The sequence below is a fragment of the Pantoea phosphatilytica genome (assembly GCF_051025615.1).
Lineage (GTDB): Bacteria > Pseudomonadota > Gammaproteobacteria > Enterobacterales > Enterobacteriaceae > Pantoea.
In genome coordinates this window covers 1-54,589 of sequence record NZ_JBPFDF010000001.1, presented here as the reverse complement: position 1 = coordinate 54,589, position 54,589 = coordinate 1, and the positions used below count along the sequence as shown (strand labels likewise).

The window sequence follows — 54,589 nt, the reverse complement described above, 5'->3', positions numbered from 1 at the left end:
TGCGCACAACAGCATAAGCTCTGAATGTGGCTAACAAATTGATTAATAATAAAGCGGGGAAGAGAACATGGTCAGCATCAGGAATATGAAGGTGGGAATGCGGCTTGCTGCAGCCTTCGGTATTATTGTGACGTTACTGATAGTGATTGGTGTGACATCCATTACCAGGATTAACAATATTAATACGGCGATCGCGTCGATCGTTGACGATCGTTATGTAAAAGTACGACTGGCATTTGATGTGCGCGATGGCGTCAACGATCAGATCAAATACCTGCGCGGCATGGTGATCGACACCACACGACCGGAAATGAACGTGAAACGTTATGGTCAGCTGGATGAAGCCACCCGGCGAACCAATATGGCCATGAAAAAGATCGAAGAGATTCAGGTCACGCCGATCGGCAAGAAAAAGATCGCCAACCTGCTGGCGTCGTCTCTGGCCTTTGAGAAAGTGAAGGCGGAGCTGATCGCGCTGGTGAAGTCGGGGAATTTTGATGCGGCCAGCGTCTATGTGCTCAAATCGATGACCGCCACCCAGAATAAGTTTCTGCAGGATGCGGTAAATTTCGCTAACTCTCAGGATTCGCAGCTGCGCAGTGAAGGTCAGGGCATTGTGGAAAATGGTCAGTCCGCCATCTTTATCACGCTGCTCTTCTCGGGCCTGGCGATTCTGGCTTCTATCCTGCTCGGCTATCTGCTGACCCGCTCGATTGTCCGTCCGCTGGTGAGCGCCGTTGATGTCGCAGAGCGCGTTGCCTCAGGTGACCTGAGTTCTCAGATCAAGGTCACCTCACGCGACGAAACCGGCGTGCTGATGCAGGCGCTGCAGCGGATGAATGACAATCTGCTGTCGATTGTGACCGAAGTGCGCACCGGCTCAGATACCATCGCCGTCGCATCCAATCAGATCTCCAGCGGTAACCTCGATCTTTCGACCCGCACCGAACAGCAGGCCAGTTCGCTGGAAGAGACCGCCTCAGCAATGGAGCAGATGACCTCTACCGTGAAACATAACGCCGACAATGCCCGCGAAGCTAACCAGTTGGTTGCAACCACCTCGACCGTGGCACGCGAAGGGGGCGTCGTAATGGAGCAGGTGATCGAGAAAATGGAAGCGATCGCCCTCTCCTCTCGTAAAATCGTCGATATCATCAGCGTCATCGACTCCATCGCTTTCCAGACGAACATTCTGTCGCTGAACGCGGCGGTCGAAGCGGCGCGCGCGGGCGAACAGGGTCGTGGCTTTGCGGTGGTGGCCAGTGAGGTGCGCAATCTGGCGCAGCGCTCGGCCTCTGCGGCGAAAGAGATCAAAGTGCTGATTGAAGACTCTGTCGCGAAAGTCGATGAAGGCAGTAAACTGGTGACCCATGCGGGTTCCACCATTGGCGACGTGGTGAACAGCGTGCAGAGCGTGGCGAACATCATGAGCGAAATCACCATTGCCAGCAGCGAACAGAGCAGCGGCATCAATGAGATCAATCAGGCGATTACGCAGATGGAAGCGGTGACGCAGCAGAACGCCGCGCTGGTACAGGAAGCGTCCGCCGCCTCCCAGGCGCTGCAGGATCAGGCTGAACGGATGGCGCAGGCGATGAGCGTGTTCAATACCGTCAAGCTCTCACTGCAGCCCGTACAGCCTTAATCTTACCACGGCCTGCTGCGGCAGGCCTGTTGCTGTGCAGAGCCGACAGGACGGCATAGCGCGTTTCTTTGTCGGGAAAGCAGGATCTTCAGGCAGGATAGGTTGACAGGGTTGAGGTTGAAGAAGAGAAACAGCAGAAACAAAAAAGGCTGCCCGGGGCAGCCTTTTATTACTGTAAATGCAACAACGCTATAAAGCTCACAAGCCTTTATCAGAGAGCACGAGGCGCGCTCTGAGTTGCAATCCTCGTTGCGTTCACCTGAACAACAACAGATTTGCAGAAAATGCATTTCGCTCCATGCGGATTGGCTCTTGTCACATCAAAATGTGATGTACGAAACTGTGAGCCATTACAGTGAGGACACTTAAAAGTAATCTTCAGTCCTTAGAGACCAACAACGTTCGCAGCAGCCGGGCCTTTAGCGCCATTTTCTACTGTGAATTCAACTTGCTGACCTTCGTCTAATGAACGGAAATCGGTGCCCTGGATTGCAGAGAAGTGTACGAATACATCTTTGCTGCCGTCCTGAGGAGAGATGAAACCGAAGCCTTTCTCTGCGTTAAACCATTTAACGGTACCGCGAATTTTGTTAGACATGCTTAAATCCTTAATTATCGAGCCTTCCGGCGTAATGGCCTGAGAACAGATTTTAATCAGAACGTAAGAGAAGACTCAAAAAGAAGGGATGTCTCGCGACAAACTTAGAGATGAGAACTGCTTTGGTTACTTAGCTTTGATAGTGTCTGTTAATCAAACCGACGATTCATTAAGCCATACTTCTTCCGGGGACGCAACCTGCATTTGAAATTAAACTCAAATCGCCCTGCCCGCAAGAAGTGCTGGCGCGGATTGTGTTGCGGAGCCCTTATTCTGCGCGGCTCCGCAGGCAAAAAGCTTACTCAGCGGGCCCGCCATTCAGCTCTCTGAACAGGATATTTCGCAGCCCGGCATCGTTCAGAGGATCGAGGTTAAGCCAGGTCAGCGTCTGGCGATCGTGCGTCTGATCGTAATCGGAGTAAACGCCATGGATCTCTCCTTTTTCCGGTGAGTAAAGAATGGCAACAGACTGCGCCGGGCAGTTGTGCGGTTTACAGCCGGAGAGCACCTGCCAGGTCACGCCCTTCAGCGTCAGGGTTTCAGCAGGCGTACTGGTGCCGCCCTGCTTCACCCAGGCAGGAAAATTATGCCCGGCGATCAGCCGCTGATAAGCCTGACCTGTCTGCCTGTTCTGTATAAAATCAAACAGATAAGGCGGCGTTGCCGCACTCACAAACATCGGAACCATCGCCAGTGCGGCCGCCATAAACCCTTTTTTCATGACCTCTCCTTATTTATCACGCGTATCAACTGCATTAAGCAGGACAATATCGGCTTTGTCGTTGCCTGACAGATTAAACACGATCAGCCCGCCAGATCAAAAAAGGGCGAGGCCGGAGCCTCGCCCAAAAAATGCCGATCATCAATCGTAGTAAGGGACCTTGCGGTCAACGCCGTTGATATTGATCAGCACAAAACCGGTTGGTGCGGTCTTGTTGGTCGGTGTACCCGCTGCGGTGGCCAGCGTGACAACCCCTTTTTCATTCGCCCCGACACCTGCCAGCCCGTTATGCATGCCGAAGCGTGCTGCGGGTTTCAGGTTACTGAGTTTGGTGATATCCGTAACCACCGACATATCAGCCTGGAACAGCGAGCAGGCACCGGTATCGAAACGCGTCGGACCGGTGGTTTTCAGGTTGAACATGGTTTCGCCGCTGTTGGCTTTCAGCTTGACCCACACGACGGCATAGGTGGTGCCGACCCGGCCATAGCGAATATCCAGCACGGAAGGTTGTCCCATGTGGTAAGCATCGGCCCAGACCGTCTCCAGTCGCTGCAGGTTGATCAGGGTTTTACCGGTGCCGGGCACATTGACTGGTGAACCGGCGGTGCCGGACGGCGTGGTGGCATCCGCTTTCCCGATCAGCTCCATCACCCATTGCTGATTAGGCGCCGGGAAATAGAGCTGCCCCAGCCGATACCAGTTATCGGTATCGGTGTTGTTCACCACCTTGTAGCCGCTGTAATAGCCAGCGCGCAGCGAACCGGTCAGGAAACTGCCGTAGTTCTCATCCCGGCGATAGCCATATTCAAAGGTGGATAACCATTTGTTGCCGGCCACATCATTGGTGATTTTCGCACCGGCCTGCAGGTTAATGTGACGCATCACTACGCGGGCATTGTTGAGATTGAGCGGCGTTACGCAATCCTCAATGTTGAGCGTATCGATGGTCCAGCCCCCGTCCGACAGATCGCCCGGGTTCGCCGTATGCTCGATCCAGACGTTACGCATGATCCCCTGGGTCACGCGCGGCATATAGAGCGTGGCATCGCCGTAGCCCGACTGGAAATTGGCATTACACAACTCGATAGCCGTTGAGTGATCCCAGTTACCCTTCGGTGCGTTTGACCAGCCCACATCGAACACCCGGGAAAAGGTGCTGGAGGTGTAGATCTGGTCGAACTTACTGTCGAGCGTATCCTGCAGCTTAAAGACCGTGCCCCCCGTACTCTGCGCTTTAAAGCAGAAGAGGCTGACGATCTGGCCGCCGGTAATTGTATTTTCAAAAAACGGCTGTTTGTTGCTGCACTGCTCAGGACTCACGGTGGATTTCAGGGCGATATCGGCACTGGCCTGCCCGTGCCAGGCGATGCCTTTAATGGCGATTTTACGCGCCATCACCTTAAACACCGGGTTATCGCTCTTGTCGGAGACGATGGTGGTGCGCGGCGACGAGCCCTGTTCGATGTCATCCCCAATCAGACCAAAAAACGGCAGCTCTGTGTTGGTGAGATCGATCGGTGAGATCAGGAAACGGCCGCCCGGAAAACGCACCGGGATCGCTTTGGCATAGGTGTTGTAACTCTGGGTCCATGCCAGCATCCGTTTAAAGGCATCGGTATCATCGGTAACGCCATCCCCCTTCGCACCAAAGTGCAGGATATTCACTTCGGCAGGATCGTTGATGGTGCGCTTCCAGTAGAAACCGTTACCCACTGCCACCGTACCGCCATCATCTTTCAGCGGCGTGGTGCTGAGGAATCCCACAAAGTCAGCGCCGCCGCGGAAGCTGGAGTCTTTGTCGTAATAGCGTTTCAGGCTCGCCACTTCACCTGATTTCGGTGGGACTGTGGTACGCAGTTCAGCAAAAGAGTTAACTTCGATCATAGAATCCTCCTCAGGATCATTGAGATAGTGCGCCGGTTATCAGCGCACTACTTTGCCGCGGCCGGATGGCCGCAAAGGGTGTCCCACATGTCGTTGTGGGTGTTGATGGCGCGCACCGTCCGGATGTCCATCTTTTGCGCATCATCGCCGTAGGTATAAAGAGGGGAAAAAAGCACACAGGCAGAGTCGGTGATCGCCACTGGCTCAGGGTTTGTGGTATTTCGACTGCTGCAGCTTGTCGCGAGCAGCAGCGTCATCAAGGCTGTTATTGTCGGTCGCCACACGGTTAGCCTCCTCGCGATGCTGTTGTTGCTGTTGTGCCACCGCCGTAACGCGGGACGCCTCCTGACGCGCGTTATCGACGTCAGATCGTGCTTTTTGCTGCACTTTTCCGACTTTTTTTCCGCCGAAATAGCTGGCACCCAGCGCCGCGACGATGCCAGCCAGCGCCGCAAGCCAGTGCCAGCTGCCGCCCAGCAGAGAAGTAATCAGCGTCATGATTTCGCGCCTCCGGGTTGATCCTTCGCGTTAAGCAGATTTTTCTGCCGGACAAACTGGGCAATCACCCCCATCGCCACCATGAACGCGCCCACCAGCCCCAGGTAGTTGTGCGGCAGAATCGCTTTCACATCTTCCGGCAGAACGCTCCAGGCATCGACGGCGGCGGCAGGAAAGGACTGTGCCCAGGCGCTGAGCATCGAGCCGAGTGACGCCAGCCAGACAGACCAGGTTTTAAACAAGAGGCGGGCATGAGAGACAAACTGCAGGGTGGTGAAGCGCTGCAGCAGCAGCAGAATGATGATTGCCGTTAATACGGCGACGAGGAACATAAGCCATCTCATAGCAACCCCCTGTAAACCGCATAGGTTCCGCTGCGCATCATCTCCGCGTGACGCCTGGCGCGGCCCGGCGTCTGACGCGCCCAGAGGCTGTTCATCATCGCGTCGGCCGCCTCATTAAACTGCTCTGCGGCGATGGCGCTGAGCATGTTTTTGAACTGCATTACCCCCTCAACGCCAAGCTGGTAAGCCATGCTGAGCAGGACGTCGGTCCGGGCGTCGTTGCACTTTGCCAGCGCGTTACGCAGCGGCTCCCTGCCCTGCATCTCCTGAATTTTGTTTTCAAGAATGCACTGCTTCCAGACGTCGCCGACCCGTCGTGGCACGCGAAAGACGTAGTTACTCAGCGACGCGCCTTTCGGTCCGATGCGGATACCGCCCGCCACGGTGGGGAAGCCCAGCGTGTCGAGATAAGGCGTGTCCACATATCCCTCTTCAAAATTCAGTACTGCGATGATCTGGCTCATAACAACTCCTCAATAACGGGTGAATTCCATACAGCCCTGTGAAAAGAAATACATAACGCCCGCTGATCATTACCCTGCGCCGCGCAGCAGAATGCCCTGCTGACCATCCAGCAAAACTGAACAGTATTTCAGCAGATTGCGTCCAGCCGGAGCTGGAGTTCGCGGAGCTTTGATCGGAACGGAAACCGCCCTTTTCTCTGCCTGTCAGCCCACGGCGTAGAGATGGACGTGCGGCAGGCAGCAGTTGTCGAAACTGGGTGTTTCCTGACTGGTAATACGGGGAGCGGTGATTGCGCGTTCAACACGCGGAGTAACCTGACGCTGGCAGATTTGCTCTGCACGTCGCAGGGGTAGTGTTTCAGTCGGGAAGTTCAGCGCCTGATCGATGCTCTGTTTCAGGCTGCTGAGGGGTTGGCGCCGCCGATGGCGGCGAGTACGTGCGTTGCCCACAAAAACGCTTTTGCCATAGTGAATTATCGCCATAACTCCTCCTGTGAATGAGTCTTTGGCGATGGGGTGGCAGGCGCGAGCTTTCGGTGATCCGAACGGGCCCGAATGTCGTTTATTGCGATCGCACGCCTGCCGCCCGGCTGCGTAAGCAGCCAGGTGGAAAGTAAGCGAAGGGAAATAACGGCATCTGACGACGCTGCATTTTGCGCATCCACCCCATCCCAAAGTTCACTGACTTTTGGGTGGTATGATTCGCGCTTGTGCAGCGCCTCAATTGTTTAAGAGCGGCTCATCCCTGAAAGAACTGCTTCGTTCGTCCATGTTCAAATTATTAACAGGTTCTTATGCATTATCAAACACTGTTGGTTAATTTTTTATTTACCGCTGGTTAAATTTATGAATTTAAGCCGATTATTTTTTTGCAGCCCCCCGAGGAAAGCGACAAAAACGGGCTTAGCCGAGGATTTGATAGTGACGTGCCTGGCTCATGATCACTTTCGCCAGCACCTTCAGGCTGGTGACATCCTCATGATTCAGATACCAGGTTTCATAACGTTTATTATCTGAAATTACAGCAATTTTCTTATGCTGCAGCTGTAAGCGTTTGAGGTAGAGCTGCTCGTCAAGCGTAAAGATATAGATGCCGTCGCCGTCGAACATCCGCACGCTGATGTCCACAAACAGCTGATCGCGTGGCGCAAAGGTGTCCGCCATGGAGTCGCTGTTGATAGCGATAAGCCGGATGTTCTCTGCCGGACGGCCATTAAACAGCACCCGCGCCTCATCCAGACCATACTCAATGGCCTGGATGGTCTCTACAAACTCATCGCGCGCGGGCAAGCCCGCCGCGCTGCGCTGCCCGATGTCGAGACTGTCGACCCGATACACACTTTTGTGGGCAGTGAAGGTGTTCAGCGTGACCGGTTCTGCGGGCTGCTCCATTCCGTATTGCAGCCACTCTACCCTGACGCCCAGCAGCTGACTGAGCGCCAGCAGATTACCGCCATCGGGGACGGACTGCGCATTAAACCACTTCCACACTCCTGGCGTTGAAATCTTACAGCCTTGCTGCTGCAGGGCCCTGGCAACCTGTTTGTTTCGTCCATGTCCGACAATGCCGGCACTCTCACAGGCCGCTATCAGCCTGGCAGTGAAAGCCTGTCTTGTACTTTCTTTTTTAACCATTAGTTAATAATCAGCCATAGAAGAGATACTGGATGTTATTTTCATTATTGCTACCAGTTCATTTTATATTACCGCTCATTTACTACCTAACCGCTTTATCAAGCATTTCTGATTATCATTATCCGCTTCAGCCTGCCGCTGAACAAAAAATATTGCCTCAGGCCGCATAGAGCCTGGGCTTTCAGGAATGTTCCGTAAGAAATTGCGTAAAATTCAGCCAGCATAGCGGACAGCGGTGACAAAGCCAGCGCGAAAAGAGATCTGATTCACAAAAAACTCTATCTTTCACTGGCCCGAAAAAATGCGCTAAAAAAAACGGGAGTCTGTGAAAGACTCCCGTTTTGTTAAAAATTAGTGTGGTCAGGATCGGAGCGTGTCGTCGCCCCAGGCTATCCATTTATAAGTGGTCAGCGCCTCTAACCCCATCGGCCCGCGGGCATGCAGCTTCTGTGTGCTGACCGCCACTTCTGCGCCCAGTCCAAACTGCCCGCCGTCGGTAAAGCGGGTGCTGGCGTTCACATAGACTGCCGATGAGTCGACCTGCCGCACAAAGCGCGCGGCGTTGCGGGTGTTGCGGGTCAGAATGGCATCAGAGTGCTGCGTGCCGTGGGTGCGAATATGCTCGATCGCCTCATCCATATCCGCCACCAGTCGGACGTTAAGATCCAGCGACAGCCACTCATCGTTGTACTGTTCAGGAGTCACCTGCGTGACCGTGGCTGGCCCCTGCTGCAGCTGCGCCAGCACATTGCTGTCGGCGTGCAGCGCGATCCCTTCCTGCGCCATACGCGCGCTGAAGGCGGGCAGGAAACGATCGGCCATCGCCTGATCCACCAGCAGCGTCTCCAGAGAGTTACAGGCGCTGGGACGCTGTTTTTTGGCGTTGACGATCAGATCAAGTGCCGGTTCGATCTCCATCGTCTCATCGATATAGATGTGACAGACGCCGATGCCGCCGGTGATCACCGGAATGGTCGAATTTTCCCGGCACAGTTTGTGCAGACCGGCTCCGCCGCGCGGGATCAGCATATCGACGTAGCGATCCAGCTTCAGCAGCTGATTCACCAGCTCGCGGTCGGGGTTTTCAATCGCCTGGATAATGGCCGTCGGCAAACCGTGCTGCTGCAGTGCATTCTGGATGACGCGCACCGTGGCCGCATTGGTGCGCCAGGTCTCTTTTCCGCCGCGCAGAATGGCGGCATTGCCGGTTTTCAGGCAGAGGCTGGCGACATCGATCGTGACGTTGGGGCGCGCCTCGTAAATCACCGCGATCACGCCCAGCGGCACGCGACGGCGTTCAATCCGCAGCCCGCTGTCGAGCAGGCCACCATCCATTAACTGGCCGACCGGATCGGCCAGCTGGCAGACCTGACGGACATCGCTGGCGATGCTGCTGAGCCGCTGCGGGTTGAGCGTCAGCCGATCCAGCAGCGCGGCACTCATGCCGTTCTGACGCGCATCGGCTAAATCCAGCTCATTGGCCGCCAGAATATCGGCGCTCTCCGCCTCCAGGCGGTCGGCAATCGTCATCAGCACCTGATTCTTTTCGGCCGCTGACAGATCGGCCACGGTGTAAGCTGCGGCGCGTGCCGCTTTTCCCATCTCTTCAAGCATTATCCGCTCCTTAACTGACGATCATATCGTCGCGGTGAACCGCCACCGGGCCATATTCATATCCCAGGATTTCACTGATCTGTTGGCTGTGGTGACCGGCGATCATCCGCATAGCGTCGCTGTTGTAGCGCGACACGCCATGGGCGATATCGCGCCCCTGCAGGCTACGGATACGGATCACCTCACCGCGCGAGAAGTTTCCCTGGATAGCGCGGATGCCCTTGGGCAGCAGCGAGCTGCCGCGTTCGATAATGGCCGCCAGCGCCCCGTCATCGACGGTGAGTTCACCGGCCGGTGGCGCACCAAAGATCCAGCGTTTGCGATTCTCCAGCGGCGACTGCTGCGCGTGAAAGCGTGTGCCGACCGGTTTGCCGTCGATCACATCGCTGATCACGCCGCTGCGGCTGCCGGAGGCGATGATCACATCGATACCCGCACGGCAGGCGACATCGGCCGCCTGAAGCTTGGTGGACATGCCGCCGGTCCCCAGCCCGGAGACGCTGTCACCCGCCAGAGCGCGCAGCGCATCATCGATAATATGGACGTCGCTGATCAGCTCCGCGTCGGGATTATTGCGCGGATCGGCGGTAAACAGCCCCTGCTGATCGGTCAGCAGCAGCAGCTTGTCGGCTCCGCCCAGCATCGCGGCCAGCGCGGAAAGGTTGTCGTTGTCGCCGACTTTGATCTCCGCCGTAGCGACGGCGTCATTCTCATTGATGACCGGTACAATGTGGTTATCCAGCAGCGCACGCAGCGTGTCGCGGGCATTCAGGAAACGTTCGCGATCTTCCATGTCGGCGCGGGTCAGCAGCATCTGACCAATATGGATGCCGTAAATGGAAAACAGCTGTTCCCACAGCTGAATGAGACGGCTCTGCCCCACCGCAGCCAGCAGCTGCTTTGAGGCGATGGTCGGTGGCAGTTCGGGGTAGCCCAGATGTTCGCGTCCGGCGGCCATCGCGCCAGAGGTGACGATCACAATGCGGTGGCCTGCGGCGTGCTGCTGCGCACACTGACGAACCAGTTCCACCATGTGCGCCCGATTTAACCGGCGGGAGCCGCCGGTAAGAACGCTGGTACCCAACTTGACCACGAGGGTCTGACTGCCACTCATATTTCCTGCCGTAGTGAAAAATTTTTACGAAAGGACGTTTTAACAGGAGTCGATACGGATGCCAACAGCCAGCGGGGGAAAAGCACGAAATTACGCGAACAAGGCGGTAGACCAAAAGTTCAGTATTAACAAGAAATCAGGAAAAGTGTCATAAAAAGTTCATCAGTGACGGGTAAAAAGTCGGTGCTTTACAAAAACTTTCATTTTTTTACGGCGTTCACATTGGGATTGATAGCAAATGAAGAAAAGCACACTGGCCCTGATCCTCTCCTCACTGACGCTGGCTTCTGCCGCGCAGGCTGCCGAAATCTATAACAAAGACGGCAATAAGCTGGACTTATACGGCAAGGTCAAGGCAGAGCACTACATCAGCGATAATGCCAGCGCAAACGGTGACAAGTCCTATACCCGTATCGGCTTCAAGGGTCAGACGCAGATTAACGACCTGATGACCGGTTATGGTCAGTGGGAATATCAGTATAACGTTAACAACTCCGAAGGCAGCGATGCGAACAACGGCAACAAAACCCGCCTTGGCTTTGCCGGTCTGAAGTTCTCGCAGTATGGTTCGGTGGATTATGGCCGCAACTATGGTGTGCTGTATGACGTGGAATCCTGGACCGACGTCTTCCCTGAGTTTGGCGGCGACGGCACGGCCCGCTCCGATAACTTCATGACGCAGCGCGCAACCGGCGTGGCGACCTACCGTAACAACAACTTCTTTGGCCTGGTGGATGGGCTGAAATTTGCGCTGCAGTATCAGGGCAAAAACGACGCCAGCAGCGCCAACAGCCGTACTGACATCAACCGTCAGAACGGCGACGGCTACGGCGCCTCTCTGGGCTATGCGCTGGGCGATTCCGGCGTGAGCCTGATGAGTGCCATCACCTCCTCTGATCGCACCACCCAGCAGCAGGCGCGCGCCTATGGCCGTGGTGACCGTGCGGATTCATGGGGTGCAGGCGTGAAGTATGATGCCAACAGCGTTTACCTGGCCGCGATCTACACCGACACCCGCAACATGACGCCTATCAGCGGCACCAACCGCAACACCGGCGCTGCCGTCGCGGGCGCAGCCAACAAAGCGCAGAACATCGAACTGGTGGCGCAGTATCAGTTTGATTTCGGCCTGCGTCCTTCTGTCGGTTATGTGCAGACCAAAGGCAAAGATATTGAAAACGGTATCGGCGATGCGGATCTGGTGAAATATATCGACGTGGGCGCGACCTACTACTTCAACAAAAACATGTCCGCCTTCGTGGATTACAAAATCAACCAGTTGGATGATGATAACGCGCTGTCACTCAACAACGACGACGTGGTGGCGATGGGTGTGACCTACCAGTTCTGATTGCAGAGGCCTGCCTGCGGGCAGGCGCGCCAGAACAGCCATAAAAAAAGGGCGAGTTTTTTAACTCGCCCTTTTTATGCTGAACCCTAATCAGGCGCTCAGCTTCACCGGTTTCTCATCGAAGTCGCTGGCCGGAATAAGGTCCAGTTCCTGCTCCTTCAGCATCGCTTTCAGGCGGGTGTGGAAATTCCGTAACGTCTCTTCCACGCGCGCCGTGTTCTCTTTGCCTTTGATTGTGGCTACCGACCAGTCGCCCTCTTTATCGAACAGACCGATATGGTAGACATAGGTAAAGTGGTCAGCCTGCGCTTCCAGCTCCATCCACCAGCCCCAGAATTCACGCAGCTCCGGTGCCGGTTTCACATTGACGCAGGCAGCCAGGCAGTCAAAGAAGAACCGGGTTTCGCCACATTTTCCCTCGCGAATATAGGGCCCCAGCTCCGTAAAGCGCTTAAGCAGGCGACTGCGGGGGTGACCACTTGGTAACGTCATGCTGATTCTCCGTAGGTTTGACCGCTATACAGCCCTGTTTTTCCTGGCACTCTGCTCACACCCTGGCGTAAGACAGACAGCCCGGAACAATTTCGCTACTAGTTGTAGCAAACAGTGTGAATTTTGCCAGTTACCTTTTTAGACGCTTCTCCAGCCAGTCGCAAATTTCATTCAGCGCCCTGTCGAAACTGGCTATCATCGGCTTAACCGGGATCAGCAGCGCTTTGCCGTCTGACGAGGAGTTCGCAATCAGCCTGCTCTCCTCTTCCGGGCTGAAGAGATCGTTCTGCCAGTAGCCCGACAGCATCGGCGTCGGCGTGCGGCGGCCCAGTAACCCCTGGGTTTTAAGTGAGTAGCGATTCAGTTCGGTGCGCAGCGCGCTGTCGGAGGCGGTGGCCATGCCCAGCCGGCTGGCCAGCATATCCATATACATATCCGGGATCGCATCCTGCAACGCTCTCTGGGTCAGCAGAGCGTTGACGATTGGCCCCAGACAGGCGACACCGCGCAGCCGCTGCGACTCCAGATAGGCCAGCCGCACGGCCACGTTGGCCCCGAAGCGGTAGCCAAACGCCGCCACCCGCTGATGATCGATCCACGGTACGTTTGCCAGATCGCGCAGAACCTGCTGATGGAGGAAGCTGGTGTCCTGATTCAGCGTCCATTTCACCGAGTTACCGACCGACGGCATATCGATGGTCAGCATCGCGATGCCGCGCGGGGCAAGATAGTCGTGGAAAAGACGATAGTGATCGCTCTGCAGGGAGTCGAGCGCGCCGCAGAACAGCACGGTGGGATAAGGGGCGTCCACACCCGGCGGCATGTGCAGAAAGCCGCTGACCGGGCTGCCGTTCGGGATGGCGAAGGTGAGGATTTTCAGTTCGCCGGGCAGCCGCTGCGTCGCCTCTTCATAGGCGCGATTCGCCAGGGTCTGCGCCTGATCGGCCAGCTCATCCCCTTTGATATAGGGATAGGCGGCGACGCTGTAGAGATGCGCCGCATGCAGCCAGTGGTTGCCCGCCTCGCTGTCGTCGCGGGTCTCAAGCGCCTTCTGCTGCCAGAATCCCGCCTGTCGGCACCATTCAAAGGGCCAGTTGCCGCCGCGAAACCCGATGACCGTGTCGAGCAGTGCCTCATCGGTGTGTTCAGCCCGGCTGATGGCGATTCGCGCCAGCACTTCGCTGATCTCCTGCGGCGTCAGACCACGCCATGCCCACATCAGTTTGTTGAGCATACGATACCAGCCACGCTGGCTGTCACCATCCAGGGCGGAGTGGACATCCGGGGTGGCGTGATGCTGGCGGCGAACCAGGGAAGAGGTTTCAGGATGTTTGAAGCGCGGCTTGAACAGCTCCTCGCTGAGATTTTTGCTCGACATACTCACTTCTCCTGCATCAGAACGGCGTGGGCTAAGTGTACTGTACGGCTATTCAGCGTGCGAGGCTCAGAAAGCACAACGCCCGGAAAACCGGGCGTTGTCTGATGTGTATCAATCAGTTTTTTACAATCGGCGGAATGTAGACCACGCCCATATCCCACGGCTGCTCGATCCAGGTATCCTGCGGAATATCCACGATGTAATCATCAACCAGTGCGCGACCGGCCGGTTTAGCGAAAATGGTGCAGAAACGGGCTTTCGGGTACATCTCGCGGATCGCCTGGGCGGTACCGCCGGTGTCCACCAGGTCATCGATCACGATAAACCCTTCGCCGTCGCCTTCTGCGCGCTTCAGCACTTTCATTTCGCGCTGATGATCGTGGTCGTAGCTGGAGATGCAGACGGTATCAACGTAACGGATACCCAGTTCACGGGCCAGCAGCGAAGCCGGTACCAGACCGCCGCGGCTCACCGCGATGATGCCTTTCCACTGTTCAACAGGCAGCAGGCGCTGGGCCAGTTTGCGGGCATGGATCTGAAGCATGTCCCAGGTAACGACGTATTTTTCGCTCATAGAATAGAAATCCCAGCCAACCGAAGTGGCTTAAAAATGTGCAACGGGGAAAAGGTTGCGCGAGATTATAAGGAGTTGACGCGCTAAAAACCAGCACCCGCGCGCTGGTTGCGGCTTTTTAGCGCGCCGGAGAGCGCACCCGGTGAAAAACAGTGATATTCTCGGGCCTGGCTCGTCAGATTTTCTGACGGCGATTTTTCACTGGAAACTCGCGATGTCCGGCCCCGCCGGTACACGGATACAGGAGACCTGTCGTGTCTGAATTGTCTCAACTCTCTCCACAGCCACTGTGGGATATTTTCGCTAAGATCTGCTCCATTCCTCACCCCTCCTTTCACGAAGAAGCGCTGGCTGGCTACATCATGGGCTGGGCGAAAGAGCAGGGCTTCTGGTGTGAGCGCGATCAGGTCGGCAACATCCTGATCCGTAAACCCGCCACCCCGGGCATGGAAAACCGCAAGCCGGTCGCGCTGCAGGCGCATCTGGATATGGTGCCGCAGAAAAATAACGACACCGTGCATGACTTCACCAAAGATCCGATTCAGCCGTGGATCGATGGCGAGTGGGTCAAAGCGCGCGGTACCACCCTGGGCGCGGACAACGGCATCGGTATGGCCTCGGCGCTGGCGGTGCTGGCGGACAGCAGCCTGACGCATGGCCCGCTGGAAGTGCTGCTGACCATGACCGAAGAGACCGGCATGGATGGCGCGTTCGGACTGCAACCCAACTGGCTGCAGGCCGAAATTCTGATCAACACCGACTCAGAAGAAGAGGGTGAGATCTACATGGGCTGTGCGGGCGGTATCGACTTCGTCTCCACCCTGCCCCTGACCCGTGAAGCCGTTCCGGCTGACTTCCAGACCCTGAAGCTGACGCTGAAAGGGCTGCGCGGCGGTCACTCCGGCGCCGATATCCATATGGGTCTTGGCAACGCCAACAAACTGCTGGCGCGCTTCCTGGCGGCACACGCGGCCGAACTGGATCTGCGTCTGCTGGCCTTCAGCGGCGGCACGCTGCGCAATGCGATTCCGCGTGAAGCCTTCGCGACCGTGGCCGTTGAAAGCCATAAAGCCGACGCGCTGAAATCGGCGGCGGCGCAGTTCCTGAGCGCCATTAAGAACGAGCATGGCACAAAAGAGCCGAACATCGCGCTGGTCAGCGAGCCGCTGGCGCATCAGGGTGACGCCCTGAGCCGTGACAGCCGCGATCGCTTCCTTAACCTGCTGAACAGCACGCCTAACGGTGTGATCCGCAATTCAGACGTGGCAAAAGGCGTGGTGGAAACCTCACTGAACATCGGTGTGGTCACAATGGAAGATGACCACGCCGAAATCAACTGCCTGATTCGTTCCCTGATCGATACGGGCCGTGATTACGTGGTGCAGATGCTGACCTCGCTGGGCCAGCTGGCGGGCGCACAGACCAAAGCGAAAGGCGGCTATCCGGGCTGGCAGCCCGATGCGGACTCCGCCATCATGGCGCTGACCCGTGAGACCTATATCGCGCTGTTTGATAAGACCCCGAACATCCAGGTTATTCACGCGGGTCTGGAGTGCGGTCTGTTCAAAAAACCGTATCCGGACATGGATATGGTGTCGATTGGGCCTACCATCACCGGGCCACACTCGCCGGATGAGCAGGTTCACATCGAAAGCGTGGGCCTCTACTGGAAACTGCTGACCACCCTGCTGAACGTGGTCCCGAAAAAGTAATTCTGCCGCAAAAAAGTAAACCAGGCTCCGGCCTGGTTTTTTTATGCCTGCCCCTTTTCACCAGCATAATTCGCTACCTTTTTCGCGCTTCTCCCCGCTATTCCGCCACGTTCCCGCGCTTCGCTGGTTATAGACGCCATTATGTCCAGATGTCTGGATGGCTAATAAGATTTCGTGCTAGCTTATGCGCTTTCGGCTGTTGCCGCCCATCCTCCGTTCAGGAAAAAATGCGGCCAGTGATTCTTCAGGAGAGTAATGACATGCCAGGGTTAAACTGCCTTGAGATGCGTAACATCTCCATCGCTTTTGGCGGGTTTGCCGCGCTATCGTCGGTGGATTTCCGCAGCGAAGGCCATTCGGTACACGCGCTGACCGGCGCGAATGGCGCCGGGAAATCCACGCTGATGGCGATCCTCTCCGGTGCGCACCGCCACTACAGCGGTGAGATCCTGCTGGATGGCGAGCCGGTCTCTATCCGCTCGCCCCGTGAAGCCAGGCAGCGGGGGATCCACCTGGTTCAGCAGGAAGTGGATGTGGCGCTGGTGCCGCAGCTCAGCGTGGCGGAAAACATCCTGCTGGATCGGCTGGCTGAACCCGGCCACCGCTATCGCTGGGGGGAGGTCCGCCGTCAGGCGCGGGCGCTGCTGGCACAGCTCGACGTGACGCTGGACGTCAACCGGCTGGTCGGGCGCTGCACCCTGGCGGAAAAACAGCAAATTCTGCTGGCACGGGCGCTCTCCCACCACTGCCGCTTCCTGATTCTGGATGAACCCACCGCCCCGCTGGATCAGCACGAGAGCGAACGGCTGTTTGCCGTGGTGCGTCGTCTGCAGCGCAGCGGCATCGGCGTGGTCTTTATCTCTCACCGCATCCATGAGCTGAAAGTGATCTGCAACCAGCTGACGGTGCTGCGCGATGGCCGCCTGGTGGAAACCGGTCCGATGGCCGCGCTCAGCGGCGAGCAGATCGTCGAGAAGATGCTGGGACATCAGCTCACCGATATCTTTCCGCCCCGCCGGCCACAGGCGGCGCAGCCGCTGCTGCTGGCGGTGGAAGGATTGCACGATGATGAGCGGCTGCAGGCTATCTCGCTGCGGCTGCACAAAGGCGAGATCCTCGGCATCGCAGGACTGGCCGGTGCCGGTAAAACCGAACTCTGCAAGGCGCTGTTTGGTGCCAGCAAAAGCCGCATCGACCGGGGCGAACTGCATGGTCAGCCGTGGAAGCCCCGCTCTCCGCACGACTCGGTCAGCCGCCGCATGGCGCTGGTGCCGGAGGAGCGGCGCAAAGAGGGGATCTTCATTGATGAGTCGGTCGCGATGAACCTCAGCGTCAGCGCGGACGACAGTTTTTCACGCTGGAGCCTGTTTGGTCATCGCCAGGCGTGGCGCTGGGCGGAGCAGGTTATCCGCCAGCTCCGAATCCGCACCACCGGCCCGGCTCAGACGCTGCGCCGTCTTTCCGGCGGTAATCAGCAGAAGGTGGCGATTGGCAAATGGCTGCGCAACAACGCAGACGTGCTGATTTTTGACGAGCCGACCAAGGGCGTCGATATCAAAGCGAAAACCGAACTCTTTACCCTGATCGACAGCCTGGCGCGGGAAGGCAAAGGCATTATCTATGCGTCAGGTGAATTTTCTGAACTGGTCGGCCTGTGCGACCGGATTTGCGTGCTCTGGGATGGACGTATTGTGGCCGAACTGGCCGCAGAGAACGTCACCGAAGAGACGCTTTTGCTCTATTCCACCGGAGGAACCCCTACGTGAGCAGTAAAGAGACCCATCTGAACCTGACCGCCACACCGTGGCGTCACCAGCTGTTCGACTTCCTCTATAAATGGGGGATGTTGCTGACGGTGGTGATCCTGATCGCCGCCTTTGGCCTGGCTTCCGACAGTTTCCTGGAACCCAACAACATCATCAATATCCTGCGCTCGATTGCCATCGTGACGGTGATTGCGATCGGCGTCTCGATTTCGCTGACCGTGGGCGGCTTTGATCTCTCGGTGGGGTCAACCGCCTCGCTGGCGAATGCGCTGGTGATCTCCCTCTTTGTCTGGTACGGCTTTGGCACCACCAGCGCGATCCTGATCACCCTGGCGCTCTGCACGCTGGTCGGGCTGTTCAACGCCTTTCTGATTGTTATCCTGCGTATCCCCGACATGCTGGCGACGCTGGCCACCCTGTTTGTGATTCAGGGTGTGACGATGACCTACAGTTTTGGCGGCTCAATCACCGAGAACATGGTACTGCCGAGCGGCGATATGGCCGAAGGCACCATTCCGGCGGCCTTTGGTCTGCTCGGCCAGGTGCCGACCATCGTGATTATCATGCTGGTGGTGACCGTTGCGGCGCAGCTGGCGCTGTCGCTGACCAAACATGGCCGCCGGATGTATGCGCTGGGCGGCAACCCGGAAGCGGCACATCTGTCGGGCATCCGCACCACCCGCTATCGGGTGCTGGCGTATGTAATCGCCTCGCTGCTGGCGGGTCTGGGCGGCATCCTGCTCGCCTCGCGTATCGGCTCTTCTCAGGTCAACGCCGGAAGCGGCTACCTGATGGATGCGGTCGCGGCGGCGTGGATCGGCTTCTCGCTGGCGGGTTCCGGCAAGCCGAATGCGCTCGGCACGCTGGTCGGCGCGGTGATCCTCGGCGTGCTGCAGAACGGGCTGGTGATGCTCTCCGTTCCTTACTATGCCATGGACATTATTAAAGGACTGGTGCTGGCCTTAGCGCTGGCGATCACCTATATCCAGCGCCGCTGAGGCGCATTTACCGGAGTTAATAACAATGCAAAAAATCACACTCTCGCTGCTGGCCCTGAGCCTGCTGAACGCCAGCGCCGCCTTCGCGGACGCCGTTACGCCGGTGCCTGCCGCTATCGCCAGCCATGACGGCCCGATTCGTATCGCCGTGATCCGCAACCTCGGTTCCGATGACAACACCACCCAGTTTGTGGCTGGCGCGATCCAGCAGGGCCGTCAGCTGGGCTTTAAGGTCAGTACCTTCCTGAGCAACGGCGATGACGCGCGCTTTCAGGATTTCGTGAATCAGGCGATCAGCCAGAAGTATGACGGCATCGTGCTGTCACACGGTAAAGCGCCCTACGCCAGTGGTCTGGTGAAGCGGATCGCCGATGCGGGCATTAAGCTATCGGTGTTCGATACGCCGGTAGACAGCCCGGTTCCGGGCGTCACCGTGACTGCCCAGGATGACGCCTCGCTGGCGCAGCTGTCGCTGGGCCAGCTCATCAGTGATTTCCACGGCAAGGCGAAGATCGTCAAACTGTGGGTCGCCGGCTTCCCGCCGATGGAACGCCGTCAGGTCGTGTATGAAAAGCTGCTGAAAGAGAATCCGGGCATCCGGCAGCTTGAGTCGATTGGTGCGGTCTCAACCGACGTCCAGGGTGACACGGCGAATAAGATCGGCGCGATTCTGGCGAAATACCCGAAAGGTCAGATCGACGCCATCTGGGGTGCCTGGGATGCCTTCAGTCAGGGCGCATATAAAGCGTTGCAGGAGAATGGCCGCACCGAGATCAAGCTCTACAGCATCGACGTGTCAAACCAGGATCTGCAACTGATGCGCGAGAAAAACAGCCCGTGGGTGCAGACGGTGGCGGTCGATCCGAAAACCATCGGCGCGGTGAATATGCGTCTGGTGGCGAAGAAGATTGCCGGTGAAGAGACGCCAGCCACATACCAGTTCAAAGCCGCGTCGATTTCGCAGCAGCAGCTGAGCAGCCAGCCGGGCGCGGTCAACGTCGCCTCGCTGAACAAAATCATTCCGGGCTGGGGCGATAATCAGGATTTCGTTGCGCCGTGGTTCGCCACCCTGGCGGCGAAAAACAGCAAGTAAAAGGCGGGCCGTTACAGCCCCAGCAGTAGCTGACGCTCAAGCTGGGGATCGACCATCGTCACATGTAACCCCACCAGCCGCACGCCTCGCCCGGCACGACGCTCATCCCAGGTCTTGCGGGCGATGGCTATCATGTCCTCTTTATTCAGCACCGGCCAGATATGCTCCTGGGTCGTCTGCTGAAAGTCGCTGAACTTCAGTTTGACGCCCTGACGCGCCACCTGCTTATCGGGTCGGATCCGGGTCAGACGGCGATCCAGCTCGGCATAGAGAAAATCGATAATCTCCAGGCACGCCTCCCAGTCGCTGATATCCTCCGCCAGCGTGCGCTCAACGCCCAGCGATTTACGCTCGCGCTCCACAATCACGCCCCGCTCATCGATGCCGTGACTGCGCTCCCACAGCACCCGGCCAAACTTACCAAAACGCTTCAGCAGCAGCGCCAGGTCCGCTTTCTGCACGTCGCCGCAGGTGGCCAGCCCCATCTCCTCCAGCTTTTTAGCCGACACTTTGCCGACGCCGGGAATTTTCGCCAGCGGCAGGGTCAGCAGAAAACCGGCCATCTCCGGCGGTGTGATCACATACTGGCCGTCCGGCTTGTTGAGGTCAGAGGCGATCTTCGCCAGAAACTTAATCGGGGCGATCCCGGCCGAGGCGGTAAGTCCGGTTTCACGAAAAATGGTGGCGCGGATCGCCTGGGCCATCAGCGTCGCCGAGCCGTGACAGTGCGGGCTGTCGGTCACATCCAGATAGGCTTCATCCAGCGAGAGCGGTTCAATCAGTGAGGTGTAGCGGGTAAAGATCTCACGGATCTGCGCAGAGGCTTCTTTATAGGCGTCAAAGCGGCCCGGCAGCAGACGCAGATGCGGGCAGAGTTTAAGCGCCATGCCGGTGGGCATCGCACTGCGCACGCCATATTTGCGGGCCGGATAGTTGGCGGTGCTGATCACGCCGCGACGTTCGCGGCTGCCACCAATGGCGATCGGGATATCGCGCAGCTGGGGATTGTCACGCATCTCCACCGCGGCATAGAAGCAGTCCATATCGACATGAATGATTTTACGCATACCCCCCTCCGGCACTGGATAAGTATACAGCTGGCGGACGTAACTGCAATCGCTGTCGCGTTGAGGATTAAAGTTTACAAATTTCTGACCGAATAACTGCCAGTAATTCGCGAATTTGACTGAGACCGTCTTGCTAAAAAAACAGACAATGTTTAATGTTGCGCTGCGGTAGCGGACAGTTCCGATAATGCAAGCAGAGACGCACAATTTGCGTCATGTTCTCTTCACCTCAAGGTACACACAGCATGGGCAAAATCGCACTCCTGTTTGCGATGATTTTACTGCCAGCCCTCAGCATGGCAATGACTCCCGAACCCGTTCAGACAGCGGCACCGGTCAGCAAAGAGTTAAAGAAACAGTTACTTGGCACCCCGGTTTATATCCAGATCTTCAAGGAAGAACGCACACTCGAACTTTACGGCAAAATCGGTAACGAATACCGCCTGCTGGATACCTACCGCATCTGTAACTTTTCGGGTGGCCTCGGCCCGAAACGCCGCGAAGGCGATTTCAAAAGCCCGGAAGGTTTTTACAACGTGAGGCTGAATCAGCTGAAGCCGGACAGCCGGTTTTATCGCGCGATCAACATCGGCTTCCCGAATCAGTATGACCGCAATCAGGGCTACAGCGGCAACTATCTGATGATCCATGGCGACTGCAAGTCAATCGGCTGCTATGCCATGACCAACGCCTATATGGATGAGATTTTTACCTATGTGAATGCCGCGCTGCGTAACGGCCAGCAGGATGTCAGCATCAGCATTTATCCGTTCCGCATGACCGACAGCAACATGCAGCGTCACCGCTACTCCGCCTACGCCAGTTTCTGGCAGCAGCTGCAGCCGGGATACGCCTGGTTTGCGAAGTATCACCAGCCGCCGGTGGTGAGTGTCGCCAGCGGCAAATATGTGATGAGCAGCCCGGCACCGGTTTTAGCCAGTCCCGAAGCCGCTTCACGCTCCTTCCTGGCGCTCTCCAAGGCAGAATAAGGCCCATTCACCTGGCGCAATCCGCTGCCAGGTTTCATTGGCCGTCAGCGGCTGCGTTGCGATCACCGTCACCACGTCATGCGGCGTGGTGTGCTGCTGAAAATCAACCTCCACATCCTGATCCAGCAGCTGCGCCCGGCCAAAGGGCGCGCGGCGGGTGATCCAGAAGAGATTGGTCGAACAGAAGGCCATCAGATAACGGCCATCTGACAGCAGCATGTTAAACACGCCCTTCTGCCGCAACGTTCCCGCCAGCTCCCCGATAAAACGAAACACCGCAGGCCAGTTGCCCGGCGTACGCGGGTAGCGCGTGGCCAGCTGATGCAGGATCCAGCAGAACGCTTTTTCACTGTCCGTTTCGCCAACCGGCCGGAAGGTGCCGGTTTCCAGCTGACGATAGCCTTTGAGCTGACCGTTGTGCGCATAGGTCCAGTTGCGGCCCCACAGTTCGCGGGTAAACGGGTGCGTATTTTCCAGCGACACCTGGCCGCGGTTCGCCTGGCGGATATGCGCCACCACCGAATGCGATTTGATGGGGTACTCCTGCACCAGGCGCGCAATCGGCGAGTTAAAGCTCGGCAGCGGATCTTTAAACGTACGGCAGCCTTTATCTTCGTAAAAAGTAATGCCCCAGCCATCTTTGTGAGGTCCGGTTCCACCGCCACGCTGAACCAGTCCGGTAAAGCTGAAACAGATATCCGTGGGAACATTGGCGCTCATCCCGAGCAATTCGCACATAGCCACCGCCTTAGATTAAGCGGCCCCCCGCGAGCGGGAAGCCGGCGCAATTACTTCACCATCTCTTTTTCGATCAGCAGCATCAGGATATGGATGACTTTGATGTGGATCTCCTGGATGCGATCGGCATAACCAAAGTGCGGCACCCGGATTTCAATATCGGCACTGCCCGCCATCTTACCGCCATCTTTACCGGTCAGGGTGATCACTTTCATCCCCTGCGCACGCGCCGCCTCAATTGCCTTAATGATGTTGGCAGAGTTACCGGAGGTGGAAAGACCCAGCAGCACATCGCCCGGCCGCCCTACCGCTTCCACGTAGCGTGAAAAGACGTAGTCGTAGCCAAAGTCGTTACTGACGCAGGAGAGATGGCTGACGTCGGAGATGGCAATCGCCGGATAACCAGGACGGTTTTCACGGTAACGGCCGGTCAGCTCTTCGGCGAAATGCATCGCATCGCAATGGGAGCCGCCGTTACCGCAGGAAAGCACCTTGCCGCCCGCTTTGAAGCTGTCAGCCAGCAGCACCGCAGCACGCTGGATCGCATGGATATTGGCATCGTCACTGAGGAATGTGTTCAGCGTGTCAGCAGCTTCATTAAGCTCAGCGCGGATGATGTCCTGGTACATAGGGGTGTCCTTTTGTAGGAGAGGTTAATCGCAGCAAGTTTAACGGAATGGCCCGTCAGCGCAAAGCGTCATGCCGGGCCGTGGCGGTGATTCTGACCGCCGCTACTGATGAAAAAACAGACAGAGCGGGGATTTTGTGAGGCAGGTTGTAATTGCGATGTAAACAAATTGATAAATCGGGCCAACTGCTCTAAACCTCTCTACATAACAGGTCAGACCTCTTACTACTTGGAGCGGTTCACTATGATGGTTGTTTCGATACTTGCCACGGTGGCGCTAATCGGCGCCCTGTTCTATCACCGCCTGTCGTTACGGCTGAGCAGCGCGATCCTGCTGCTCTGGACCGCCGCGATGGCTGTCGCTCACCTCTGGACGCCGTGGCTGCTGCTGCCGCTGGCGATCATTCTGTTGCCGTTTAACCTGCCGTCGCTGCGTCGCAGCCTGTTTTCAGCGCCGATCTTTCAGCGTTTCCGTAAGGTGATGCCGCCGATGTCGCGCACCGAAAAAGAGGCGATCGATGCGGGCACCACCTGGTGGGAAGGCGACCTGTTCCAGGGCAAACCGGACTGGCAGAAGCTGCACAATTATCCGCAGCCGCGTCTGACCGCCGAGGAGCAGGCGTTTCTCGACGGCCCGGTTGAAGAAGCGTGCCGTATGGCCAACGATTTCCAGATCACCCATGAGCTGGCCGATATGCCGCCGGAACTCTGGGCCTATCTGAAAGAGCATCGTTTCTTCGCGATGATCATCAAGAAAGAGTATGGCGGCCTCGAGTTCTCCGCCTATGCGCAGGCCTGCGTGCTGCAAAAACTGGCGGGCGTCTCCGGCATTCTGGCGATCACCGTCGGCGTGCCTAACTCACTCGGCCCGGGCGAACTGCTGCAGCACTACGGCACCGACGAGCAGAAAAATCACTACTTACCACGCCTGGCGCGCGGTGACGAGATCCCCTGCTTTGCACTGACCAGCCCGGAAGCGGGTTCTGATGCCGGGGCGATCCCCGACACCGGCGTGGTCTGCATGGGCGAATGGCAGGGCAAACAGGTGCTGGGTATGCGCCTGACCTGGAACAAGCGCTACATTACGCTGGCGCCGATTGCGACCGTGCTGGGCTTGGCCTTCAAACTGTCTGACCCGGATCATCTGCTCAGCGACAACGAAAACCCGGGCATCACCTGTGCGCTGATCCCGACGCATACGCCTGGCGTGGAGATTGGTCACCGCCACTTCCCGCTGAACGTGCCCTTCCAGAACGGCCCGACCCGCGGCAAAGATATCTTTGTGCCGATTGACTACATTATCGGCGGGCCGGAAATGGCCGGTCAGGGCTGGCGGATGCTGGTCGAGTGTCTGTCAGTGGGTCGCGGCATTACGCTGCCCTCAAACTCAACCGGCAGCCTTAAAACGGTGGCGCTGGCAACCGGCGCCTACGCCCACATCCGTCGTCAGTTCCGTCTCTCTATCGGCAAGATGGAAGGGATCGAGGAGCCTCTGGCGCGCATCGCCGGTAACGCTTACGTAATGGACGCCGCAGCCACGCTGATTACCGCCGGGATTATGCAGGGCGAAAAACCGGCGGTGCTGTCGGCGATTGTGAAATATCACTGCACCCATCGCGGTCAGCGCGCCATTATCGACGCCATGGATATTGCCGGGGGTAAAGGCATTATGCTCGGCAACAGCAACTTCCTGGCTCGCGCCTATCAGGGTGCGCCTATCGCTATTACGGTGGAAGGCGCGAACATCCTGACCCGCAGCATGATTATCTTCGGTCAGGGTGCTATCCGCTGCCATCCCTATGTTCTGCAGGAGATGGCGGCGGCCGCCAGCAACGACGTTAACGCGTTTGACCGGGCGCTGTTCAGCCACATCGGCCATGTCGGCAGCAGCGCCATGCGCAGCCTGTGGCTGGGGATCACCGCCGGACGGACCAGCGCCAGCCCGACCCGCGACAGCACCCGCCGTTACTATCAGCACCTGAACCGCATCAGCGCGAACCTGGCGTTGCTCTCTGATGTGTCGATGGCCGTGCTGGGCGGCAACCTGAAGCGGCGTGAGCGCATCTCGGCGCGTCTGGGTGATGTGCTGAGCCAGCTCTATCTTGCCTCGGCGACGCTGAAACGTTATGACGATGAGGGCCGCAATGAAGCCGATCTGCCGCTGGTGCACTGGGGTGTGCAGGATGCGCTGCACCAGGCCGAAGAGGCGATGGACGATCTGCTGCGTAACTTCCCGAACCGGCTGGTGGCGGGCGCCCTGCGGATGACGCTGTTCGCGGGCGGACACCACTGCCCTGCACCGTCTGACCGTCTGGATCATCAGCTGGCGAAAATGCTGCAGCAGCCCTCCGCGACCCGCAGCCGCCTGGGCCGTGGCATGTACCTGACGCCGAGCGAACATAACCCTGCCGGTCAGCTGGAACAGGCGCTGCAGGATGTCATGGCGGCCGAGGTGATTCATGACCGGCTGTGCAAACAGACGAAACAGCCTCTCTCCTTTACCCGGCTGGATGCGCTGGCGAAGCGCGGGCTGGAGCAGGGCTGGATCGATGCGAAAGAGGCTGAGATCCTGCAGCGTGCCGAAGTGAGCCGTCTGCGGTCGATTAACGTCGATGAGTTTGAGCCGGACGCACTGGCGGTGGCGGTGCCTGAGAAAGCGCCTCAGCCTGCGTCACGGGCGAGTGAGGCGGCCTAGAATCGGGAGCCGATGTGATGCCGGCTCCGGGTAGTGACCCTGTGCGCCCGGAGCCAGAACTGTTTTCAGAGGCCGACTTCCCGTCGGCCTTTTTTTATCCCGCCTGACGGATGCGGGCAATCAGCGCATCCGCATCTTCTACATGATCCGCCGCCAGAATCAGCGTGCGGCCCAGGTTAATCGCATTGCGGATGCAGTCGGTGCGCATCGCCGGATCGGCAATCAGCTTCATATCGGCGACGTGGGACATCCCCACCGTGCGGCGAATCAGTTCGGTTCCGCAGTAACCAATGGTGTCTGCCCAGACTTTGCGCAGAAACGCGGCCGCGTAGCCCGGCCAGGCCAGCGCCTGATCGCGGGTTTTCTCTTCTGCCAGCGCCATGAAGCGTGCGGCAAAGGTCGTCCAGAGCGTATGTATATCGCTGAGGCGCTGTTCGCGTGCATCGGCCGCCTCGCGCGGCGCCAGCAGCCCCGGCAGGCCGCAGTAGTTAATCAGCAGGTTCCCGATAGCGGTACCGACGTCAAAACCGATAGGGCCAAAATAGCCAAATTCCGCATCAATCGCCTTGAGGCTGCCGTCCGCCACAAAGATCGAGCCGCTGTGGATATCCCCGTGCAGCAGTGCTTCGGCATGGGCAAAGAAGCGATGTTTCAGGCCGCCCACCGCAATGCGCAGCGCAGCGTCGTCGCGCAGGCTGGCGACGAGTGGCTCCAGCGCGGCGGGATAGCTGTTGCGCTCATGACCGGTGTAGGGATCGTTAAAAAAGAGATCTTCGGTGATTTCACACATTTCCGGATTGATGAACCGCGCCACTTCCGCTTTTTTCTGGTGCGGATGCAGGATGAAATCGGAGGTGTGAAACAGGGTTTCTGCCAGATAGACGCCTAACTGCCGGGCCGCTTCCGGGTAGTAAACCCCCTTCACCAGCTCGCCGCGCCAGATGCGATGGCTGGAGAGATCCTCCATCACCATCACCGCCAGATTCGCATCGTAATGGGTTATCTGCACCGTGTGCTGCGGACAATATTTGTAATGCTCGACCAGCGTCTGCGCTTCCAGCCGCGCCCTGTCCAGCGTCAGCGGCCACGACTCACCCACGCAGCGCACGTAAGGCAGCGCCTGCTTGACCACCACCCGGCTGGTACCCTGGTCGTCATAGATCTTAAACACCAGGTTGAGGTTGCCATCACCAATCTCTTCTGCCCGGCTCAGTGCAGCAGGATTGTCCACACCGCCAAATTGCCGGGCATAGTCCACAGCATCAGCAGCAGTAAAGGTATGGTATTGCGACATTGCCTTTTCCTCATCAATCGAAGGGGGATGACCGGGGATAATAAGCCGTTCAGACGTCTATACATCCGTTCAGCATGTTGGCACAATACCTGTCATTAACGCAACATGGATTTCACCCACAATGCAGACACTTAAAACTACCAGTTTACAGGTTCGTGACAATCAGCTCTGGATCCTCGACCAGCAGGCGCTGCCGCAGCAGAAAAACTGGCTGCCAGCACACAGCGTGCCGCAGTTGATTGAGCATATTCATGCGTTGCGGGTGCGCGGTGCGCCGCTGATTGGGCTTTCCGCCTCGCTGCTGCTGGCGCTGCTGGCCGGTCAGGGCGAGACACGCGCTGCACTGGCGCAGGCGCTGGAGACCCTGCGCGCCGCCCGTCCTACCGCGGTCAATCTGATGAATAATCTGGAGCGAATGAAAGTGGCACTGGCGCAGCCGGACTTTGCCTCCGCGCTGGCGGAGGAGGCCTGGCGGCTGGTGCAGGAAGATAAGCAATTGTGTGACGCCATCGCGGAAGCGGGCTGCACGCTGGTGAAACCCGGCAGCCAGCTTCTGACTCACTGCAATACCGGCGGACTGGCGACGGCGGGTGTCGGTACTGCGCTGGGTGTTATCGCACGGGCGCATCAGCAGGGTCGGGTAATAAATGTCTGGGTGGATGAGACCCGTCCCCTGCTTCAGGGAGGGCGTCTGACCGCCTGGGAGCTGGGTGAACTGGGGGTGCCCTACACCCTGATTACCGACGCCATGGCCGCCAGCCTGATGGCGCGCGGCGAGGTGGATGCGGTCTGGGTCGGCGCGGACCGCATTGCCGCCAACGGCGATGTGGCGAACAAAATTGGCACCTATAGCCTGGCGGTGCTGGCCCACTATCATCAGATCCCGTTCTACGTCGCGGCTCCGCATACCACGCTGGATCGCCACTGTCCTGATGGCGCCTCCATTCCGATCGAGCAGCGGGCCGCCAGCGAAGTCACAGGCGTTGCGGGCAGCTTTGGCAGCGTTCAGTGGGCGCCGGAGGCGGCGAAGGTTTTCAACCCGGCGTTTGATGTCACGCCTGCCGCCCTGATCAGCGGCTGGATACTGGACACCGGCGTGGTGACGCCCGATCAGGTGCGGGATGGCCACTTTCAGCCACGATAATGCGCTGTGAGGCGCGGGCTGCGCGGCCCGACGCCTCACGCGCAGAGTGACCGGTTACGCCAGACGCGGATAGGCATCCGCTATCTTATCGCCGGTGAAGTTCGCCACCCAGCCTTCCTGATTATCGAAGATACGGATCGCGGTAAAGTGCGGTGACGAGCCCATGTCAAACCAGTGGGGCGTGCCCGCCGGCACCGAGATCAGATCGTTCTTTTCACAGAGGATCTGCAGGATCTCGCCATCCAGATGCAGACAGAAGAGTCCGGCCCCTTCGACAAAGAAGCGCACCTCATCTTCGCCGTGCGTATGCTCGTTAAGAAACTTCTCGCGCAACACCGTTTTCTGCGGATTGTCGGCGCGCATGCTGATGACATCCCAGCTCTGATAGCCCTTCTCCGCTACCAGCCGATCGATAGCGTGCTGATACGCCCGGATAACGGTTTCGGCGTCCGGATTGTCACCCAGGTTGCGATCCGCTTCCCAGCGTTCAAAACGGACGCCTTTGGTGTTCAGGCGATCGCGGATCGCCTCTGCGTCAGTGCTATGCCACACCGGCTGCGCGGCGTCACGATCGGTAAAAATAGTCAGTGCACTCATCCTAAATCGACTCCGGGTTAATCTGGGAAAAATCGGTGACCTGCCGATGGCGGCTCTCAGGATCCGCCTCGCCACGCAGCAGTTGCCGCGTCTGCCAGCCCGCCTCCGCTGCCGCATCCAGCTCCTGATGAATATCGGAGAGAAACAGCAGCTGTTCCGCTGGCTGGCCGATCTCAGCAGCAATCGCCCGATAGGCGGTGACCTCACGTTTGGCCCCGACGTGGGTGTCAAAATAACCGCTGAACAGGTCAGTAATATCACCTTCGTCGCTGTAGCCAAATAACAATTTCTGCGCCGCCACCGAACCGGAGGAATATACATAGAGTTCAATACCCTGCGCCTTCCAGTGGCGCAGCGCAGGCACGACGTCGGGATAGAGATGGCCGGTAAAACTGCCGTTGAGATAGCCGTCGCGCCAGATCATGCCCTGCAGGGCTTTCAGGCCGGTGGATTTACGATCCTGATCCATGAAATCCAGCAGGATCGCCGTCACCGCCGCCAGATCGGCCTCGGGCTGACCAGCTTCATCGCGCACCGACTGCAGCGCCGCGGCAACCTCAGGTCGATCGGCATGGTCGCGCACAAACGCGGGCAGATGCTGGCGCGCAAAGGGGAACAGGATGTTATGTACAAAGCGGATATCGCTGGTGGTGCCTTCGATATCGGTGACAATCGCGTGAATCATGCTCTCTCCAGCAGGCGACGTTGACGTTCGCATTCAAATAAAAATTCCAGACCTTCCAGATGGCGGCGTGCTTCGCTGACGTCCCGGCCCCAGCAGGTTAAGCCGTGGCCGCGCAGCAGAAAGCCATAGCGCAGCGGAAAACGGGCGGCGTAATCTTCTATTTCCGACGCCAGCGCCGCGATATCCTGGCTGTTGTCGAACAGCGGGATCGCCACGGTATCCAGATGCGTCTGCTGTCCGCTTAACGATTTTTGCATCTCATAGCCGTGCAGCAGCAGCGCCGCCCCCTGCTCCACCCGCGACAGCACGGTCGAATTAACCGTATGGGTATGCAGCACCGCGCCCGCCTCGGGAAAGAGGCGATAGATCATCGTGTGCAGCCCGGTTTCTGCCGACGGCTTACGGTCCGACAGTGACTGGCTGGAGGCGATATCAACCTCAATGAAATCATCCCGCGTCAGCATACCTTTGTCTTTGCCCGATTCGCTCAGCAGGCAGACATGCGCATCGCGACGCACGGACATATTCCCGCCGGTGGCTGGCGCCCAGCCTTTCGCCCCAATCCAGTGACAGGCAGCGACCAGCTGATCTAACGGAAGAGTCTGCGACATAACGGTTCCTTGCGGTGAAATGTGATATCGGGTGGCGTAAACAGCGGTAAAGGCTATCAAAACAGAACAACTCAAAACGATTAAACAGTCAGCAAGCGCAGGAAATCATAGAATCCTGTTCCCCGGTAGCTGATACATGCCAGTGACCGGGTAAGCCCCTGCCGCCCGCGCCGCTGAGATGCGGAGCATGACGCATTTAGCCGTCTAAGCGTCTTGATTGCCAAATACTATCATCCTGTTTATAGTGGCACAAACCCCGGGTGACACCGCATCAATCTTCGCGCTTAAGGCCTGACACCATGACGCAGCACAACCTGATCCCCGAGAGTAAGCTTCCTTTACTCGGCACCACGATTTTCAGCCAGATGAGTGCGCTGGCTCAGCAGCACAACGCCATCAACCTCTCGCAGGGCTTTCCTGATTTCAGCGGTCCCGACTATCTGCAGCAGCGGCTGGCGTTTCATGTCAGCCAGGGGGCAAACCAGTATGCGCCGATGACCGGTGTGCTGCCGTTGCGTGAGGCGATTGCTGAGAAAACCGCGCGGCTTTATGACTACCGGCCCGATGCTGAGACGGAGGTGACGGTGACGGCGGGCGCCACCGAGGCGCTCTATGCGGCGATTACCGCGCTGGTGCGGCCGGGCGATGAGGTGATCTGCTTCGATCCCAGCTACGACAGCTATGCGCCTGCGGTCGCGCTGGCGGGCGGCATTATGAAACGCATTGCGCTGCAGCCGCCCGCTTTCCGCGTCGACCGGGCAGCCTTTGCTGCCCTGCTGAGTGACAAAACCCGATTGGTGATCCTGAACACGCCACACAATCCGTCTGCCACCGTCTGGCAGCAGCAGGATTTCGCCGCGTTGTGGGAGGCGATTGCCGCCCGGCCGATCTATGTGCTGAGCGACGAAGTCTATGAGCATATCTGCTTCGATGAGGCGGGCCACGCCAGCGTGCTGGCCCATCCTGAGCTGCGTCAGCGGGCCATAGCGGTCTCCTCGTTTGGCAAAACTTTCCATATGACCGGCTGGAAAGTGGGTTACTGCATTGCGCCTGCGGCGATCAGCGCCGAGCTGCGCAAGGTGCATCAGTACCTGACCTTCTCAGTGAATACCCCGGCGCAGCTGGCGATGGCGGATATGCTGCGTGAGCATCCGGAACATTATTATGCGCTGCCGGCGTTTTATCGCGACCGCCGCGACAGGCTGGCAACGGCGCTGGCCGCCAGCCGTTTTAAGGTTTTGCCCTGCCAGGGCACCTACTTCCTGCTGGTGGATTACAGTGCCATTTCTGACCTGGATGATGTCAGCTTTTGCCAGTGGCTGACCCGCGAAGTGGGTGTCGCCGCGATCCCACTCTCGGTGTTCTGCGCCGCCCCTTTTCCTCATAAACTGATTCGCCTCTGTTTTGCTAAACAGCCGGCGACCCTGGATGCCGCCGCGGAGCGCCTATGTCAGCTTTAAAAATTACGCTGTTGCAGGAGACACTGAGCTGGATGGATGGCGAAGCCAATCTGCGCCATTTCGACGCGCAGCTGGCCGGTCTCACCGGCCGCGATCTGATTATCCTGCCGGAGATGTTTACCACCGGCTTTGCGATGGAGGCCGCGAAAAGCTCGCTGCCCGAGGCGCAGGTGATTGAATGGCTGCATCAGCATGCCCGGCGCACTGATGCCCTGATTGGCGGCAGCGCGGCGATCCAGACCGAAAACGGCGCGGTAAACCGTTTCCTGCTGGTCGCGCCCGACGGCACGGTGCATCAGTATGATAAGCGCCACCTGTTCCGGATGGCGGATGAGCATCACCACTATCTGCCCGGCGAGCAGCGTCAGGTGTTTGCGTGGCGCGGCTGGCGGATCCTGCCACAGATCTGTTATGACCTGCGCTTCCCGGTCTTCTCACGCAACCGCAACGATTACGACCTGGCGCTCTACGTCGCCAACTGGCCTGCGCCGCGTGCGCGGCACTGGCAGGCGCTGCTGTTAGCGCGGGCGATTGAAAATCAGGCCTACGTGGCAGGCTGCAACCGCGTCGGCAGCGACGGCAATCAGCATCACTACAGCGGCGACAGCCAGATTATCTCCCCGCAGGGCGAGATCCTCAGCGCGGCCGAGCCGCATCAGCGCGCCCGGCTGGATGCCGAACTGTCGCTGGAGACGCTCAACGCCTACCGCGAGCGCTTCCCGGCCTGGCAGGATGCGGATCGTTTTTCGCTGTAGAACCCTGGCGCGGCAGTCAGCGCCTCAGCTGCCGCGATAGGTCGACCAGGACCAGGGCGAAATCAGAAACGGCAGGTGGAAATGGCTGCCCGCCTCGGCAATCACGAAATCGATCTGCGCGCTGACGTAGAGCGCATCCCGACCGGCGACGGCGAAATAGTCGCCGATCTCTGCAGTTAACCGGTAGTGACCCGGTGACAGCGGTTCGGGCGTCAGATCTTTCAGCCGCCCGTCGCTGTCGGTCGTCCCCTCCGCCACCGGAAACCACCCTTCGGGGCTGTTCTGCTCCAGGGAAATCGCGACGCCACAGGCGGGTTTGCCCAGCGCCGTGTCCAGAATGTGGGTGGTGATGGTACTCATCGGATTGTCTCCTTAAGGCGTAACAGGGTAATTTCACGCAGCTGATCCAGCGTCTCCTGCTGTTCATCAGCCTCGCTGTTCTGCAACCGGCGCTGTAACGCGGCCAGCATCTCTTCGCCACTGCGCCCCCTGGCGCGGATCAGAAACACCCGGCCAAAACGCGCTTCGTACCGCTGATTGCCCTGCTGCATCGCCTGCTGCAGGGCGTGACCGGCCTGCTGCATCGCGGACTGCTCGCCACGCGACAGGGCCGCCTCTTTATCCGCGCCCTCCGCGCGCTCGCCGATGCGGGGATGGGCCGTGAGCGCGGCCTGTAACTCAGGCTGCTGCCACTGCCGGGCCAGCGCATCGGCCACCGCCAGCAGCGCCTCTGTGCTGGCAAAAGGCCGGGCGGCCACCAGCGCCTGCTGCCAGTGGGGGATCGCCACGCAGTGCCGGATGGCGGCCCGGGCCTCGTCGGCGGCGAGCCGGTTAAATGTGGCTAATTCCATCTTCAGCTCCGCCCGGCAATCAGCGAGACCGCCTGCAGATAAGCCTGCAGTGCAGGTGCCACATCGTCCACCGCCACCGACTCCGCCGGATGGTGACTGATGCCGCGATGGTTACGCACAAAGAGCATGCCGACCGGCCAGCGTTCGGCGATAGCGATGGCGTCGTGTCCGGCCCCGCTCGGCAGCGAAAGCGTGCGCCCCTGCACCGTTTCCACCGCGTGACTCAGCGCCTGTTGCAGCGCGGAGTCGCAGGCAGTGGCGCCGATGCGGTAATATTCGTTCGACGCAAAACGAAGCCCGCGCCGCAGCGCAATCGCCTCCGCCTGAGTTAACAGGCTGGAGAGCAGCGTCTCCAGCGGATGATCCTGCGGGCCGCGCACATCCAGCGACAGCGACACCTCACCAGGGATGACGTTCACCGCGCCCGGCGCACAGTTCAGGGTGCCGACGGTCGCCACCAGCTGCGGATCCTGCTCCCGGGTGGTCTGCTCAATAAAGACCATCCACTCTGCGGCGGCAGCCAGCGCATCTTTGCGGTGGGTCATGGGCACCGTCCCCGCATGTCCCGCCTCCCCGGTAAAGCGGCAGTTAAGGCGGCGCGCACCGTTGATCGCCGTGACGACGCCCAGCGCCAGATCCGCCTGCTCCAGGCAGGGACCCTGCTCGATATGCAGCTCAAGATAGCCGACGATATCCTCAACCCGGCGCGCGGCGGCGGCGATCTGACTGCTGTCGAGACCGACATCGGCCATCGCCTGCGCCACCGTGATGCCGTTGCCGTCAGGATGGGTGATCCAGCTCTGTGGCCAGCTGCCGGTAATGCCACGGCTGCCAAGCAGCGTGATGCCGAAACGGGTGCCCTCTTCGTCACCAAAGCCGATCACCTCAATCGCCAGCGGCAGGCGGCACTGATGTTCGTGCAGCCACTGTACGGTTTCGATGGCGCTGAGCACGCCCAGCATCCCGTCGTAACGTCCCGCGTTGCGCACGGTGTCGAGATGCGAACCCAGCAGCAGAGCAGGCGCGCCCGCGTCAGCCGCTTCGTAGCGCCCACAGATATTGCCGACCTCATCCTGCCACACCCGCATGCCTGCCGCCTGCATCCACTCACCGACGCAGGCGTTGGCGCGCAGATGCTCGGGTGAGAGGTAGACGCGGGTCAGCCCCTCTGCCGTTTCGCTGATCGCCGCCAGCGCATCGCAGCGCGCCATCACGCGCTCTGCAGCGGACCGGGCTTCGCTGGCGCTCATCATCATGCGTGACTCCCGTAGTGATCCCACGCGGCCTGGGCCCCAGCGCCCTGTGGCGTGCGATAGCCGACGTGGGTCAGCACCGTCTCCAGCGCCGACAGGGTCTGCATCACGCAATCTTTACGTGCGTTGTAGCCCATGGTGCCGATGCGCCAGACCCTGCCATGCAGCGGGCCAAACGAAGTGCCGATCTCAATGCCGAAATCCTCCAGCATCAGCTTACGCACCTGGTCGCCATTCACGCCGGAGGGGATCATCACGCCCAGCACATTATTCATTTTATGTTTCAGGTCGCCAAAGGTTTCCAGCCCCATTCCCTGAATGCCTTTCAGCATTGCGTCGCCATGCAGCTTGTGACGGGCAATGCCGTTGTCCAGCCCTTCCTGCAGGATCAGACGGGCACACTCGCGCGCGCCAAACAGGGCGCTGGTCGCTTCCGTGTGATGGTTAAGCCGCTCCGGCCCCCAGTAATCCATGATCATGCCGAGATCGAAATAGTTGGAGTAGATCATCTCCTCGTCGCCATCCTGGTGCGCCTCCGTGCGGATCCCCTGCTCCACGCATTTGCGCTTGCGGATCACCGCTTCCATCTCTGCGCTCAGGGTGATCGGCGAGGTGCCCGAGGGGCCGCCCAGACACTTCTGCATCCCTGCCGACACCGCATCCAGCCCCCAGGCGTCCGTTTCCAGCGGGTTGCCCGCCAGCGACGCGGTGGCATCGGTGTAGAACAGCACGCCATACCGTTTGCAGATCGCTCCCAGCTGCTCCAGCGGCTGCAGCATGGTGGTCGAGGTGTCGCCCTGCACCGTGAGCAGCAGACGCGGCCGCACTTTTTTAATCGCCTCTTCCACCTGATCGGGCGTAAAGACCTCGCCCCACGGCACTTCGATTGTGTGAACCTCGGCGCGACAGCGGCGGGCGATTTCACACAGCAGATGACCGAAGCGGCCAAACACTGGCACCAGCACTCTGTCACCCGGCCGGATAGCGGAGAGCAGGATCGCCTCAATACCGGCGCGTGACGTGCCATCGATCAGCAGCGTCCAGCGGTTTTCGGTGCGGAACACGCCGCGATAGAGCGCCATCACCTCGTTCATGTAGTGGGTCATGGCGGGATCGTACTGACCCAGCAGCTGACTCGACATGGCGCGCAGAACGCGAGGATCGGCATTGATCGGGCCTGGCCCCATCAGCAGACGCTGTGGCGGATTCAGTTGCGGGAATTGGGTAATATCCATCATCGTTTCCTTTAGAGAGGCTCAGAGACGCACCGAAGAGATAAACTGCTTCAGCTCCGGCGACTGCGGCTGAGCGAACACTGTTTTGCTGTCGCCCTGTTCCCAGACGCGCCCCTGATGCATAAAGACCACACGATCGCCCACGTCGCGGGCGAAGTTCATTTCATGCGTGACGAGGATCAGCGTCATCCCCTCTGCCGCCAGCTGCTCCAGCACCTTAAGGACTTCGCCTACCAGTTCGGGATCGAGCGCGGAGGTGATCTCATCACAGAGTAAAACTTTTGGCGTCATCGCCAGCGCACGGGCGATCGCCACCCGCTGCTGCTGACCACCGGAGAGACTGCCCGGATAGTAGTTAAGCCGCTCGCCCAGCCCGACTTTTTCCAGCATCTGCGTTGCCAGCGCCCGGCATTCGGCATCACTCTTTTTCAGCACCCGGCGCGGGGCCAGCATCACGTTTTCCAGCGCCGTCATGTGCGGAAACAGGTTGAAGTTCTGAAATACCATCCCGACCGAGCGGCTGATTTCACGCGCCTGCGAGTCGCGATCGGTAATGGTCATCCCGCCGAGCTTGATGCTGCCCTCCTGGTAGCCCTCCAGCCCGTTCATGCAGCGCAGCAGCGTGCTTTTACCCGACCCGCTGCGACCGATGATTGAGATCACCTCGCCCATGTCGATATCCAGATCCACGCCTTTCAACACATGGTTGTCGCCGTAATATTTTTGCACCTGATTAATGGTGATGAGCGGCATTGAATTTTTTCTCCAGATACTGGCTGTAACGGGACAGCGGATAACACATCAGGAAGTAGCCCAGCGCCACCAGCCCGAAGACTTTAAACGGCTGATAGGTCACGTTGTTCAGAATGGTGCCCGCTTTGGTCAGCTCGATAAAACCGATAATCGACGCCAGCGCGGTGCCCTTGATCACCTGAACGGCAAACCCCACCGTGGGCGCGATGCCAATGCGGATCGCCTGCGGAGCAATCACCCGCCACAGCGTCTGACCAAAGGTCAGCCCGAGGCAGCGCGACGCTTCCCACTGCCCCTTCGGCAGGGCGCGGATACTGCCGTACCAGATATCGATCAGAAACGCGCTGGTGTAGAAGGTCAGCGCCAGCGACGCCGCGGTCCAGGGCGCGACATCGATGCCGAACAGGCCGACACCGAAAAAGGCCAGGAAGAGCTGCATCAGCAGCGGCGTGCCCTGAAACAGCGCGGTGTAGCCGCGAATGATGCGCGTCAGCCACCGGCGCTGCAGCAGGCGCATAAACAGCAGCGGCAGCGTCACCAGCGTGCCGCCGACAAAGGCCACCAGCGACAGTAACAGGGTCCAGCGCGCCGCCAGCAGCAGGTTGCGCAGAATGTCCCAGTCGGTAAAGGTCGTCATCATGAGGGCTGCACTCCAAACCATTTACGGCCAATCGCCAGCAGCAGATGGCGCATCGCAATCGACAACGCCAGGTAGATCAGCGTGGTCACCAGATAGACCTCAAAACTTAAGAAGGTGCGCGACTGGATCAGGTTGGCGGCAAAGGTCAGCTCCTCATAGGAGACCTGCGACACCACCGACGAGCCCAGCATGACGATGATGCACTGGCTCACCAGCGCCGGATAAATGCGCTGCAGCGCCGGGGGCAGCACCACCCGCAGGAAGGTCTGGCTGCGGGTTAAACCCAGCACCCGCCCCGCTTCCCACTGCCCTTTTGGCGTCACCTGAATCCCGGCCCGGATAATCTCTGTGCTGTAAGCCCCGAGGTTGATCAGCATCGCCAGCAGCGCCGCCTCACCTGCCGTAAGCTTCAGCCCCAGCGCCGGCAGACCAAACACGATAAAGAACAGCTGCACGACAAACGGCGTGTTGCGGATCAGCTCGACATAGATGCCCCAGAGGCGGCTCATCCAGCCCGGTTTGCCGCTGCGCAGCGCCGCGCCCGCAATCCCAATCGCCACGCCGCCGGTCGTCGCCAGCACCGTCAGCTGAATGGTGATCCAGAGGCCGGAGAGCAGCTCCGGCCAGTATGGCCACAGGGCGGGAAAGTTAAGTTGCCCGGTCATGAATCGCTCCTCAGGCGCCGAGGTTCGCGGGCAGCGGCGCTTTCAGCCACTCTTCAGAGAGTTTATTCAGGGTGCCATCTTTAATGCCCTGCTCAATCAGTTCGTTTACTTTCGCTTTCAGCGCAGGCTGATCTTTCTTCAGGCCGATAAAGCAGGGCGAATCTTTCAGCATAAACTGCGCGACGGGCGCTTTGGCCGGATTCTGACGCGCGATCGCGGCGACCACGAGGTTGCCGGTAGCCACATACTGCACCTGACCGGAGAGATACGCGGACAGCGTAGTGTTGTTATCTTCGTAACGTTTCACCTGCGCATCTTTCGGCGCCACGTCGCTCAGCACCATATCCTCGACCGCTCCGCGCGTGACGCCGATCGACTTGCCGCTCAGGGCCGCTGCCGCCTTGATTTCGTCGCCTTTCGGCCCGAACACGCCCAGGAAGAACGGCGCATAGGCGCGGGTAAAGTCGATCACTTTTTCCCGCTCGGCGTTTTTACCCATGCTGGAGATCACCAGATCGACCTTGTCGGTCTGCAGGTAAGGCACGCGGTTGGCACTGCTGACCGGCACCAGCTGCAACTTAAGTTTCATCTGCTTTGCCAGGTATTTCGCCATATCGATGTCATACCCCTGCGGCTGCAGATCGGTACCCACCGAACCAAACGGCGGGAAATCCTGCGGCACGGCAACGCGGATGACGCCGCGCTTCTGAATATCCTGCAGTTGATCGGCCAGCGCGCTTCCCGTCTGCGCCATCAGTAACGCCGCTGCGGCAACCGCCATCAGAACTTTTTTCATTATGCACCCCGGTGAGATTAACGTGAAACAAAAGATTCTTTGAACTGGAATCTGCAACTAATGTGCCAACCCGGCTGGCAGGAAAAAAAAGGATAAACGCGGCGGTTCGGGGTGAAAAGCGGGCGTAACCGGGGCAGTTACGCCGTAGCGGGGATGTACTGAAATGGGGCAAAGCACCAGAATGGTGCCTGTTAACGGTGCTCCAGCTCGTCAAACTGCTGATAAAGATCCGCGATCTGATGAATGCGCTGGCGTCCCTGAGCCAGGATTTCATGCAGCAGCGCATTCGCCAGCAGATTCACCAGGCTCATGGCGCCGCTGTAGCTGTCGAAGGCCGAGACGCTGTCCAGCGGCGTACAGAGCTGCCAGCGCGCCAGCGCCATCACCGTCTGCGCCTGCGGCTCACACAGCACCAGCACCGGCACCGCGGCGGCCTGCAGCTGCTGCATCAGTGGCCGGATGATGCGGGGACGCCGCCGGAAGGCCATCACCACCACCATATCCTCCGGGGAGATATCCACCAGCTCCTCAGCCAGCGTCTGGCCGGGCTGCGGCAGGATATGCACCTGGGAACGCGCCTGCACCAGCTGCTGACGCAGGTGCAGCGCCACCGGATAGGCATTGCGCATGCCGATGATAAAGACGCGCTTCGCCTGCGCCAGCTGCCCGACCACCTCGCTGAACTGCCGGGCATCCAGGCTGTTGACCCACTGCGTCAGGTTGGCCATCTCCTGCTTGTAGTGGCGCGCCAGCAGCGTGTTGCCCTGCACGGCATCGCGGTTATCGGTCAGCGGCATGCCGCTCTGACGCAGGATGCGCAGCTCATCACGCATATCCTTATATTTTTCATAGCCCAGACGCTTAAACAGCCGACTGACCGTGGCTTTCGACACGCCGCTGAGCCGCGCCAGCTCGGCGCTGTTGTAGCTGATCAGATCGTCGAAGTGGTCAAAAACGAAGTCGGCAATACGCTGCTCCTGCGGCGAAAGCTGGGGATAGTGACTTCTGAGTCGTTCATCAAGCTGTTTCATAACCCGTCCTGTAACTTTTGTTTCAGCAGAAGCTAGCACAATTTACGCCAGGTTAACCGCCGCAATCTCTGTCCGGGATGAAAACTGGAACAGCTCTTGCTTCATCAGAGATTCTGTTACCCGAAGAACGAGTGAACGATGATTCAGAGCAATATGGCCCCGCAGGGGATGGCGGTGACCCCGCACCATCTGGCGAGTGAGAGTGCGCTGGCGGTGCTGCGTGATGGCGGCAACGCCATTGAGGCGATGGTGGCAGCGGCGGCGACCATCGCCGTGGTCTATCCGCATATGAACGGACTGGGCGGCGACGGCTTCTGGCTGATTCTGCCGCCCAACGGGGAGCCGGTGGCTATCGACGCCAGTGGCGCAGCCGGTGCGCTGGCCCACTGCGATTTCTACGCGGATCACCCGACGATCCCCCATCGCGGGCCGAAGGCGGCGCTGACCGTGGCCGGTACGGTCAGTGGCTGGCAGGAGGCGCTGGCGATCTCTGAAGAGATGGGCAGCCCGATGCTGCCGCTGGCGCGCCTGCTGCGGGATGCCATCCGCTACGCCGCCGACGGTATTCCGGTCACGGCGTCGCAGACCGCCGCGACCACCACGTTTCGCCATGAGTTACAGCATCAGCCCGGCTTCAGCGCCACTTTTATGCCCGACGGCAACGTACCGCAGCCAGGCAGTCGTTTCACCCAGCCCGCCCTGGCGCAGACGCTGAGTCTGCTGAGCGAACAGGGGCTCGACAGCTTCTATCGCGGCGCGCTGGCGCACCATATGGCCGATGAGATGGCTACGCTGGGTATGCCCGTTACGCTGGCGGACCTTCAGCAGCATCGTGCCCGCCGCACAACGCCGCTGCATCTCAGTCACAGCGAAGGCGACATCTGGAATATCACCCCGCCCACTCAGGGCATGGTGTCGCTGGCGATCCTCGGCATCACCGATCGTCTGGAGATGGCCGGCGCGGATGATGCGCAGACGGTGCACCGCATCGTGGAGGCCACCAAAAAAGCCTTTGCGCTGCGCGATCAGCACATCACCGATCCGCGTCACGTCAAAGAAGATTTACAGGCGCTGCTGGACAGCGACCACCTTGCCACGCTGGCCAGCCAGATTGCGGATGGCGAAGCCGCCGACTGGGGCCGTGGACGCGGCCCGGGCGACACCGTCTGGATGGGCGTCATGGACAGCAGCGGTCTGGCGGTGTCGTTTATTCAGAGCATCTATCACGAATTTGGCAGCGGTGTCGTGCTGCCCGGCACCGGGATCACCTGGCAGAACCGTGGCGCCGCGTTCAGCCTCGACCCGGATCATCTGCTGGCGCTGGCGCCCGGTAAGCAGCCATTTCATACCCTCAACCCCGCCGCGGCACGCCTGAAAGATGGCCGTACGCTGGTCTACGGCGCGATGGGCGGCGACGGGCAGCCGCAGACCCAGGCGGCGATCTTTACCCGCCATGTGATTCAGGGGCTGCCGCTTCAGCAGGCGGTAAGTGCGCCGCGCTGGCTGCTGGGCCGCACCTGGGGACAGTCATCCGACTCGCTGAAACTGGAAGGCCGCTTTGATGCCGAAACGGTTTCGCGGCTGCGTCAGTGGGGGCACGAGGTGGAACTGCTGCCGGACTTCAGCGAATCCGTGGGCCATGCGGGAGCCATCGTGCGCCACAGCAACGGCATGTTCGAAGGCGCCAGCGATCCGCGCAGCAACGGCAGCGCCGCCGGTTTTTAACAGGAGTGAATCATGAATCAACACGACTGGGCCAGCTATATCGGCCATATGGAGCAGATCCTGCAGCTGGAACTGGATGAGGCCCGGCGCGCCGAGCTGCTGACCCAGCTTGCGCGCATTGCGGAGATGGCGGCGCCGCTGATGGCGTTTCCGCTGGATGACCGGCTGGACGTGGCAGGAGTCTATCAGGCATGAATCTAAGTGACGTTTCGATTCAGACCCTGCAGCGGGCGATCCAGCAGGGTGAGATCACTGCGCATGAGGTGGCGCAGCACACGCTGCAGGCGATTGAGCAGCACAATCCGGCGCTGAACGCCTGGACGGCGGTGACCGGGCCGCGCATGCTGCAGGAAGCCCGCGCGGTGGATGCACAGCGGCAGCGTGGTGAGCCCCTGCCGCCGCTGGCGGGCATCCCCTATGCCGTGAAAAACCTGTTTGACGTGGCGGGGCACAGCACGCTGGCCGGGGCCAGCCTGTTCCGCGATCGTCCGGCCGCGCAGACCGATGCCTTTGCTGTCGATAAGCTGCGGCACGCGGGCGCACTGCTGTCGGGCATGCTGAACATGGATGCCTACGCCTACGGCTTTACCACCGAGAACAGCCACTATGGTGCGACGCGCAATCCCCGCGATCTCAGCCGCGTGGCGGGCGGCTCGTCCGGTGGCTCCGCGGCCGCCGTGGCCGCCGGGCTGGTGCATTTTTCGCTGGGCACCGACACCAACGGCTCGATTCGGGTGCCCGCGTCGCTGTGCGGCATTTTTGGCCTTAAGCCCACCTTTGGCCGCCTCTCGCGCAGCGGCAGCCATCCTTTTGTCGCCAGCCTGGACCATATCGGCCCTCTGGCCCGCCGGGTGGATGACCTCGCGCTGGTCTATGACCAGTTGCAGGGTGCCGATCCCGCTGATGCGTTTCAGGCGAATCATCCGCAGGCCGCCACGCTGCCTTCGCTGGCTCAGGGCAGCGAAGGCTTACGCTGCGGCGTGCTCGGCGGCTTTTTTGCCCGCTGGTGCGATGAGGATGCCCGCGCCGCCGTCGCGGCGGGTGCGGCCGCGCTGGATGCGCATGAAGAGGTGCTGATGCCGGAGGCGGAGCTGGCACGCTCGGCGGCGTTTATCATGACCGCCGCAGAGGGCGGCAATCACTATCTGCCCGCCCTGCGCCAGGTGCCTGAGCAGTTTGAACCGAACTCACGCGAGCGTCTGCTGGCCGGTGCGATGATGCCGGGAGCCTGGTATGTGCAGGCGCAGCGTTTCCGTCGCCATTTCCGGCAGCAGGTGTTACCGCTGTTCAACCATTTCGATGTGCTGATCGCCCCGGCGACGCCCTGCAGCGCGATCGCGATCGGTCAGCAGACGCTGTCGATCCAGGGCGAGTCGCTGCCGGCTAAAGCGAGTATGGGCATGCTGACGCAGCCGATCTCCTTCCTGGGTCTGCCGGTCTGTACCGTGCCGCTGGCGACCCGGAGTGGCCTGCCGATTGGCTTACAGCTTATCGGCCGGCCTTTTGATGAAGAGGCGGTGTTACGTGCTGCCTGGACACTGGAACAACGCGGTATCACCCTGCCGCAAATCACGATGGCTGGAGCCTGATGAACAGAGAGATTAATTTACCGCAGGTGGTGAACGAGGTGACGGCGCAGTTTTATCGCTACGAGCAGGCGCTGGTCAGTAATGATGTTGCTGAACTGGATGCGCTGTTCTGGCATGACGCGCGCACCGTGCGACTGGGGGCGGGTGAAAACCTGTATGGCATTGATGAGATCCGCGCGTTCCGCGCCGCGCGCCCCTCAGCCGGGCTGAACCGGACGCTGCGAAATACCGTCATCACCACCTTTGGCGAGGATTATGCGGTCTGCAGCACCGAATTTACCCGCGACGGCAGCGAGAAAACGGGCCGCCAGCAGCAGACCTGGGTGCGGATGCCGCACGGCTGGTGCATCGTGGCGGCGCAGGTCAGCCTGATGAGCTAAGCGTGTCTGACGCCTGCCCCGTCCTGGGCCAGGCGTCATCGCCGCGTCAGGGCGCCGGGTGTGTCGCGATCCAGTGGTCGGCGATCTGCTGGCGGGTACAAATCCAGACATCGTCGTGCTGCTGGATGTGATCGAGAAACTTCTGCAGCGCGCGGAATTTGCCCGGTCGCCCCAGCAGGCGGCAGTGCATGCCTATCGACATCATCTTCGGCGCGGTTTTGCCCTCTTCATAGAGCACATCGAAACTGTCACGCAGATAGGTGAAGAACTGGTCGGCCGTGTTGAAGCCCTGCGGCGTGGCAAAGCGCATGTCGTTGCACTCCAGGGTGTAGGGGATGATCAGGTGTGGTTTCACCGTGCCATCCTGACAGGTTACCTGAGTCCAGAAAGGCAGATCGTCGCCGTAGTAGTCGCTGTCATAGCTGAAGCCCCCCTGCTCCACCACCAGACGACGGGTATTCGGGCTGTCGCGACCGGTGTACCAGCCGGTGGGCGCTTTGCCAAAGAGATCCACCAGCACATCGACCGCCTGCTGCATATGCTGACGTTCGGTTTTTGCATCCATGCCCTGATAGTGGATCCAGCGCCAGCCGTGGCTGACCACATCGTAATCGGCCTGCTTAATCGCCTCTACGATCTCCGGATGACGCGCCAGCGCCATCGCGACGCCAAACACCGTCAGCGGCAGGCCACGCGTCTGAAACTCGTTGTGGATGCGCCAGAATCCGGCGCGGGATCCATACTCATACAGCGACTCCATCGACATGTGCCGATCGCTATAGCTGGCGGCGCCGATGATGTCGGAGAGGAACTGCTCTGAACCGGCGTCGCCGTGCAACACGCTGTTTTCAGCGCCCTCTTCGTAGTTCAGGACAAACTGCACCGCCACGCGGGCGTTGCCTGGCCAGGCGGCGTGCGGTGGATGAGCACCATAACCGATTAAATCGCGCGGATAGTTTTTGTTAAAACTGTACTCTTTCTTCTCTGCAGCGTCAGTCATCACTCGCTTCCTGTCTTAAGTCTGAACGTTCCGTTAGTTTAGATGCTCAAAGGCACCTGAGAGAGGTTTCTGCAAAGGCCAGGCCAGATCGCCCTGTTTGCTGGTGCCAAAGCCCAGCGCCACCAGCGACTCCACCATTTTCACCGCCGCACTGACGCCATCGATCACCGGCATATCAAGTTCCCGGGTCAGCGAAGCCGCCAGCGTCGCCATGCCGCCGCAGCCCAGCACGATCGCGCCGCTGCCATCTTCACGTTTCGCCTGTATACAACGCTGCCGCACTTTCTCCTGAGCCAGACCGCTGCCATCCTCCAGCGCCAGCACCGGCAAATCGATCGCATGCAGTGCGGCACAGTGATGGGTAAAGCCATACTGCTGCAGCAGATGGCGCGCAATGATCAGGGTGCGCGGCAGCGTGGTGACGACAGAGAACCGGGTCGCCAGCAGCGTGGCGGTGTGCATCGCCGCTTCCGCAATGCCAATCACCGGGCCGCTGGCCAGCTCGCGTGCCGCCAGCAATCCCGGATCGCCAAAGCAGGCGATGACGTGGCCACTGACGCCCTGCGCCCTGCCCAGCTTAACCTGCTCCAGCACGCCGATGGCGGCGATCGCCTCGTCGAAATGTCCTTCGATGGAGGGGACGCCCTGCGAGGGTGAAACGGCCAGAATCTCCGTACCCGGCGCGGCGACGGCCCGTGCGGCCTGACCGATGGTTTCGGTCATCGCCAGGCTGGTGTTGGGGTTGATGACCTGAATGATGCTCATGAGGCCGCTCCGAAGTCTGCGGCAAACAGCCGGGAAAAATCGGGAAGGGTTTCGCCGCTGCGCTCAAAATGCAGGCTGGAAACGATGTGGTCAAAATGGTGCTGCAGCGCCTCAGTCAGCGGCTGGAGTGCACGCGCACGCAGCCGTTGCAGCAGCGTGGCGTGGTCGTCGCAGCGACAGCCCCGCTGCCAGGGCGCGCCATACGCGGCAATCACAAGCGATGAGCGCTGCGTCAGGCTGGTGACCATGCCGGTCAGCACCTGATTGCCGGAGATCGCCTGCAATTGAATATGAAACGCCGCCGAAAGCCGGATGGCCGCCGGGCCATCATGGCTGGCGTGCGCCTCGTTCTCCTGCGCGATGAGCTGCTCCAGCGCCACCAGATGCGGTGGCTGAAGATGCGCCAGCACGGCGGGCAGATTGCCGCACTCGATTAAGCTGCGGGTGGTGAAGATCTCCCGCGCCTCATCGACACCCGGCGTGGAAACCTGCGCACCACGTTTGGGCGTCAGAGTCACCATCTGCACCGCCGCGAGGCGTTGCAGCACTTTGCGGATACCGGTGCGGCTGACGCCAAAGACGCCGGAAAGGGCCTCTTCAGGCAGCTTGCTGCCCGGCGGCAGCTGGTGCTCAACGATGGCGTTCATCAGCGCCTGGTAAATCCTTTCATCTTTATCCTGCAGTCTGGCCGCGTCATGCTGGCCTGTTTTATTGGTCATTACCTGCTCCGGTCGCCTTCTGTCTGTCGCCTATCGTATACGCGAAAAGAAAATATTGTATACAGGAAAAGCAATCTGGCCTGAATCCTGCAATACCCCTTTACCAGATTATTCATTTCACTCTCGGGTAGAGGAGCAGGTTTTATGCCAGAACATTCCAAAGTGGCCAGCACGGCCTCTGAAACCAGTGCCCGTTACAGCCCACGGCTCTGTAACGATGACCTGGCCCCCACGCGCGATCAGAACTGGTCGTGGTACAACATTTTCTCCTTCTGGATGTCGGACGTGCACAGCATGGGCGGCTATGTGGTGGCCGCCAGCTTCTTTACGCTGGGGCTCGCCAGCTGGCAGGTGCTGCTCTGCCTGCTGGCCGGGATCTGCATTGTGCAGATCTGTGCCAATCTGGTGGCGAAACCGAGCCAGATGGCGGGCGTGCCCTATGCGGTGATCTGTCGTCAGGCATTTGGCGTGTTTGGCGCCAACATCCCGGCGGTGATCCGTGGATTGATTGCGTTTGCCTGGTATGGCATCCAGACCTATCTGGCGGCGAATGCGCTGATGCTGGTGCTGCTGAAGTTCGCGCCGTCGCTGAACGCAATGACGGAGCCGCACTGGCTGGGACTGTCGCTGCTGGGCTGGTGCTGTTTCGGGGTGATGTGGTTACTGCAGGCGATGGTGTTCTGGCACGGCATGAACGCCATTAAACGGTTTATCGACGTGGCCGGACCGGCGGTCTATGTGGTGATGGTGGCGCTGGCGGGCTGGATTGTATACCAGACCGGTTTTGATGGGATCTCCTTTACCCTCGCCAGCAAATCGCTTTCACCAGGCGAACAGACGTGGCAGATGATCACGGCGACGGCGCTGGTCGTCTCCTACTTCTCCGGGCCGCTGCTGAACTTCGGTGACTTCTCCCGCTACGGCAAAAACATGTCAGAGATCCGGCGCGGCAATCGCTGGGGCCTGCCGTTTAACTTCCTGCTCTTCTCGGTCGTCACGGTGGTCATCGTCTCCGGTACGCAGTCACTGTTTGGCAGGATGATTACCGATCCCATCGAGACGGTCAGCATGGTTGGCAACGATCTGGCCGTGGCGATTGGCTTACTGACCATGATTACCGCCACCATCGGCATCAATATCGTGGCGAACTTTGTCTCGCCCGCGTTTGACTTCTCCAACTGTTCACCACAGAAAATCAGCTTCCGCACCGGCGGCATGATCGCCGCAGTAGGCTCGGTGCTGCTGACGCCGTGGAACCTCTTCCAGTCACCTGAGCTGATCCACTACACCCTCGACGTGCTGGGATCCTTTATCGGGCCGCTGTTCGGGATTTTGCTGACCGATTTCTATCTGATTAAACGTGGACGTATCTCGGTCGACGATCTGTTTAACGATACGCCGTCAGGCCGCTACTGGTATCGCGGGGGCTTCAATCCCAAAGCGATCGCCGCGCTGCTGCCGTCGGTGGCGCTCTGCCTGGTGATCAGCTTTATTCCTTCCCTGCATGAGGTAGCAAACTTCAGCTGGTTTATCGGTGCCGGACTGGCGGCAGGCTGTTATCGCTTTATCGCCCGTGAAGAGCGCGAGGCGGGAGATGACGCGCGCTGGCATCATGAAGGCATAACGCCGAAGAAACAGGCCGCCGTGGAATAGCAGACAGCAAAAAGCCGATTCATTTCTGAATCGGCTTTTTTAAAAGATTGGCGGAACGGACGGGGCTCGAACCCGCGACCCCCTGCGTGACAGGCAGGTATTCTAACCAACTGAACTACCGCTCCGCGCTTTGTTCCCCGTCGAGAACGAGGCGCATAGTAATCGGAGGCTGGTACGGCGTCAACGCTTTTTCCTGGCGAATAAATCGTTTGCTGTTTTTTTCAACTTGTCGCTGTTTTTATCCGCAAAATCACAGGGTTCAGCCACGCCACAGGCAGCTGCCGCCCTTTTTCATCACCAGATCCAGACGGGACTCATGGGCAACCACCTCTTCCTCGCTGGCCGTCACGACCCGCAGTGCAGAGGCGGGACGCACGATGCGCTGGATGCTTTCACCCTGCGCCTGACGGGCGCTTTCACTTTCTGACAGGAAGGAGAGCGATGTCTGCCCGCCGGTCATGGTCAGGAAGACTTCCGCCAGAATCTCGGCATCGAGCAGTGCGCCGTGCAGGGTACGTTTGCTGTTATCTATCTCGTAGCGTGAGCAGAGTGCATCGAGGCTGTTACGCTTGCCGGGGAACATGCGACGCGCCAGGGCGAGGCTGTCAGTGATCTTACAAAAGTCTTCGGTTTTCTCAATGCCGCGGTTCAGCTTTGCAAACTCATAGTCCATAAAGCCGATATCAAACGGGGCGTTGTGGATCACCAATTCCGCCCCCCGGATATAGTCCAGGAACTCATCCGCAATCTCGCTGAAGGCGGGCTTGTCGGCCAGGAACTCATCTGCAATGCCGTGAACGCCAAAGGCTTCAGGATCCACCAGCCGATCGGGCTTGAGGTACATATGGAAATTGTTACCGGTCAGGCGACGGTTGATCACCTCCACCGCACCAATTTCGATGATGCGGTGCCCCTCATAATGTGCCCCGATCATGTTCATGCCGGTGGTTTCAGTATCGAGAACGATCTGGCGGTTATTTGCAGTGCTCATAAGACCCGTTTTATGTCAGACTTGGCGTTTTTGTCAGAAGGAAGTCTACCAGAGATGCGCAAACAGGTAGAAATATTCACCGATGGATCCTGCCTGGGTAATCCCGGCCCCGGCGGTTATGGGGCGATTTTACGCTACGGCCAGCATGAAAAAACCTTCAGTGCGGGCTATCGTCTCACGACTAATAACCGGATGGAGCTGATGGCGGCCATCGTCTCGCTGGAGGCGCTCACCCAGCCGTGCGACGTGGTACTCAGTACCGACAGTCAGTATGTGCGTCAGGGGATCACCAGCTGGATCCATAACTGGAAAAAGCGCGGCTGGAAAACGGCCGACAAAAAACCGGTGAAGAATGTCGATCTCTGGCAGCGTCTCGACGCCGCGCTCAGTACGCACAAGATTCAGTGGGAGTGGGTCAAAGGCCACGCCGGTCATCCGGAGAATGAGCGCTGCGACGTCCTGGCCCGCAGCGCGGCGGAGCATCCCGCCTTTGAGGATATCGGCTATAAAACCGAATCCTGATCGTCCGCCTGCCGGAACTGGCGGGTGGCGTTGACCGTCTGACGGATTTTGCTGGTGCTGAGGCTCTTCTTTGTCCGGGTCGGCAGCAGCGGGAAAGTACGTTTACGTGCCACCACAATGTTCAGACAGCCCAGCGCCGGTAAGTGGGTGCTGATCACTTTCCCACCCTGCCGATGCCAGGGCAGTACCTGAAACCGGGTGCGGTAAACTACCTCATAGTTCAGCAGTCCCAGCCAGTCGAGTAACCGCATCTGGCTGAACATTCGCCCGCTCCAGGGCGCTTTGCGCGTTAATCCCGGCACCATTTTACTTACGCCAAGCAGGCTGAAGGGATTAAACCCGCTGATGATCATCCAGCCATCGTCAATCAGCACCCGGTCAACTTCGCGTAATACCCGGTGCGGGTCCTGGCTCCAGGCCAGGGTATGAGCCATCAGGCAGGCGTCGATCGACTTCGATTCGAACGGCAGCTGCATCGGGTCGGCGAGCACCTGAAGCAGTTCACCTTCACGGCCTGCATTGACCTGATGTGAAATAGCGCAATTTTCCGTATTGATTTCTGCGCTGAGGTTGCCAAGCTTAAGCATATGAAAGCCATAGAGCTTTCCGAGGTAAGGCTGAAGCTGCTGCGTCAGCGCATCGCGGAAATAATCTCCCCACGGCATATCGCGCCACGACAGCGGTGCGTTCAGAACCTGGCGTGATTTAGCGGGCTTCATGCTTTACGCTCTTCCTTTTCCTGCGACCTGCGAGAGGTGATGATGAATCTTAACAGTATTCCTGCGTTGCAGGACAACTACATCTGGACACTGACTGATGATGAAGGTAAGTGCCTGATTACAGACCCTGGCGAAGCGCAGCCGGTGTTAGAAAAACTGGCCTCCAATGGCTGGCAGCCGGTGGCGATCCTGCTGACTCACCACCACAACGACCATACGGGTGGTGTCAAAACGCTGCGTGAGCATTTCCCCCAGCTGGAGGTCTACGGTCCCCAGGAGACGGCAGAGAAAGGCACGACGAGGGTGGTCAGCGAAGGCGATAAAGTTAACGTCATGGGCCTGACGTTCGACGTCATCCATACTCCCGGACACACTTTAGGACATATCTCATATTACAGTGCACCTTATCTTTTCTGTGGCGACACGCTCTTTTCCGGCGGCTGTGGGCGCCTTTTTGAAGGTACTGCAGAGCAGATGTATGATTCATTTCAAAAGCTTAATCAGCTTCCCGGTGAGACATTAGTCTGCTGCGCGCATGAATATACTTTATCTAACCTGAAGTTTGCTGCGGCTATTCTGCCCCATGACCCGCAGATAATGGCCGAATATCAGAAAATTAAGGACTTACGCGCTGAAAATGGCATCACTCTGCCAACAAAACTGGCGCACGAACGGTCAATAAATTTATTTCTCCGCACGCAAGATGTTGATTTACAAAGGGCATTAAACGTTAACGTTACTGATGAACCCGTATGGAAGACATTTGCTGTTCTACGCGAGAAGAAAGACGCTTTTTGATTTTTCGGGTTGTGTTGTGAAAAGCCGTCACGTATAGTTGCTCGTCTTTTAAGCGAACTATTGACACACACATGAAGGCTAAAGCGATCTTACTCGCCTCAGTCTTGCTGGTGGGATGTCAGGCGTCCAGGAACGATGCCAATATCCCCGAACAGCATGCACAGAGTCTGTCTTCAGCTGGTCAAGGTGAAAATGGAAAGTACGGAGACAAGTTTTTGTCGCCGCGATGGCAGGAAGATGGAACTGGCCTCGCAGCAGACGCAGATCTCTGGAGTTTCATTAGTGACGAGTTGAAGATGGGGATTCCGGAAAACCCGGCAATCCGCGAACAAAAAAGTAAATTTTTAAAAAATAAGAGCTATCTCCACGATGTAACATTACGGGCAGAGCCGTACATGTACTGGATAGTCGAGCAGATACAGAAACGTAAAATGCCGATGGAACTGGTACTGCTACCCATAGTGGAGAGCGCTTTTGACCCTCGGGCAACCTCATCTGCCAATGCCGCTGGCATCTGGCAAATCGTTGCTGCAACGGGTCGGAACTATGGTCTCAAACAGAATCAGTATTACGATGGGCGACGTGATGTGGTGGCATCCACAAAAGTTGCGCTGGATATGATGCAGCGTCTCAACACCATGTTTGACGGTGACTGGTTATTAACCATCGCAGCGTACAACAGTGGTGAGGGACGGGTACTCAAAGCGATTAAGCAGAATAAGGCGCGCGGTAAGCCGACTGACTTCTGGCATCTGTCGCTGCCACGCGAAACGACTGTGTATGTACCCAAAATGTTAGCGCTGAGTGAACTGCTGAAAAACAACAAGCGTTACGGTATCAAACTGCCGACACCTAACGAAAGCCGTGCGCTGGCACGCGTGGAAGTGGGTCAGCAGATACAGTTGACGCAGGCTGCCGAAATGGCAGGTATGTCGCTCACGAAACTCAAGAGCTTCAATACCGGCTACAAAGGCGGTGCCACCGCGCCAAACGGCCCGCACTATATTATGGTGCCGAAGTCGAATGTCGCGAAACTGCGCAACTCACTGGCATCCGGTGATATCGCAGCGGTACAGCCGACCCAGCTGGCGAAGGCCAGTGCAGGCGGCGGTTACAAGGTGCGACGGGGTGATACGCTTTCGGGCATCGCCTCAAAACTGGGCGTGAGTGTCTCGACACTGAAGCAGGATAACAACCTGCGCGGTGCTGATATCCGACCGGGTCAGACGCTGACCATCGGTTCGAACGGCACCCGACTGGCTGATAACGGCAACAGCATCACCTACCGTGTTCGTAAGGGTGATTCTCTTGACAGTATTGCCCGTCATCACGGCGTCAATATCAAAGACGTGATGCGCTGGAACAGTGTGCTCGACAGTGCGAAAGATATTCAACCCGGCGATAACTTAACGCTGTTTGTGAATAATAACGCAACACCCGATACCTGATACATTGAAAAGGCTGACAAATGTCAGCCTTTTTTGTTTTTATCCCTCCGCCAGCCCCCCTCCCTTCTCTGGCAGACAGAGGGCCAGTGCCGCGCTAGCGTCCTGAACTGAACTCCACCAGTAAGGGATTATGGTCGGATGCGCGCGTCACCAGTACAGAAGCCTCACTGACGCTGAGATCGCGATAGAAGACGAAGTCCAGCGGGCGGCCAAAGGCTTTACGCCGATGGTCAGCCGTAAACATCACCTCTTCCAGCTTCATTCGCTGGGCAAAACGGTAGAGGGCGTTGATGCGCTGACGGCTCCAGGCGTTGAAATCCCCGGCCATAATCACTGGCCCCTGATGATGCATAATCTGTTCGCCGATCGGCCCCAGCTGTTTGCTGTAGACGTCAACGCCCAGACTGAAGTTGACCGCGTGGATGTTAACCACCATCAGCATTTCACCGGCTGGCAGAGGGTAGGCTGTGACCAGGGCCGACTTAGCGAGCCTCAGCAGCGGCTCACGCTCGCGTAACGGACAGCAGTAGACCGGATGGGCTGAGGCCAGCGTCATCACCCCAGAGGGATGCTGAGGCAGCACAAAGGCAGGTACCTGATCGGCAGCCAGATAATTGGTGGTCGCAAACTGCACCAGTTCAGGTGTGGTCTGGGCTTCCTGCAGTAACACCAGGTGAGCGTCCTTACCAAACCCTTCCAGAACCGACATCCAGTCTGCACGCTGCTGCTTGAAAATATTCCATACCAGAACCTTGAGAGTGGGATGCGCAGGCAATGGCGCGCCGGGAGGCAGTGCCTGACCGAGATGAAGCATCGCGCCAGGTGGAAAGATCTGCTCCACTGGTTGTCCTGCTACATATCGCATTGCATAAGTTTTTTTGCGCACTTTCCCGCCTGGCTGAGGATTCAGATTACAGTTAACACCTGTCTGTTATAGGGATTTTAGACCGGGGTTTCAATGGATGCAGGTGAATGTCAGAATTCATCACCCTTTTCCAGCATAAAACCGTCTCGTGAGGTTTGCTAAGCAAATCGGGCAGATCAGGGGCAAGTGCTACGGACGCCTATACTGGTTACGATCTTATTGTCGGTCATAAACGGACGTGCAGGCCACGTCACTACAGGGAGGAAGGATGAAGGCATCTTCTGACGAACTACAGGTGTTTGTCAGCGTAGTCGAAAGCGGGAGTTTCAGCCGTGCTGCGGAGCAACTGCAGATGGCCAACTCAGCCGTCAGCAGGACCATCAAAAAGCTGGAAAACAAGCTGGGTATCGCCCTGCTGACCCGCACGACACGCCAGCTGGCGCTGACGCAGGAGGGCGAGCGCTACTTCCGGCACGTTCAGCGTTTTTTGCAGGAGATGGCGACGGCAGAGAACGACTTAATCGAAAGTCTGCAGGAGCCAAAAGGATTGCTGCGGGTGGATGCCGCGACACCGGTCATTCTTCATCTGCTGATGCCGATGATTAAACCCTTCCGGCTACGCTATCCCGGGGTCACCCTTTCGCTGATCTCCTCAGAGAGTTTTATCAATCTGATCGAGCGAAAAGTGGATGTCGCGATCCGCGCGGGTAATCTGACCGACTCTACCCTGCGGGCCCGGCTGCTGTTTAACAGTTTTCGCAGGATCGTGGCTTCGCCCGCCTACCTGCGTGAGCATGGGACACCACAACAGGTCGCGGATCTGGACAATCATCACTGTCTGGCCTTCGATGACTCACCGCGCCTTAATCGCTGGCCGGTCAGCCGCGCGGATGGCGAACTCTACGATATAAACTGGGCTGTCTCTTCAAACAGTGGAGAGACGATCAAGCAGCTCTGCCTGACCGGCAATGGTCTCGCCTGTCTGTCGGACTATATGATCGATCGTGAGCTCGCAGCGGGAGAACTGGTGGAAGTACTCGCCGATCAGCGTCTGCCGGTCGAGATGCCGTTCAATGCGGTCTACTACAGTGATACCGGCGTAAGCCAGCGTGTGCGTGCCTTTATCGACTTTCTCAGTGAGTGGACAGCAGAGCAGACGTGGCGCAGCTGAGATCGATGATCTTCGCAGTGTCTGCTGGCAGAGAGTGCTGGAGTGATGAGAGGATCGCGCGGGCTTTGTGCCTCTGGGTGGCTGACTACGTGATTTCCGGCAGGATCAATCAGCGGGTCTGTCTGGCAGAATGCGATCCAATGGAAAAAGCCCTGACCGTTAAGTCAGGGCTTTCCAATTAAGTGGCGGAACGGACGGGGCTCGAACCCGCGACCCCCTGCGTGACAGGCAGGTATTCTAACCAACTGAACTACCGCTCCACCGGTTCTTTCACAGCCATCAGCGCCTCGCTGATGCCTGTCTGTTCCTTCTTGTTTTCCCTGTCAGAGGAAAAGGAACGTGTTTGATGCCTGGCAGTTCCCTACTCTCGCATGGGGAGGCCCCACACTACCATCGGCGCTACGGCGTTTCACTTCTGAGTTCGGCATGGGGTCAGGTGGGACCACCGCGCTAAAGCCGCCAGGCAGATTCTG

The 54,589-nt window shown here is 58.8% G+C and carries 57 protein-coding genes, 2 tRNA genes and 1 rRNA gene; 20 read left to right on the top strand and 40 right to left on the bottom strand.

Annotated elements, in window-relative coordinates; translation table 11 throughout:
* The first annotated feature begins 67 nt into the window (after positions 1-67).
* The gene (locus ACR6AS_RS00300; protein ID WP_293770940.1) at positions 68-1,645 is read left to right on the top strand and encodes a methyl-accepting chemotaxis protein; all 1,578 of its coding nucleotides are present in this window, start codon (positions 68-70) and stop codon (positions 1,643-1,645) included.
* Positions 1,646-1,856: 211 nt separating this feature from the next.
* On the opposite strand, the gene ymcF is transcribed toward ACR6AS_RS00300, so the two are convergent.
* From ymcF to proB, 12 genes are all read right to left on the bottom strand, one after another.
* Complete coding sequence (ymcF, locus tag ACR6AS_RS00295; RefSeq protein ID WP_111141845.1) at positions 1,857-2,027, bottom strand: cold shock small protein YmcF; 171 nt, start codon at positions 2,025-2,027, stop codon at positions 1,857-1,859.
* A gap of 3 nt (positions 2,028-2,030) precedes the next feature.
* The gene (gene cspE, locus ACR6AS_RS00290) at positions 2,031-2,243 is read right to left on the bottom strand and encodes a transcription antiterminator/RNA stability regulator CspE (protein ID WP_009091867.1); all 213 of its coding nucleotides are present in this window, start codon (positions 2,241-2,243) and stop codon (positions 2,031-2,033) included.
* A gap of 298 nt (positions 2,244-2,541) precedes the next feature.
* Positions 2,542-2,964, bottom strand: coding sequence for an Ivy family c-type lysozyme inhibitor (locus ACR6AS_RS00285; protein WP_293770943.1), 423 nt, complete (start codon positions 2,962-2,964; stop codon positions 2,542-2,544).
* A gap of 141 nt (positions 2,965-3,105) precedes the next feature.
* Entirely contained in the window at positions 3,106-4,851 is a 1,746-nt protein-coding gene (locus ACR6AS_RS00280; protein ID WP_111141849.1) for a putative phage tail protein, read from the bottom strand.
* Positions 4,852-4,898: 47 nt separating this feature from the next.
* Positions 4,899-5,051, bottom strand: a complete 153-nt coding sequence (locus ACR6AS_RS00275; RefSeq protein ID WP_158527498.1) for a hypothetical protein — start codon at positions 5,049-5,051, stop codon at positions 4,899-4,901.
* 4 nt (positions 5,052-5,055) lie between these two features.
* Positions 5,056-5,349, bottom strand: a complete 294-nt coding sequence (locus tag ACR6AS_RS00270; protein WP_111141851.1) for a hypothetical protein — start codon at positions 5,347-5,349, stop codon at positions 5,056-5,058.
* On the bottom strand, positions 5,346-5,693 hold the full coding sequence (locus ACR6AS_RS00265; protein ID WP_111141853.1) for a DUF7940 domain-containing protein: 348 nt from the start codon (positions 5,691-5,693) through the stop codon (positions 5,346-5,348). The genes ACR6AS_RS00270 and ACR6AS_RS00265 overlap by 4 nt, the downstream gene beginning before the upstream one ends.
* Positions 5,690-6,157 carry a glycoside hydrolase family protein gene (locus ACR6AS_RS00260; protein ID WP_111141855.1) on the bottom strand — a complete coding sequence of 156 codons (468 nt, stop codon included), beginning with the start codon at positions 6,155-6,157 and terminating at the stop codon, positions 5,690-5,692. The genes ACR6AS_RS00265 and ACR6AS_RS00260 overlap by 4 nt, the downstream gene beginning before the upstream one ends.
* Positions 6,158-6,361: 204 nt before the next feature.
* Positions 6,362-6,640 (bottom strand): transcriptional antitermination N peptide, encoded by a 279-nt coding sequence (locus ACR6AS_RS00255; protein WP_111141857.1) that lies wholly within the window; start codon positions 6,638-6,640, stop codon positions 6,362-6,364.
* A 420-nt stretch (positions 6,641-7,060) separates the two neighbouring features.
* Positions 7,061-7,792 carry a S24 family peptidase gene (locus tag ACR6AS_RS00250; protein ID WP_111141859.1) on the bottom strand — a complete coding sequence of 244 codons (732 nt, stop codon included), beginning with the start codon at positions 7,790-7,792 and terminating at the stop codon, positions 7,061-7,063.
* A 360-nt stretch (positions 7,793-8,152) separates the two neighbouring features.
* Positions 8,153-9,406 carry a glutamate-5-semialdehyde dehydrogenase gene (proA, locus tag ACR6AS_RS00245; protein ID WP_111141861.1) on the bottom strand — a complete coding sequence of 418 codons (1,254 nt, stop codon included), beginning with the start codon at positions 9,404-9,406 and terminating at the stop codon, positions 8,153-8,155.
* Between the two features lie 10 nt (positions 9,407-9,416).
* Positions 9,417-10,520: a glutamate 5-kinase gene (gene proB / locus ACR6AS_RS00240; protein WP_293770951.1), complete on the bottom strand. Its 1,104-nt coding sequence runs from the start codon at positions 10,518-10,520 to the stop codon at positions 9,417-9,419.
* Between the two features lie 238 nt (positions 10,521-10,758).
* Here proB and ompC point away from each other — a divergent pair, with 238 nt between their 5' ends.
* The gene (gene ompC, locus ACR6AS_RS00235) at positions 10,759-11,871 is read left to right on the top strand and encodes a porin OmpC (protein WP_111142277.1); all 1,113 of its coding nucleotides are present in this window, start codon (positions 10,759-10,761) and stop codon (positions 11,869-11,871) included.
* Positions 11,872-11,961: 90 nt separating this feature from the next.
* On the opposite strand, the gene crl is transcribed toward ompC, so the two are convergent.
* From crl to gpt, 3 genes are all read right to left on the bottom strand, one after another.
* Entirely contained in the window at positions 11,962-12,363 is a 402-nt protein-coding gene (gene crl / locus ACR6AS_RS00230) for a sigma factor-binding protein Crl (RefSeq protein ID WP_111142234.1), read from the bottom strand.
* A 130-nt stretch (positions 12,364-12,493) separates the two neighbouring features.
* Positions 12,494-13,741, bottom strand: coding sequence for an esterase FrsA (gene frsA / locus ACR6AS_RS00225; protein WP_111142235.1), 1,248 nt, complete (start codon positions 13,739-13,741; stop codon positions 12,494-12,496).
* Positions 13,742-13,856: 115 nt separating this feature from the next.
* The gene (gpt, locus tag ACR6AS_RS00220; RefSeq protein WP_111142236.1) at positions 13,857-14,315 is read right to left on the bottom strand and encodes a xanthine phosphoribosyltransferase; all 459 of its coding nucleotides are present in this window, start codon (positions 14,313-14,315) and stop codon (positions 13,857-13,859) included.
* A gap of 254 nt (positions 14,316-14,569) precedes the next feature.
* Between gpt and pepD the strand changes: the two genes are divergently transcribed.
* The 4 genes from pepD to ACR6AS_RS00200 all read left to right on the top strand — a co-directional run bounded on the left by pepD (position 14,570) and on the right by ACR6AS_RS00200 (position 19,884).
* Positions 14,570-16,027 (top strand): beta-Ala-His dipeptidase, encoded by a 1,458-nt coding sequence (pepD, locus tag ACR6AS_RS00215; RefSeq protein ID WP_293770956.1) that lies wholly within the window; start codon positions 14,570-14,572, stop codon positions 16,025-16,027.
* 260 nt (positions 16,028-16,287) lie between these two features.
* A complete protein-coding gene (locus ACR6AS_RS00210; protein WP_434160738.1) occupies positions 16,288-17,793 on the top strand; it encodes a sugar ABC transporter ATP-binding protein in 1,506 nt (501 codons plus the stop codon).
* Positions 17,790-18,791: an ABC transporter permease gene (locus tag ACR6AS_RS00205; protein ID WP_434160736.1), complete on the top strand. Its 1,002-nt coding sequence runs from the start codon at positions 17,790-17,792 to the stop codon at positions 18,789-18,791. The genes ACR6AS_RS00210 and ACR6AS_RS00205 overlap by 4 nt, the downstream gene beginning before the upstream one ends.
* A gap of 25 nt (positions 18,792-18,816) precedes the next feature.
* On the top strand, positions 18,817-19,884 hold the full coding sequence (locus ACR6AS_RS00200; RefSeq protein WP_111140151.1) for a sugar ABC transporter substrate-binding protein: 1,068 nt from the start codon (positions 18,817-18,819) through the stop codon (positions 19,882-19,884).
* 11 nt (positions 19,885-19,895) lie between these two features.
* Here ACR6AS_RS00200 and dinB read toward each other — a convergent pair whose 3' ends face one another.
* Positions 19,896-20,951: a DNA polymerase IV gene (gene dinB / locus ACR6AS_RS00195; protein ID WP_111140150.1), complete on the bottom strand. Its 1,056-nt coding sequence runs from the start codon at positions 20,949-20,951 to the stop codon at positions 19,896-19,898.
* 245 nt (positions 20,952-21,196) lie between these two features.
* On the opposite strand from dinB, the gene dpaA reads away from it, so the two are divergent.
* Entirely contained in the window at positions 21,197-21,940 is a 744-nt protein-coding gene (gene dpaA, locus ACR6AS_RS00190; protein WP_111140149.1) for a peptidoglycan meso-diaminopimelic acid protein amidase, read from the top strand.
* On the opposite strand, the gene ACR6AS_RS00185 is transcribed toward dpaA, so the two are convergent.
* Positions 21,905-22,678, bottom strand: a complete 774-nt coding sequence (locus tag ACR6AS_RS00185; RefSeq protein ID WP_111140148.1) for a class II glutamine amidotransferase — start codon at positions 22,676-22,678, stop codon at positions 21,905-21,907. The two genes, dpaA and ACR6AS_RS00185, sit on opposite strands and share 36 nt — an antisense overlap.
* Before the next feature lie 50 nt (positions 22,679-22,728).
* Entirely contained in the window at positions 22,729-23,307 is a 579-nt protein-coding gene (lpcA, locus tag ACR6AS_RS00180; protein ID WP_111140147.1) for a D-sedoheptulose 7-phosphate isomerase, read from the bottom strand.
* Positions 23,308-23,550: 243 nt separating this feature from the next.
* Between lpcA and fadE the strand changes: the two genes are divergently transcribed.
* Positions 23,551-26,001 carry an acyl-CoA dehydrogenase FadE gene (fadE, locus tag ACR6AS_RS00175; RefSeq protein WP_434160732.1) on the top strand — a complete coding sequence of 817 codons (2,451 nt, stop codon included), beginning with the start codon at positions 23,551-23,553 and terminating at the stop codon, positions 25,999-26,001.
* Between the two features lie 94 nt (positions 26,002-26,095).
* Here the strand turns inward: fadE and mtnK are convergent, their stop codons facing one another.
* Positions 26,096-27,295, bottom strand: a complete 1,200-nt coding sequence (mtnK, locus tag ACR6AS_RS00170) for an S-methyl-5-thioribose kinase (RefSeq protein ID WP_111140145.1) — start codon at positions 27,293-27,295, stop codon at positions 26,096-26,098.
* A gap of 121 nt (positions 27,296-27,416) precedes the next feature.
* Here mtnK and mtnA point away from each other — a divergent pair, with 121 nt between their 5' ends.
* The gene (gene mtnA, locus ACR6AS_RS00165; protein WP_434160730.1) at positions 27,417-28,439 is read left to right on the top strand and encodes an S-methyl-5-thioribose-1-phosphate isomerase; all 1,023 of its coding nucleotides are present in this window, start codon (positions 27,417-27,419) and stop codon (positions 28,437-28,439) included.
* 54 nt (positions 28,440-28,493) lie between these two features.
* Here the strand turns inward: mtnA and ACR6AS_RS00160 are convergent, their stop codons facing one another.
* The 3 genes from ACR6AS_RS00160 to ACR6AS_RS00150 are packed head-to-tail and all read right to left on the bottom strand — an operon-like array spanning position 28,494 to position 30,332.
* Positions 28,494-29,036 carry a 1,2-dihydroxy-3-keto-5-methylthiopentene dioxygenase gene (locus ACR6AS_RS00160; protein ID WP_111140143.1) on the bottom strand — a complete coding sequence of 181 codons (543 nt, stop codon included), beginning with the start codon at positions 29,034-29,036 and terminating at the stop codon, positions 28,494-28,496.
* 1 nt (position 29,037) lies between these two features.
* Positions 29,038-29,721: an acireductone synthase gene (gene mtnC, locus ACR6AS_RS00155; protein WP_111140142.1), complete on the bottom strand. Its 684-nt coding sequence runs from the start codon at positions 29,719-29,721 to the stop codon at positions 29,038-29,040.
* On the bottom strand, positions 29,718-30,332 hold the full coding sequence (locus ACR6AS_RS00150; protein WP_434160728.1) for a methylthioribulose 1-phosphate dehydratase: 615 nt from the start codon (positions 30,330-30,332) through the stop codon (positions 29,718-29,720). The genes mtnC and ACR6AS_RS00150 overlap by 4 nt, the downstream gene beginning before the upstream one ends.
* Before the next feature lie 299 nt (positions 30,333-30,631).
* Here ACR6AS_RS00150 and ACR6AS_RS00145 point away from each other — a divergent pair, with 299 nt between their 5' ends.
* Together ACR6AS_RS00145 and ACR6AS_RS00140 are read left to right on the top strand one after the other, a co-directional pair.
* The gene (locus tag ACR6AS_RS00145; protein ID WP_111140140.1) at positions 30,632-31,792 is read left to right on the top strand and encodes a pyridoxal phosphate-dependent aminotransferase; all 1,161 of its coding nucleotides are present in this window, start codon (positions 30,632-30,634) and stop codon (positions 31,790-31,792) included.
* Positions 31,780-32,547, top strand: coding sequence for an amidohydrolase (locus ACR6AS_RS00140; protein ID WP_111140139.1), 768 nt, complete (start codon positions 31,780-31,782; stop codon positions 32,545-32,547). Before ACR6AS_RS00145 ends, ACR6AS_RS00140 begins: the two co-directional genes overlap by 13 nt.
* A 24-nt stretch (positions 32,548-32,571) precedes the next feature.
* Here ACR6AS_RS00140 and uraH read toward each other — a convergent pair whose 3' ends face one another.
* From uraH to hpxU, 9 genes are all read right to left on the bottom strand, one after another.
* Positions 32,572-32,907 carry a hydroxyisourate hydrolase gene (gene uraH / locus ACR6AS_RS00135; RefSeq protein WP_111140138.1) on the bottom strand — a complete coding sequence of 112 codons (336 nt, stop codon included), beginning with the start codon at positions 32,905-32,907 and terminating at the stop codon, positions 32,572-32,574.
* On the bottom strand, positions 32,904-33,398 hold the full coding sequence (gene uraD / locus ACR6AS_RS00130) for a 2-oxo-4-hydroxy-4-carboxy-5-ureidoimidazoline decarboxylase (protein WP_111140137.1): 495 nt from the start codon (positions 33,396-33,398) through the stop codon (positions 32,904-32,906). The genes uraH and uraD overlap by 4 nt, the downstream gene beginning before the upstream one ends.
* A 2-nt stretch (positions 33,399-33,400) precedes the next feature.
* Positions 33,401-34,654, bottom strand: a complete 1,254-nt coding sequence (hpxK, locus tag ACR6AS_RS00125) for an allantoate amidohydrolase (protein WP_111140136.1) — start codon at positions 34,652-34,654, stop codon at positions 33,401-33,403.
* On the bottom strand, positions 34,651-35,886 hold the full coding sequence (locus ACR6AS_RS00120) for a pyridoxal-phosphate-dependent aminotransferase family protein (protein WP_111140135.1): 1,236 nt from the start codon (positions 35,884-35,886) through the stop codon (positions 34,651-34,653). Before ACR6AS_RS00120 ends, hpxK begins: the two co-directional genes overlap by 4 nt.
* A gap of 21 nt (positions 35,887-35,907) precedes the next feature.
* On the bottom strand, positions 35,908-36,639 hold the full coding sequence (locus tag ACR6AS_RS00115; RefSeq protein ID WP_111140134.1) for an amino acid ABC transporter ATP-binding protein: 732 nt from the start codon (positions 36,637-36,639) through the stop codon (positions 35,908-35,910).
* On the bottom strand, positions 36,620-37,276 hold the full coding sequence (locus ACR6AS_RS00110; RefSeq protein WP_304598430.1) for an amino acid ABC transporter permease: 657 nt from the start codon (positions 37,274-37,276) through the stop codon (positions 36,620-36,622). Before ACR6AS_RS00110 ends, ACR6AS_RS00115 begins: the two co-directional genes overlap by 20 nt.
* A complete protein-coding gene (locus ACR6AS_RS00105) occupies positions 37,276-37,944 on the bottom strand; it encodes an amino acid ABC transporter permease (protein ID WP_111140132.1) in 669 nt (222 codons plus the stop codon). Before ACR6AS_RS00105 ends, ACR6AS_RS00110 begins: the two co-directional genes overlap by 1 nt.
* Positions 37,945-37,954: 10 nt before the next feature.
* Positions 37,955-38,740 (bottom strand): transporter substrate-binding domain-containing protein, encoded by a 786-nt coding sequence (locus ACR6AS_RS00100; protein WP_111140131.1) that lies wholly within the window; start codon positions 38,738-38,740, stop codon positions 37,955-37,957.
* A 191-nt stretch (positions 38,741-38,931) separates the two neighbouring features.
* Complete coding sequence (gene hpxU, locus ACR6AS_RS00095) at positions 38,932-39,771, bottom strand: MurR/RpiR family transcriptional regulator HpxU (RefSeq protein ID WP_434160724.1); 840 nt, start codon at positions 39,769-39,771, stop codon at positions 38,932-38,934.
* Positions 39,772-39,909: 138 nt separating this feature from the next.
* On the opposite strand from hpxU, the gene ACR6AS_RS00090 reads away from it, so the two are divergent.
* The 4 genes from ACR6AS_RS00090 to hpxZ are packed head-to-tail and all read left to right on the top strand — an operon-like array spanning position 39,910 to position 43,465.
* Positions 39,910-41,496 (top strand): gamma-glutamyltransferase family protein, encoded by a 1,587-nt coding sequence (locus ACR6AS_RS00090; RefSeq protein ID WP_111140129.1) that lies wholly within the window; start codon positions 39,910-39,912, stop codon positions 41,494-41,496.
* Positions 41,497-41,508: 12 nt separating this feature from the next.
* A complete protein-coding gene (hpxX, locus tag ACR6AS_RS00085; RefSeq protein WP_434160722.1) occupies positions 41,509-41,691 on the top strand; it encodes an oxalurate catabolism protein HpxX in 183 nt (60 codons plus the stop codon).
* Positions 41,688-43,085 carry an AtzE family amidohydrolase gene (locus ACR6AS_RS00080; protein WP_434160720.1) on the top strand — a complete coding sequence of 466 codons (1,398 nt, stop codon included), beginning with the start codon at positions 41,688-41,690 and terminating at the stop codon, positions 43,083-43,085. The genes hpxX and ACR6AS_RS00080 overlap by 4 nt, the downstream gene beginning before the upstream one ends.
* On the top strand, positions 43,085-43,465 hold the full coding sequence (gene hpxZ, locus ACR6AS_RS00075; protein ID WP_111140126.1) for an oxalurate catabolism protein HpxZ: 381 nt from the start codon (positions 43,085-43,087) through the stop codon (positions 43,463-43,465). The genes ACR6AS_RS00080 and hpxZ overlap by 1 nt, the downstream gene beginning before the upstream one ends.
* 46 nt (positions 43,466-43,511) lie before the next feature.
* On the opposite strand, the gene puuE is transcribed toward hpxZ, so the two are convergent.
* The 3 genes from puuE to ACR6AS_RS00060 are packed head-to-tail and all read right to left on the bottom strand — an operon-like array spanning position 43,512 to position 45,949.
* Positions 43,512-44,465 (bottom strand): allantoinase PuuE, encoded by a 954-nt coding sequence (gene puuE / locus ACR6AS_RS00070; RefSeq protein ID WP_111140125.1) that lies wholly within the window; start codon positions 44,463-44,465, stop codon positions 43,512-43,514.
* Positions 44,466-44,498: 33 nt separating this feature from the next.
* Positions 44,499-45,230: an allantoin racemase gene (gene hpxA / locus ACR6AS_RS00065; RefSeq protein ID WP_293770988.1), complete on the bottom strand. Its 732-nt coding sequence runs from the start codon at positions 45,228-45,230 to the stop codon at positions 44,499-44,501.
* A complete protein-coding gene (locus ACR6AS_RS00060) occupies positions 45,227-45,949 on the bottom strand; it encodes a GntR family transcriptional regulator (RefSeq protein WP_367396102.1) in 723 nt (240 codons plus the stop codon). The genes hpxA and ACR6AS_RS00060 overlap by 4 nt, the downstream gene beginning before the upstream one ends.
* A gap of 144 nt (positions 45,950-46,093) precedes the next feature.
* Here ACR6AS_RS00060 and ACR6AS_RS00055 point away from each other — a divergent pair, with 144 nt between their 5' ends.
* Positions 46,094-47,602, top strand: coding sequence for an NCS1 family nucleobase:cation symporter-1 (locus tag ACR6AS_RS00055; protein WP_418801982.1), 1,509 nt, complete (start codon positions 46,094-46,096; stop codon positions 47,600-47,602).
* 48 nt (positions 47,603-47,650) lie between these two features.
* Here ACR6AS_RS00055 and ACR6AS_RS00050 read toward each other — a convergent pair.
* A tRNA-Asp gene (locus ACR6AS_RS00050) sits at positions 47,651-47,727 on the bottom strand.
* Positions 47,728-47,861: 134 nt separating this feature from the next.
* Positions 47,862-48,593, bottom strand: coding sequence for a DNA polymerase III subunit epsilon (gene dnaQ / locus ACR6AS_RS00045; protein WP_293770993.1), 732 nt, complete (start codon positions 48,591-48,593; stop codon positions 47,862-47,864).
* 54 nt (positions 48,594-48,647) lie between these two features.
* Here dnaQ and rnhA point away from each other — a divergent pair, with 54 nt between their 5' ends.
* Positions 48,648-49,115 (top strand): ribonuclease HI, encoded by a 468-nt coding sequence (rnhA, locus tag ACR6AS_RS00040; protein ID WP_111140120.1) that lies wholly within the window; start codon positions 48,648-48,650, stop codon positions 49,113-49,115.
* Here the strand turns inward: rnhA and ACR6AS_RS00035 are convergent.
* Positions 49,097-49,834, bottom strand: a complete 738-nt coding sequence (locus ACR6AS_RS00035) for a class I SAM-dependent methyltransferase (protein WP_111140119.1) — start codon at positions 49,832-49,834, stop codon at positions 49,097-49,099. The genes rnhA and ACR6AS_RS00035 overlap by 19 nt on opposite strands.
* A 42-nt stretch (positions 49,835-49,876) precedes the next feature.
* Here ACR6AS_RS00035 and gloB point away from each other — a divergent pair, with 42 nt between their 5' ends.
* Together gloB and mltD are read left to right on the top strand one after the other, a co-directional pair.
* The gene (gene gloB, locus ACR6AS_RS00030; RefSeq protein WP_434161946.1) at positions 49,877-50,632 is read left to right on the top strand and encodes a hydroxyacylglutathione hydrolase; all 756 of its coding nucleotides are present in this window, start codon (positions 49,877-49,879) and stop codon (positions 50,630-50,632) included.
* Positions 50,633-50,703: 71 nt separating this feature from the next.
* Entirely contained in the window at positions 50,704-52,080 is a 1,377-nt protein-coding gene (mltD, locus tag ACR6AS_RS00025; protein ID WP_111140118.1) for a murein transglycosylase D, read from the top strand.
* 94 nt (positions 52,081-52,174) lie between these two features.
* On the opposite strand, the gene ACR6AS_RS00020 is transcribed toward mltD, so the two are convergent.
* Entirely contained in the window at positions 52,175-52,966 is a 792-nt protein-coding gene (locus ACR6AS_RS00020; protein ID WP_111140117.1) for an endonuclease/exonuclease/phosphatase family protein, read from the bottom strand.
* Positions 52,967-53,213: 247 nt separating this feature from the next.
* Between ACR6AS_RS00020 and yafC the strand changes: the two genes are divergently transcribed.
* The gene (gene yafC, locus ACR6AS_RS00015; RefSeq protein WP_111140116.1) at positions 53,214-54,116 is read left to right on the top strand and encodes a DNA-binding transcriptional regulator YafC; all 903 of its coding nucleotides are present in this window, start codon (positions 53,214-53,216) and stop codon (positions 54,114-54,116) included.
* Positions 54,117-54,299: 183 nt separating this feature from the next.
* Here the strand turns inward: yafC and ACR6AS_RS00010 are convergent.
* Both ACR6AS_RS00010 and rrf read right to left on the bottom strand, forming a co-directional pair.
* Positions 54,300-54,376, bottom strand: a tRNA-Asp gene (locus ACR6AS_RS00010).
* Between the two features lie 88 nt (positions 54,377-54,464).
* Positions 54,465-54,580 (bottom strand): 5S ribosomal RNA (gene rrf, locus ACR6AS_RS00005).
* Between the last annotated feature and the right edge of the window lie 9 nt (positions 54,581-54,589).

What these genes read in the sequence shown, in the direction of transcription:
- ACR6AS_RS00300 (WP_293770940.1), top strand. Translation starts at nt 68, where the DNA reads ATGGTCAGCATCAGGAATATGAAGGTGGGAATGCGGCTTGCTGCAGCC.
- cspE (WP_009091867.1), bottom strand. Translation starts at nt 2,243, where the DNA reads ATGTCTAACAAAATTCGCGGTACCGTTAAATGGTTTAACGCAGAGAAA.
- ACR6AS_RS00285 (WP_293770943.1), bottom strand. Translation starts at nt 2,964, where the DNA reads ATGAAAAAAGGGTTTATGGCGGCCGCACTGGCGATGGTTCCGATGTTT.
- ACR6AS_RS00280 (WP_111141849.1), bottom strand. Translation starts at nt 4,851, where the DNA reads ATGATCGAAGTTAACTCTTTTGCTGAACTGCGTACCACAGTCCCACCG.
- ACR6AS_RS00270 (WP_111141851.1), bottom strand. Translation starts at nt 5,349, where the DNA reads ATGACGCTGATTACTTCTCTGCTGGGCGGCAGCTGGCACTGGCTTGCG.
- ACR6AS_RS00265 (WP_111141853.1), bottom strand. Translation starts at nt 5,693, where the DNA reads ATGAGATGGCTTATGTTCCTCGTCGCCGTATTAACGGCAATCATCATT.
- ACR6AS_RS00260 (WP_111141855.1), bottom strand. Translation starts at nt 6,157, where the DNA reads ATGAGCCAGATCATCGCAGTACTGAATTTTGAAGAGGGATATGTGGAC.
- ACR6AS_RS00255 (WP_111141857.1), bottom strand. Translation starts at nt 6,640, where the DNA reads ATGGCGATAATTCACTATGGCAAAAGCGTTTTTGTGGGCAACGCACGT.
- ACR6AS_RS00250 (WP_111141859.1), bottom strand. Translation starts at nt 7,792, where the DNA reads ATGGTTAAAAAAGAAAGTACAAGACAGGCTTTCACTGCCAGGCTGATA.
- proA (WP_111141861.1), bottom strand. Translation starts at nt 9,406, where the DNA reads ATGCTTGAAGAGATGGGAAAAGCGGCACGCGCCGCAGCTTACACCGTG.
- proB (WP_293770951.1), bottom strand. Translation starts at nt 10,520, where the DNA reads ATGAGTGGCAGTCAGACCCTCGTGGTCAAGTTGGGTACCAGCGTTCTT.
- ompC (WP_111142277.1), top strand. Translation starts at nt 10,759, where the DNA reads ATGAAGAAAAGCACACTGGCCCTGATCCTCTCCTCACTGACGCTGGCT.
- crl (WP_111142234.1), bottom strand. Translation starts at nt 12,363, where the DNA reads ATGACGTTACCAAGTGGTCACCCCCGCAGTCGCCTGCTTAAGCGCTTT.
- frsA (WP_111142235.1), bottom strand. Translation starts at nt 13,741, where the DNA reads ATGTCGAGCAAAAATCTCAGCGAGGAGCTGTTCAAGCCGCGCTTCAAA.
- gpt (WP_111142236.1), bottom strand. Translation starts at nt 14,315, where the DNA reads ATGAGCGAAAAATACGTCGTTACCTGGGACATGCTTCAGATCCATGCC.
- ACR6AS_RS00210 (WP_434160738.1), top strand. Translation starts at nt 16,288, where the DNA reads ATGCCAGGGTTAAACTGCCTTGAGATGCGTAACATCTCCATCGCTTTT.
- ACR6AS_RS00200 (WP_111140151.1), top strand. Translation starts at nt 18,817, where the DNA reads ATGCAAAAAATCACACTCTCGCTGCTGGCCCTGAGCCTGCTGAACGCC.
- dinB (WP_111140150.1), bottom strand. Translation starts at nt 20,951, where the DNA reads ATGCGTAAAATCATTCATGTCGATATGGACTGCTTCTATGCCGCGGTG.
- dpaA (WP_111140149.1), top strand. Translation starts at nt 21,197, where the DNA reads ATGGGCAAAATCGCACTCCTGTTTGCGATGATTTTACTGCCAGCCCTC.
- ACR6AS_RS00185 (WP_111140148.1), bottom strand. Translation starts at nt 22,678, where the DNA reads ATGTGCGAATTGCTCGGGATGAGCGCCAATGTTCCCACGGATATCTGT.
- lpcA (WP_111140147.1), bottom strand. Translation starts at nt 23,307, where the DNA reads ATGTACCAGGACATCATCCGCGCTGAGCTTAATGAAGCTGCTGACACG.
- fadE (WP_434160732.1), top strand. Translation starts at nt 23,551, where the DNA reads ATGATGGTTGTTTCGATACTTGCCACGGTGGCGCTAATCGGCGCCCTG.
- mtnK (WP_111140145.1), bottom strand. Translation starts at nt 27,295, where the DNA reads ATGTCGCAATACCATACCTTTACTGCTGCTGATGCTGTGGACTATGCC.
- mtnA (WP_434160730.1), top strand. Translation starts at nt 27,417, where the DNA reads ATGCAGACACTTAAAACTACCAGTTTACAGGTTCGTGACAATCAGCTC.
- ACR6AS_RS00160 (WP_111140143.1), bottom strand. Translation starts at nt 29,036, where the DNA reads ATGAGTGCACTGACTATTTTTACCGATCGTGACGCCGCGCAGCCGGTG.
- mtnC (WP_111140142.1), bottom strand. Translation starts at nt 29,721, where the DNA reads ATGATTCACGCGATTGTCACCGATATCGAAGGCACCACCAGCGATATC.
- ACR6AS_RS00150 (WP_434160728.1), bottom strand. Translation starts at nt 30,332, where the DNA reads ATGTCGCAGACTCTTCCGTTAGATCAGCTGGTCGCTGCCTGTCACTGG.
- ACR6AS_RS00145 (WP_111140140.1), top strand. Translation starts at nt 30,632, where the DNA reads ATGACGCAGCACAACCTGATCCCCGAGAGTAAGCTTCCTTTACTCGGC.
- ACR6AS_RS00140 (WP_111140139.1), top strand. Translation starts at nt 31,780, where the DNA reads ATGTCAGCTTTAAAAATTACGCTGTTGCAGGAGACACTGAGCTGGATG.
- uraH (WP_111140138.1), bottom strand. Translation starts at nt 32,907, where the DNA reads ATGAGTACCATCACCACCCACATTCTGGACACGGCGCTGGGCAAACCC.
- uraD (WP_111140137.1), bottom strand. Translation starts at nt 33,398, where the DNA reads ATGGAATTAGCCACATTTAACCGGCTCGCCGCCGACGAGGCCCGGGCC.
- hpxK (WP_111140136.1), bottom strand. Translation starts at nt 34,654, where the DNA reads ATGATGATGAGCGCCAGCGAAGCCCGGTCCGCTGCAGAGCGCGTGATG.
- ACR6AS_RS00120 (WP_111140135.1), bottom strand. Translation starts at nt 35,886, where the DNA reads ATGGATATTACCCAATTCCCGCAACTGAATCCGCCACAGCGTCTGCTG.
- ACR6AS_RS00115 (WP_111140134.1), bottom strand. Translation starts at nt 36,639, where the DNA reads ATGCCGCTCATCACCATTAATCAGGTGCAAAAATATTACGGCGACAAC.
- ACR6AS_RS00110 (WP_304598430.1), bottom strand. Translation starts at nt 37,276, where the DNA reads ATGACGACCTTTACCGACTGGGACATTCTGCGCAACCTGCTGCTGGCG.
- ACR6AS_RS00105 (WP_111140132.1), bottom strand. Translation starts at nt 37,944, where the DNA reads ATGACCGGGCAACTTAACTTTCCCGCCCTGTGGCCATACTGGCCGGAG.
- ACR6AS_RS00100 (WP_111140131.1), bottom strand. Translation starts at nt 38,740, where the DNA reads ATGAAAAAAGTTCTGATGGCGGTTGCCGCAGCGGCGTTACTGATGGCG.
- hpxU (WP_434160724.1), bottom strand. Translation starts at nt 39,771, where the DNA reads ATGAAACAGCTTGATGAACGACTCAGAAGTCACTATCCCCAGCTTTCG.
- ACR6AS_RS00090 (WP_111140129.1), top strand. Translation starts at nt 39,910, where the DNA reads ATGATTCAGAGCAATATGGCCCCGCAGGGGATGGCGGTGACCCCGCAC.
- hpxX (WP_434160722.1), top strand. Translation starts at nt 41,509, where the DNA reads ATGAATCAACACGACTGGGCCAGCTATATCGGCCATATGGAGCAGATC.
- ACR6AS_RS00080 (WP_434160720.1), top strand. Translation starts at nt 41,688, where the DNA reads ATGAATCTAAGTGACGTTTCGATTCAGACCCTGCAGCGGGCGATCCAG.
- hpxZ (WP_111140126.1), top strand. Translation starts at nt 43,085, where the DNA reads ATGAACAGAGAGATTAATTTACCGCAGGTGGTGAACGAGGTGACGGCG.
- puuE (WP_111140125.1), bottom strand. Translation starts at nt 44,465, where the DNA reads ATGACTGACGCTGCAGAGAAGAAAGAGTACAGTTTTAACAAAAACTAT.
- hpxA (WP_293770988.1), bottom strand. Translation starts at nt 45,230, where the DNA reads ATGAGCATCATTCAGGTCATCAACCCCAACACCAGCCTGGCGATGACC.
- ACR6AS_RS00060 (WP_367396102.1), bottom strand. Translation starts at nt 45,949, where the DNA reads ATGACCAATAAAACAGGCCAGCATGACGCGGCCAGACTGCAGGATAAA.
- ACR6AS_RS00055 (WP_418801982.1), top strand. Translation starts at nt 46,094, where the DNA reads ATGCCAGAACATTCCAAAGTGGCCAGCACGGCCTCTGAAACCAGTGCC.
- dnaQ (WP_293770993.1), bottom strand. Translation starts at nt 48,593, where the DNA reads ATGAGCACTGCAAATAACCGCCAGATCGTTCTCGATACTGAAACCACC.
- rnhA (WP_111140120.1), top strand. Translation starts at nt 48,648, where the DNA reads ATGCGCAAACAGGTAGAAATATTCACCGATGGATCCTGCCTGGGTAAT.
- ACR6AS_RS00035 (WP_111140119.1), bottom strand. Translation starts at nt 49,834, where the DNA reads ATGAAGCCCGCTAAATCACGCCAGGTTCTGAACGCACCGCTGTCGTGG.
- gloB (WP_434161946.1), top strand. Translation starts at nt 49,877, where the DNA reads ATGAATCTTAACAGTATTCCTGCGTTGCAGGACAACTACATCTGGACA.
- mltD (WP_111140118.1), top strand. Translation starts at nt 50,704, where the DNA reads ATGAAGGCTAAAGCGATCTTACTCGCCTCAGTCTTGCTGGTGGGATGT.
- yafC (WP_111140116.1), top strand. Translation starts at nt 53,214, where the DNA reads ATGAAGGCATCTTCTGACGAACTACAGGTGTTTGTCAGCGTAGTCGAA.